At 71.7% G+C, this 50,885-nt stretch carries 47 protein-coding genes and 1 tRNA gene (1 of these 48 only partly in view); 23 read left to right on the top strand and 25 right to left on the bottom strand.

Annotated features, from left to right (window positions below):
• Positions 1-411: 411 nt before the first annotated feature.
• The gene (gene cobF / locus ACIA77_RS39840; RefSeq protein ID WP_395891316.1) at positions 412-1,173 is read right to left on the bottom strand and encodes a precorrin-6A synthase (deacetylating); all 762 of its coding nucleotides are present in this window, start codon (positions 1,171-1,173) and stop codon (positions 412-414) included.
• A gap of 113 nt (positions 1,174-1,286) precedes the next feature.
• On the opposite strand from cobF, the gene ACIA77_RS39835 reads away from it, so the two are divergent.
• The gene (locus tag ACIA77_RS39835) at positions 1,287-1,493 is read left to right on the top strand and encodes a heavy-metal-associated domain-containing protein (protein WP_395891315.1); all 207 of its coding nucleotides are present in this window, start codon (positions 1,287-1,289) and stop codon (positions 1,491-1,493) included.
• A 12-nt stretch (positions 1,494-1,505) separates the two neighbouring features.
• Positions 1,506-3,743, top strand: coding sequence for a heavy metal translocating P-type ATPase (locus tag ACIA77_RS39830; protein ID WP_395891314.1), 2,238 nt, complete (start codon positions 1,506-1,508; stop codon positions 3,741-3,743).
• A 58-nt stretch (positions 3,744-3,801) separates the two neighbouring features.
• Here the strand turns inward: ACIA77_RS39830 and ACIA77_RS39825 are convergent, their stop codons facing one another.
• From ACIA77_RS39825 to ACIA77_RS39810, 4 genes are all read right to left on the bottom strand, one after another.
• On the bottom strand, positions 3,802-4,083 hold the full coding sequence (locus ACIA77_RS39825) for a metal-sensitive transcriptional regulator (protein WP_204094464.1): 282 nt from the start codon (positions 4,081-4,083) through the stop codon (positions 3,802-3,804).
• A 77-nt stretch (positions 4,084-4,160) separates the two neighbouring features.
• Positions 4,161-4,880, bottom strand: a complete 720-nt coding sequence (locus ACIA77_RS39820; RefSeq protein WP_395891313.1) for a type II CAAX prenyl endopeptidase Rce1 family protein — start codon at positions 4,878-4,880, stop codon at positions 4,161-4,163.
• A gap of 65 nt (positions 4,881-4,945) precedes the next feature.
• The gene (locus ACIA77_RS39815) at positions 4,946-6,001 is read right to left on the bottom strand and encodes a M protein (RefSeq protein WP_395891312.1); all 1,056 of its coding nucleotides are present in this window, start codon (positions 5,999-6,001) and stop codon (positions 4,946-4,948) included.
• Between the two features lie 121 nt (positions 6,002-6,122).
• Positions 6,123-6,842 carry an MgtC/SapB family protein gene (locus ACIA77_RS39810; RefSeq protein ID WP_395891311.1) on the bottom strand — a complete coding sequence of 240 codons (720 nt, stop codon included), beginning with the start codon at positions 6,840-6,842 and terminating at the stop codon, positions 6,123-6,125.
• Between the two features lie 72 nt (positions 6,843-6,914).
• On the opposite strand from ACIA77_RS39810, the gene ACIA77_RS39805 reads away from it, so the two are divergent.
• A complete protein-coding gene (locus tag ACIA77_RS39805; RefSeq protein WP_395891310.1) occupies positions 6,915-7,535 on the top strand; it encodes an L-threonylcarbamoyladenylate synthase in 621 nt (206 codons plus the stop codon).
• Between the two features lie 6 nt (positions 7,536-7,541).
• On the opposite strand, the gene ACIA77_RS39800 is transcribed toward ACIA77_RS39805, so the two are convergent.
• The gene (locus tag ACIA77_RS39800; protein ID WP_395891309.1) at positions 7,542-8,102 is read right to left on the bottom strand and encodes a TetR family transcriptional regulator; all 561 of its coding nucleotides are present in this window, start codon (positions 8,100-8,102) and stop codon (positions 7,542-7,544) included.
• A 101-nt stretch (positions 8,103-8,203) separates the two neighbouring features.
• Here ACIA77_RS39800 and ACIA77_RS39795 point away from each other — a divergent pair, with 101 nt between their 5' ends.
• Complete coding sequence (locus tag ACIA77_RS39795) at positions 8,204-9,568, top strand: FAD-dependent monooxygenase (RefSeq protein ID WP_395891308.1); 1,365 nt, start codon at positions 8,204-8,206, stop codon at positions 9,566-9,568.
• A 50-nt stretch (positions 9,569-9,618) separates the two neighbouring features.
• Here the strand turns inward: ACIA77_RS39795 and ACIA77_RS39790 are convergent, their stop codons facing one another.
• Positions 9,619-11,160 carry an FAD-dependent monooxygenase gene (locus tag ACIA77_RS39790; protein ID WP_395891307.1) on the bottom strand — a complete coding sequence of 514 codons (1,542 nt, stop codon included), beginning with the start codon at positions 11,158-11,160 and terminating at the stop codon, positions 9,619-9,621.
• Positions 11,161-11,249: 89 nt separating this feature from the next.
• Between ACIA77_RS39790 and ACIA77_RS39785 the strand changes: the two genes are divergently transcribed.
• Positions 11,250-11,990, top strand: a complete 741-nt coding sequence (locus ACIA77_RS39785; protein WP_395891306.1) for a TetR/AcrR family transcriptional regulator C-terminal domain-containing protein — start codon at positions 11,250-11,252, stop codon at positions 11,988-11,990.
• Here the strand turns inward: ACIA77_RS39785 and ACIA77_RS39780 are convergent.
• Positions 11,936-13,447, bottom strand: a complete 1,512-nt coding sequence (locus ACIA77_RS39780; protein WP_395891305.1) for an MFS transporter — start codon at positions 13,445-13,447, stop codon at positions 11,936-11,938. The two genes, ACIA77_RS39785 and ACIA77_RS39780, sit on opposite strands and share 55 nt — an antisense overlap.
• A 113-nt stretch (positions 13,448-13,560) precedes the next feature.
• On the opposite strand from ACIA77_RS39780, the gene ACIA77_RS39775 reads away from it, so the two are divergent.
• The 4 genes from ACIA77_RS39775 to ACIA77_RS39760 are packed head-to-tail and all read left to right on the top strand — an operon-like array spanning position 13,561 to position 16,535.
• Complete coding sequence (locus ACIA77_RS39775) at positions 13,561-13,944, top strand: YciI family protein (protein ID WP_395891304.1); 384 nt, start codon at positions 13,561-13,563, stop codon at positions 13,942-13,944.
• Positions 13,944-15,173: an RNA polymerase sigma factor gene (locus tag ACIA77_RS39770; protein ID WP_395891303.1), complete on the top strand. Its 1,230-nt coding sequence runs from the start codon at positions 13,944-13,946 to the stop codon at positions 15,171-15,173. The genes ACIA77_RS39775 and ACIA77_RS39770 overlap by 1 nt, the downstream gene beginning before the upstream one ends.
• 59 nt (positions 15,174-15,232) lie before the next feature.
• The gene (locus tag ACIA77_RS39765; RefSeq protein WP_395891302.1) at positions 15,233-15,619 is read left to right on the top strand and encodes an SgcJ/EcaC family oxidoreductase; all 387 of its coding nucleotides are present in this window, start codon (positions 15,233-15,235) and stop codon (positions 15,617-15,619) included.
• A 1-nt stretch (position 15,620) separates the two neighbouring features.
• On the top strand, positions 15,621-16,535 hold the full coding sequence (locus ACIA77_RS39760; RefSeq protein WP_395891301.1) for a sigma-70 family RNA polymerase sigma factor: 915 nt from the start codon (positions 15,621-15,623) through the stop codon (positions 16,533-16,535).
• Positions 16,536-16,538: 3 nt separating this feature from the next.
• On the opposite strand, the gene ACIA77_RS39755 is transcribed toward ACIA77_RS39760, so the two are convergent.
• Genes ACIA77_RS39755 through ACIA77_RS39740 form a run of 4 tightly spaced genes read right to left on the bottom strand, consistent with a single transcriptional unit; the run spans position 16,539 to position 19,351 of the window.
• Positions 16,539-16,868, bottom strand: a complete 330-nt coding sequence (locus tag ACIA77_RS39755; RefSeq protein WP_395891300.1) for a YciI family protein — start codon at positions 16,866-16,868, stop codon at positions 16,539-16,541.
• Between the two features lie 34 nt (positions 16,869-16,902).
• Entirely contained in the window at positions 16,903-17,364 is a 462-nt protein-coding gene (locus tag ACIA77_RS39750; RefSeq protein WP_395891321.1) for a nitroreductase family deazaflavin-dependent oxidoreductase, read from the bottom strand.
• Positions 17,365-17,379: 15 nt separating this feature from the next.
• A complete protein-coding gene (locus ACIA77_RS39745) occupies positions 17,380-18,117 on the bottom strand; it encodes a thioesterase II family protein (RefSeq protein ID WP_395891299.1) in 738 nt (245 codons plus the stop codon).
• A 49-nt stretch (positions 18,118-18,166) separates the two neighbouring features.
• Positions 18,167-19,351 (bottom strand): exo-alpha-sialidase, encoded by a 1,185-nt coding sequence (locus tag ACIA77_RS39740; RefSeq protein ID WP_395891298.1) that lies wholly within the window; start codon positions 19,349-19,351, stop codon positions 18,167-18,169.
• A 134-nt stretch (positions 19,352-19,485) separates the two neighbouring features.
• Between ACIA77_RS39740 and ACIA77_RS39735 the strand changes: the two genes are divergently transcribed.
• Together ACIA77_RS39735 and ACIA77_RS39730 are read left to right on the top strand one after the other, a co-directional pair.
• The gene (locus tag ACIA77_RS39735; RefSeq protein ID WP_395891297.1) at positions 19,486-20,070 is read left to right on the top strand and encodes a TetR/AcrR family transcriptional regulator; all 585 of its coding nucleotides are present in this window, start codon (positions 19,486-19,488) and stop codon (positions 20,068-20,070) included.
• A 70-nt stretch (positions 20,071-20,140) separates the two neighbouring features.
• The gene (locus ACIA77_RS39730; protein WP_395891296.1) at positions 20,141-20,746 is read left to right on the top strand and encodes an MBL fold metallo-hydrolase; all 606 of its coding nucleotides are present in this window, start codon (positions 20,141-20,143) and stop codon (positions 20,744-20,746) included.
• A gap of 1 nt (position 20,747) precedes the next feature.
• Here ACIA77_RS39730 and ACIA77_RS39725 read toward each other — a convergent pair whose 3' ends face one another.
• The 6 genes from ACIA77_RS39725 to ACIA77_RS39700 all read right to left on the bottom strand — a co-directional run bounded on the left by ACIA77_RS39725 (position 20,748) and on the right by ACIA77_RS39700 (position 26,750).
• Entirely contained in the window at positions 20,748-20,996 is a 249-nt protein-coding gene (locus ACIA77_RS39725; RefSeq protein WP_395891295.1) for a hypothetical protein, read from the bottom strand.
• A 581-nt stretch (positions 20,997-21,577) separates the two neighbouring features.
• The gene (locus ACIA77_RS39720) at positions 21,578-22,024 is read right to left on the bottom strand and encodes a hypothetical protein (protein WP_395891294.1); all 447 of its coding nucleotides are present in this window, start codon (positions 22,022-22,024) and stop codon (positions 21,578-21,580) included.
• Between the two features lie 67 nt (positions 22,025-22,091).
• Complete coding sequence (locus tag ACIA77_RS39715; protein WP_395891293.1) at positions 22,092-22,406, bottom strand: hypothetical protein; 315 nt, start codon at positions 22,404-22,406, stop codon at positions 22,092-22,094.
• Positions 22,407-22,683: 277 nt separating this feature from the next.
• A tRNA-Arg gene (locus ACIA77_RS39710) sits at positions 22,684-22,760 on the bottom strand.
• Between the two features lie 2,248 nt (positions 22,761-25,008).
• Positions 25,009-25,461 carry a peptidase inhibitor family I36 protein gene (locus ACIA77_RS39705; RefSeq protein WP_395891320.1) on the bottom strand — a complete coding sequence of 151 codons (453 nt, stop codon included), beginning with the start codon at positions 25,459-25,461 and terminating at the stop codon, positions 25,009-25,011.
• 224 nt (positions 25,462-25,685) lie between these two features.
• Positions 25,686-26,750: a LacI family DNA-binding transcriptional regulator gene (locus ACIA77_RS39700; RefSeq protein WP_395891292.1), complete on the bottom strand. Its 1,065-nt coding sequence runs from the start codon at positions 26,748-26,750 to the stop codon at positions 25,686-25,688.
• Positions 26,751-26,831: 81 nt separating this feature from the next.
• Here ACIA77_RS39700 and ACIA77_RS39695 point away from each other — a divergent pair, with 81 nt between their 5' ends.
• A complete protein-coding gene (locus ACIA77_RS39695) occupies positions 26,832-28,004 on the top strand; it encodes an MFS transporter (protein ID WP_395891291.1) in 1,173 nt (390 codons plus the stop codon).
• A 382-nt stretch (positions 28,005-28,386) separates the two neighbouring features.
• On the opposite strand, the gene ACIA77_RS39690 is transcribed toward ACIA77_RS39695, so the two are convergent.
• Positions 28,387-29,025, bottom strand: coding sequence for a histidine phosphatase family protein (locus ACIA77_RS39690; protein WP_395891290.1), 639 nt, complete (start codon positions 29,023-29,025; stop codon positions 28,387-28,389).
• A gap of 63 nt (positions 29,026-29,088) precedes the next feature.
• Between ACIA77_RS39690 and ACIA77_RS39685 the strand changes: the two genes are divergently transcribed.
• The 8 genes from ACIA77_RS39685 to ACIA77_RS39650 all read left to right on the top strand — a co-directional run bounded on the left by ACIA77_RS39685 (position 29,089) and on the right by ACIA77_RS39650 (position 43,283).
• On the top strand, positions 29,089-31,107 hold the full coding sequence (locus ACIA77_RS39685; protein ID WP_395891289.1) for a cytochrome c oxidase assembly protein: 2,019 nt from the start codon (positions 29,089-29,091) through the stop codon (positions 31,105-31,107).
• Between the two features lie 99 nt (positions 31,108-31,206).
• Positions 31,207-32,883, top strand: coding sequence for an energy-dependent translational throttle protein EttA (ettA, locus tag ACIA77_RS39680; protein WP_395891288.1), 1,677 nt, complete (start codon positions 31,207-31,209; stop codon positions 32,881-32,883).
• Positions 32,884-32,897: 14 nt separating this feature from the next.
• Positions 32,898-35,450 carry a hypothetical protein gene (locus tag ACIA77_RS39675; protein WP_395891287.1) on the top strand — a complete coding sequence of 851 codons (2,553 nt, stop codon included), beginning with the start codon at positions 32,898-32,900 and terminating at the stop codon, positions 35,448-35,450.
• Positions 35,451-36,295: 845 nt separating this feature from the next.
• A complete protein-coding gene (locus ACIA77_RS39670; protein WP_395891286.1) occupies positions 36,296-41,281 on the top strand; it encodes an NAD-glutamate dehydrogenase in 4,986 nt (1,661 codons plus the stop codon).
• A complete protein-coding gene (locus ACIA77_RS39665) occupies positions 41,278-41,700 on the top strand; it encodes an acyl-CoA thioesterase (protein WP_395891285.1) in 423 nt (140 codons plus the stop codon). The genes ACIA77_RS39670 and ACIA77_RS39665 overlap by 4 nt, the downstream gene beginning before the upstream one ends.
• Entirely contained in the window at positions 41,693-42,328 is a 636-nt protein-coding gene (locus tag ACIA77_RS39660) for a hypothetical protein (RefSeq protein ID WP_395891284.1), read from the top strand. The genes ACIA77_RS39665 and ACIA77_RS39660 overlap by 8 nt, the downstream gene beginning before the upstream one ends.
• Positions 42,329-42,388: 60 nt before the next feature.
• Positions 42,389-42,646 carry a hypothetical protein gene (locus ACIA77_RS39655; RefSeq protein WP_395891283.1) on the top strand — a complete coding sequence of 86 codons (258 nt, stop codon included), beginning with the start codon at positions 42,389-42,391 and terminating at the stop codon, positions 42,644-42,646.
• Between the two features lie 175 nt (positions 42,647-42,821).
• The gene (locus tag ACIA77_RS39650; protein WP_395891282.1) at positions 42,822-43,283 is read left to right on the top strand and encodes a DUF6292 family protein; all 462 of its coding nucleotides are present in this window, start codon (positions 42,822-42,824) and stop codon (positions 43,281-43,283) included.
• Here ACIA77_RS39650 and ACIA77_RS39645 read toward each other — a convergent pair.
• The 4 genes from ACIA77_RS39645 to ACIA77_RS39630 all read right to left on the bottom strand — a co-directional run bounded on the left by ACIA77_RS39645 (position 43,270) and on the right by ACIA77_RS39630 (position 47,644).
• Entirely contained in the window at positions 43,270-44,166 is an 897-nt protein-coding gene (locus ACIA77_RS39645; protein WP_395891319.1) for an acyl-CoA desaturase, read from the bottom strand. The two genes, ACIA77_RS39650 and ACIA77_RS39645, sit on opposite strands and share 14 nt — an antisense overlap.
• A gap of 479 nt (positions 44,167-44,645) precedes the next feature.
• Positions 44,646-46,241, bottom strand: coding sequence for a glycoside hydrolase family 13 protein (locus ACIA77_RS39640; RefSeq protein WP_395891281.1), 1,596 nt, complete (start codon positions 46,239-46,241; stop codon positions 44,646-44,648).
• Entirely contained in the window at positions 46,241-46,639 is a 399-nt protein-coding gene (locus ACIA77_RS39635; RefSeq protein WP_395891280.1) for a globin, read from the bottom strand. Before ACIA77_RS39635 ends, ACIA77_RS39640 begins: the two co-directional genes overlap by 1 nt.
• 24 nt (positions 46,640-46,663) lie before the next feature.
• Positions 46,664-47,644: a mechanosensitive ion channel family protein gene (locus tag ACIA77_RS39630; protein ID WP_395891279.1), complete on the bottom strand. Its 981-nt coding sequence runs from the start codon at positions 47,642-47,644 to the stop codon at positions 46,664-46,666.
• Positions 47,645-48,042: 398 nt separating this feature from the next.
• Here ACIA77_RS39630 and ACIA77_RS39625 point away from each other — a divergent pair, with 398 nt between their 5' ends.
• The gene (locus ACIA77_RS39625; RefSeq protein ID WP_395891278.1) at positions 48,043-48,495 is read left to right on the top strand and encodes an HNH endonuclease; all 453 of its coding nucleotides are present in this window, start codon (positions 48,043-48,045) and stop codon (positions 48,493-48,495) included.
• A gap of 169 nt (positions 48,496-48,664) precedes the next feature.
• Here the strand turns inward: ACIA77_RS39625 and ACIA77_RS39620 are convergent, their stop codons facing one another.
• Positions 48,665-49,018: a hypothetical protein gene (locus ACIA77_RS39620; protein WP_395891277.1), complete on the bottom strand. Its 354-nt coding sequence runs from the start codon at positions 49,016-49,018 to the stop codon at positions 48,665-48,667.
• 285 nt (positions 49,019-49,303) lie between these two features.
• On the opposite strand from ACIA77_RS39620, the gene ACIA77_RS39615 reads away from it, so the two are divergent.
• Positions 49,304-49,561 (top strand): hypothetical protein, encoded by a 258-nt coding sequence (locus tag ACIA77_RS39615; protein ID WP_395891276.1) that lies wholly within the window; start codon positions 49,304-49,306, stop codon positions 49,559-49,561.
• A complete protein-coding gene (locus tag ACIA77_RS39610) occupies positions 49,548-50,045 on the top strand; it encodes a DUF5130 family protein (protein ID WP_395891275.1) in 498 nt (165 codons plus the stop codon). Before ACIA77_RS39615 ends, ACIA77_RS39610 begins: the two co-directional genes overlap by 14 nt.
• A gap of 124 nt (positions 50,046-50,169) precedes the next feature.
• Here the strand turns inward: ACIA77_RS39610 and pepN are convergent, their stop codons facing one another.
• On the bottom strand, positions 50,170-50,885 hold the end of the coding sequence (gene pepN / locus ACIA77_RS39605) for an aminopeptidase N (RefSeq protein WP_395891274.1). It continues 1,849 nt past the right edge of the window; only the last 716 of its 2,565 coding nucleotides appear in the window; its start codon lies off the right edge, out of view — the gene reads right to left on this strand; its stop codon occupies positions 50,170-50,172.

Here is a 50,885-nt window from a genome sequence, read left to right as displayed (position 1 = left end):
GGACGCCGCCGAACTCAACGTTAGAGACAGGCCCCGGTCGAGAACCGCATGGTTCTCCCGGGGCCTTTCTCCATATCCACACCCCTTTACGCGCCCCGCGGCCGGCCGGCCCGCATTGCCGGCCCGGACCGGGACGGACGAACCTCTGGTGTGCCAGTAGTTCCGCCAGGGGCATGGCTGGGTGGGCCACGTTCGGCACGCCCCGACGGCGCGCCCTCTTCCGCCCACGGCGGCCCAGCACCGGCCGGGGCAGTGCATCCCCGCCTGACGTGCATCCCCACCTGATCGGGTTGTGGACAACCACCCCACCCAGCCACTGACCACCCGGTTTTGTCGGGGGTGGCCGATAGAATGGACTCGGGGACGCCCCCCTCGGGAGGGCGGGGGCACGTCTCCCGGCGGCCAGCAGGCTCACTGCGGTCGGCGGAGCAGGTAGGTGTCCATGATCCACCCGTGCTTCTCCCGAGCCTCCGCGCGGACCGCGCGGATCCGGGCGGCCAGGGCGGCGTCCAGCGGACCCGACAGCAGGATCTCGTCCGGCGTGCCCACATACGCGCCCCAGTAGATCAGCAGGCCCTGGTCGGTGAACTGGTCGAAGGTGGTGTGCGCGTCGAGCAGGACGAGGACGTCGTCGGTGTCCGGGGGCCAGCCGGTGGCGAGGCGGCGGCCCGTGGTGAGCTGCACGGCGCGGCCGATCTGGTTCATGGTGGTGCGGTGGCGCGCGACGAGGGCGGAGATGCTGCTCACGCCGGGCACCACTTCGTAGTCGAAGGCCACGGTGCCCCGCGCCAGCACCGCCTCGATCAGCGTGATGGTGCTGTCGTACAGCGACGGGTCGCCCCACACCAGGAAGGCGCCGGTCTGGCCGTCGGCGAGTTCGTCGCGGATGAGGCGCTCGTAGACGTCCGTGCGCAGGGCGTGCCAGTCGGCGACGGCGGCGCGGTAGTCGGCCGGCGTGCGGTCGCGTGCGGGGTCCTCGGCCGTGACCACGCGATACCCCGGCCGCGTCACGAAGCGCGCCAGGATGTCCTCCCGCAGCCGCACCAGGTCGGCCTTGGCGGCGCCCTTGTCGAGGACGAAGAAGACGTCGACGCGGTTCAGCCGGTCCACGGCCTGGACCGTCAGGTGCTCCGGGTCGCCCGCCCCGATGCCGATGGCGTAGATCTTCCGCATGAGCAGAGTCTGCCGGGGTGGGTAACCAGCCCCACAGGCGACCCGTGCGCCGAACCCCTACCCCCAAGGGGTATAAAGGATGTAGGAGTGCTACCACGAGCGAGGAGCCGGCGATGACCGAAGCCACCTACACCGTCGAGGGTATGACCTGCGCGCACTGCGTCGGCGCGGTGAGCGAAGAGGTCGGCGAGCTCTCCGGCGTCCGGACGGTCGACGTCGACCTCGAGTCCGGCGCGGTGAAGGTCGTGAGCGAGCAGCCCCTGGCCGTCGACGCCGTGGCGGCCGCCGTCACCGAGGCCGGCTACCGGCTCGTCGCGTAGGACGCGCAAGGCATGAGCACCACGGCACACCCGGCTCCGCAGACGGTCGAACTCGTCATCGGCGGGATGACCTGCGCGTCGTGCGCCGCCCGCGTCGAGCGCAAGCTCAACAAGGTCGACGGCGTCACGGCGAGCGTCAACTACGCCACCGAGAAGGCCCACGTCGAGTTCCCGAGCACGGTTTCCGTCGCCGACCTCGTCGGCGTCGTCGAGGCCACCGGCTACACCGCCCAGCGCCCCGAGCCCGAAAAGCCCGAACCCGCCGAGGACCACGACGAGACGCGCCCCCTGCGCGATCGCCTGCGGTACTCGGCGTTGCTCACGGTGCCGGTGATCCTGCTCGCGATGGTCCCCGCCCTGCAGTTCGACAACTGGCAGTGGCTGTCGCTGACCCTCGCCGCGCCCGTCGTGGTGTGGGGCGCCTGGCCGTTCCACCGCGCCGCGTGGACGAACCTGCGCCACGGCGCCGCGACGATGGACACCCTCATCTCCCTCGGTGTCGCCGCGGCCACGCTCTGGTCGCTCTACGCCCTGCTCTTCGGCACCGCCGGCGAGCCGGGCCTGCGCGACACCTTCGAGCTCACCGTCATGCCGGGCGCCGGCGCCGGCACCATCTACCTCGAGGTCGCCACCGGCGTCACCACGTTCATCCTCGCCGGCCGCTACTTCGAGGCCCGGTCCAAGCGCCGCTCCGGCGCCGCGCTCCGGGCGCTGCTCGAACTCGGCGCCAAGGACGTCACGGTCCTGCACGACGGCCGTGAGACCCGGGTCGCCGTCGACGGCCTGCGCGTCGGCGACACCTTCGTGGTGCGCCCCGGCGAGAAGATCGCCACCGACGGCGTGGTCACCGAAGGCGGCTCCGCCGTCGACGTCAGCGCGATCACCGGCGAGTCCGTGCCCGTCGAGGTCACCGTGGGTGACGCCGTGACCGGTGCGACCGTCAACGTCGGTGGCCGCCTCGTCGTCCGGGCCACCCGCGTCGGCGCGGACACCCGGCTCGCGCAGATGGCGCGGCTCGTCGAGGACGCGCAGAACGGCAAGGCCGCCGTGCAGCGCCTGGCCGACCGCGTGTCGGCGGTGTTCGTGCCCGTCGTCCTCGTGCTGGCGCTGGTCACCCTGGTCGCGTGGCTGGCCAGTGGCGGCGACACGGCCGAAGCGTTCACCGCGGCCGTCGCCGTGCTGATCATCGCCTGCCCGTGCGCGCTCGGTCTCGCCACGCCCACGGCGCTGCTGGTGGGCACCGGCCGCGGCGCCCAGCTGGGCATCCTCATCAAGGGCCCCGAGGTGCTCGAGTCCACCCGCCGCGTCGACACGGTCGTGCTCGACAAAACCGGCACCGTCACCACCGGCCGCATGAGCCTCCTCGAGGTCCACCCGGCCGACGGCGTCACCGAAGCCGAGGTGTTGCGCTACGCGGGCGCGGTCGAGCACTCGTCCCAGCACCCGATCGCGATGGCCGTCGTCGCCGGCGCCCGCGACCGCGTGGGCGAGCTGCCCGCCGCCACCGGGTTCCGCTCCACCGAGGGCCTCGGCGTCACCGCGCTGGTCGACGGCGCGGCCGTGCTCGCCGGCCGCTCCGCGTTCCTGGCCGACTGGGGCGTCCCCGTCGACGGCCCGCTCTCCGAAGCCAAGGCGGCCGCCGAGCAGCGCGGCGCCACCGCGGTCTTCGTCGCGTGGGACGGCGTCGCCCGGGCCGTGCTGGTGGTCGCCGACACGATCAAGCCGACGTCCGCCCAGGCCGTCGCCGAACTGCGAGCCCTGGGTCTGAAGCCGGTGCTCCTGACCGGCGACAACGCGGGCGCCGCCCAGGCGATCGCCGACGCGGCCGGCATCGACGAGGTCGTGGCCGAGGTGCTGCCCGAGGACAAGGTGGCCGTCGTCAAGCGGCTGCAGTCCGAGGGCCGCGTGGTCGCCGTGGTCGGCGACGGCGTGAACGACGCGGCCGCCCTTGCCCAGGCCGACCTCGGGCTCGCCATGGGCACGGGCACCGACGCGGCCATCGAAGCGGGTGACCTCACGCTCGTGCGCGGCGACCTGCGCGCGGCCGTCGACGCCATCAGGCTCTCGCGCCGCACGCTCGCCACGATCAAGGGGAACCTGTTCTGGGCGTTCGCCTACAACGTCGCCGCGCTGCCGCTCGCCGCGTTCGGGCTGCTCAACCCGATGATCGCGGGCGCCGCGATGGCGTTCTCGTCGGTGTTCGTGGTCTCGAACAGCCTGCGCCTGCGCAGCTTCCGCGCCGCACGCTGAATCCACTCGGTGAAAAAGGGGCGTCCCGGCCGCGGGGCGCCCCTCGTTTTTCACCGCGTTACGAGCGGACCAGCCGCGCGATCGCGTCGGAAGCTTCGCGGACCTTGAGGTCAGCCTCTTCGCCACCGTTCGCGGCGGCCTGGACGACGCAGGTGGCCAGGTGCTCGTCGAGCAGCTCCAGCGAAAACGACTGCAGCGCCTTCGTCGCCGCCGAAACCTGGGTGAGGATGTCGATGCAGTACTTGTCCTCCTCGACCATGCGCTGCAGGCCGCGGATCTGTCCCTCGATGCGGCGCAGACGCTTCAGATAGGCATCCCGCTCGCTGCCGTAGCCCGTCATCGCACCGTTCCCCTTCGTCAACACCCGTACGGGTCCAGTATACCCACCCCACGTATCCGATACGGGGTATGTGTATTTCAGCTCTGGACGGCCACCGCGATGACCAGCCCACCGACGTTCGCGGTGAAGTGCACCAGCACCGACGCCAGGACACCACGGCCGAAGTGGCGCCACGCGTGCAGGAAGACCCCGGCCGCGGCGGCCGCGACCATCGCGAGCACCTGCAGCACCGACGCCGGGATGCCGCCCAGCGCCGCGTGCACGGCCGCGTTGCGCCCGACCGCCAGCGCCGGCAGGAAGTGCCACAACCCGAAGAACGCCGACGCGCCGAGGATCGGGCCCCACCGCCAGCGGTCGTCGCGCGCGCCGAGCAACGCCGGCAGCACGCTCCGGAACGCGATCTCCTCGACGATCACGGTCCCGAACGTGATCCGGCCGAGCGTGAGCCACACGAGCTGCAGGAGGTCGGGCGTTCCCACCCGCCCGTCGTGGTAGACGGTCCGCAACCCGGGCACCGCGGCGGCGATGCCGAAGAGCAGCAGGAAGAACGCCGACCCGATCAGGCCGGCGATCGCCGCGCGCCCCAGCGTCGCCCGGCTGACGCCGAGTTCGGCCGACGTGTAACCGGCGCCGAACGCCAGCGTGAGCAACACAGCAGCCGTCACTGCTCCGCACACCGGGTACGCCCACCCGGGCAGCACGCGGTTCGCGAGCGTCGTCGCGGTCGCGAGCACCACCACACACACCACGACGAGCAACAGCCGGGTCGACGTCCGCGCCTCGGTGGTGGTGGTCACCGGTCCAGCCTAGAGCCGCTGATCACCTCAGACGGTCGGCGCAGGTCAGTGCCGGTGCCCGGCCGTCAGCCCGGTGCCGGCGCTTGGGTGAGGGTCGGTTTGCGGCGCTGGACCGGCACAGGTGTGTCGGCGTCTTCGTCGGTGGGGTCGAGGGCCGTCGACGCGCGGGCGAGGACTTCGCGGCAGCCGGACAGCGCGGTTTGCAGGCGGTGGTGCACGGCGGTCAGTTCGGCGACGCGGTCGTCGGCATCCGTGACGACGCGGGTCGCGTAGTCCGTGGCGCGGCGGACGCGGGTCTCGGCTTCGGCGGTCGAATCGCGGACGAGGGCCGCAGCCTGCGCTTCGGCTTCGCCCACGCGGGTTTCGGCTTCCGCCGTCGAGGTGCGGACCAGTGTGTCCGCTTTGTTCTCCGCGGTCCGGACGAGCTTTTCAGCGTCGGCCGTGGCGGTGCGCACCAATGTTTCAGCGTGCGCGGTGGCGTTGTGGACCAGGTTCGCGGCCTCGGCCTCCGCGTTCGAGGTCAGCTCGTCGAGCGCGGCCATGGTCGCGACGCGGCGCTCGTCCAGTTCGGCGATCGTGTCGGCGCGGCGTTTGTTCAACGCGTGGGTGAGGTCCTCTTCGAGCAGGCGACGGCGCTGCGCGGCAACGCCGTCGGCGTGCGCGCGTTCGGCCGCGGCCCGGCGCATGAACTCCTCGTGCTCGGCGCGGTGGCGCCGGCGATCTTCCTCGGTCGCGGCGACGAGCGCACGTTCCTTCTCGGTGAGCCGCACGGCTTCGGCCTCGGCGTCGAGGCGGGTTTGCTCGGCTTTTTCCTTCGCCTGCGCGATGATCTCCGAAGCTTCTTCGCGAGTCAGCTCGATCATCCGGCGTGATCGTTCCTGCAGTGCGTCGGGCCGGATGGGGGTTCGGCTGATGCGGTCGATCGTCGCGGACAGCTCGCGGTTCTGCTCCGCCAGGTGGGCCAAGCGCCGCATCGCCGCGTCGCGTTCGGCCGCCATCCGCCGGAGCTCGTCCTGGGCCCAGACCACGAATTCCTTGACCTGGCCTCGGTGAAAGCCTCGCCAGGCCGGTTCGAAGCGGGGCTCGACGGACGTCAGGTCCTCGCCGCCTCCGGGGGCCATAGCCTCACCTCCCATTTGGATGGTTTCTCCTCGAGCGCGACGTTTTCGTTACGCCACTGAGGTTTCCGTGTGCCATCCAGTGTGCCCGAAGTCGGGCCGGAAGTGGGGGCGGGGCCCGCGATCAATCTTCGAGTGGATCTTCGGCGCCGGTCGCCGTGCTGCGAACACCGGGCAGTTCCGCCAGATCCGCGGTCAAGTCGGTGAGTTCACCCCGGCCCTGCAACCGTAGTGTGACGACCGCGATCCGTTGCCCTTCCTCGGAAACCGTCTCCCGGTCGACCGCCACCCGGTGGACGACCCAGCCGCGGTCGGTGCAACTTTCGAGCACGGTTCGCAACACGCCGTGCCCGTCGGAGTAGCTCAGCCGCAACACGGGTGGTTCCCGCCGGTGCCGCGCCACGAAGCGGGAAAGCCGCGGGAAACCGCGCGTGATCACGATGAGCCCGGCCGTGGTCGCGACCGCGAGCACGGGCAGCCCCGCGCCGCACGCGACGCCGACCGCCGCGGCGAGCCACACCGTCGCCGCCGTCGTCAGCCCGCGCACGGCGTCGCGCCGCACGAAGATCAGCCCGCCACCCACGAACCCGATGCCGGACACGATCTGGGCCGCGATCCGCGACGGGTCGAGCGCCACGTGGTCGAGGCCGAGCAGGTCGGAAAACCCGTACTTCGACACGAGCATGAACACCGCGGACCCGACGCCCACCAGGGTGTGCGTCCGCAGGCCGGCCTGCTTGTTGCCGGCCTCGCGTTCCAGGCCGATCACCGTGCTCAGGATCAGCGCGAGCACCACGGGCAGCAGCAGCGACCACTGCCGGTCGGTGGACCAGAGAGCGTTCACCCCGTCACTGTGCCCGCTCGCGCAGGCGCGCGCCGCCCGGCCCCCGCGGTGGATCACCCCTAAGCTCCCCGCATGGCCCGGTACTTCGACGTCCACCCGCAGAACCCGCAGCGGCGCTCGCTGGGACAGGTCGTGGACCTGCTCCGCGAAGACGGGCTCATCGCGTATCCCACCGATTCGTGCTTCGCCCTCGGCTGCCGGCTCGGCAACCAGACGGGCATGGAGCGCATCCGCGCGATCCGCAAGCTCGACCACCGGCACCACTTCACGCTGGTCTGCCAGGACTTCGCCCAGCTCGGGCAGTTCGTGATCGTGGACAACGCGGTGTTCCGCGCGATCAAGGCCACCACGCCCGGTGCCTACACCTTCATCCTCCCCGCGACGAAGGAAGTGCCGCGGCGGCTCATGCACCCGAAGAAGAAGACCGTCGGCGTGCGCATCCCGGACCACGTGGTCACGCAGGCGCTGCTCTCGGAGCTGGGGGAGCCGCTGCTGTCGAGCACGCTCCTGCTGCCCGACTCCGGCGAGCCGCTGACCCAGGGCTGGGAGATCAAGGAGGAGCTCGACCACCAGCTCGACGCCGTCCTGGACTCCGGCGACTGCGGCGTCGAGCCGACCACCGTGGTCGACTTCTCCTCCGGGGAAGCCGAGGTCGTCCGCTACGGCGCGGGGGACGCTTCGCGCTTCGAGTGACCCGCCTCAGCTACCCGTGAGGTAGCGCTGCAGCGTGGGGCCGAGCCAGTGCACGGTTTCGTCCGCGGTCAGGTCGGCGACCGGCGGCAGCTTCAGCACGAACCGGCACAGCGCCAGCCCCAGCACCTGCGTCGAGATCAGCCCCGCGCGCAGCGGGGCCTCCGCCGCGTCCGGGCACACCTTCGCCACCTGCGGCCCGAGCTGCGCCGCGAAGATCGTGCGCATCCGCTCGGCCGCGGCCGGGTTGGTGACGCCCGCGCGCAGCAACGCGAACAGAGTCTCGTCGTCGGACCAGCGGTTGAGCACGTGGCGGACCAGCAGTTCACCGGCGTGCTCGCGCGGCAGCTCGGCGAAGTCGGGCAGCCGCAGGTCGAAGTCGGCCGCGGCCGCGAACAGCTTCTCCTTGGAGCCGTAGTAGCGCATGACCATCGACGGGTCGATGGCGGCGTCGGCGGCGATGGCCCGGATCGTCGCGCGCTCGTAACCGTCCGCGGCGAAGCGCTCGCGGGCGGCGTCGAGGATCGCGGCGCGGGTGGCCGACGAGCGGCGAGGGCGGTCCGGAGTCATGCCAACAACTGTAGGCCAACGGGTGTTGACATCGCCAGGGCAGGCGCGTCTACTGGATGCCAACAGGTGTTGGCAAACGAGCGTTGACCTAGGGGGCCGAGATGGAATCGGACGTGCTGGTCGTCGGAGCCGGGCCGGTCGGGCTGCTGCTGGCGGGAGACCTCGCCGAAGCCGGCGTCGCCGTGACGGTGCTCGAGCGGCGGACGACGGGATCGAACCTGACCAGGGCATTCGGCGTGCACGCCCGGACGCTGGAGCACCTCGACGTGCGCGGCGTCGCGGACGAACTGATCGCCACCGGGAAGCCGCTGCGCGAACTGCGGTTGTTCGACCGGGTCGCGCTCGACCTCGCGAACTTGCCCTCGCGCTACGGCTACCTGCTGATCACGCCCCAGACCCACACCGAGGACGTGCTGCGCGCCCGGGCGGAACGGCTCGGCGCGAAGTTCGTCTGGGGCGCCGAGGTGCGGACGCTCACCCAGGACGACCGCGGCGTCGACGCAACCACCGCCGACGGGCAGCGCTACCGCTCGCGCTACCTCGTCGGCGCCGACGGCCTGCGCAGCGTCGTGCGCGACCAGCTCGGCCTGCCGTTCCCCGGCCGGTCGGTGCTGAAGTCGATCATGCTCGCCGACGTGCGCCTGGCCGAACCGCCCGAAGACCTGCTCGTCGTCAACGGCGTGGGCGACGGGTTCGCGTTCGTCGCCCCCTTCGGCGACGGCTTCTACCGCGTGTTCGCGTGGGACCGCCGCCGCCAGGTCCCCGACGACGCGCCGCTGGACCTCGACGAGGTCCGCGACATCACCCGCCGGTCGCTCGGTACCGACCTCGGGATGCGCGACTCCCGCTGGCTGTCCCGCTTCCACAGCGACGAACGCCAGGCACCGCACTACCGCGTCGGCCGCGTGTTCCTCGCCGGCGACGCCGCGCACGTCCACTCGCCCGCGGGTGGCCAGGGCATGAACACCGGCCTGCAGGACGCGGCCAACCTGAGCTGGAAACTCGCCGAGGTGCTCGCCGGCCGGATGCCCGAAAGCCTGCTCGACACGTACGAGAGCGAGCGCCACCCGATCGGCCGCCTCGTCCTGCGCAGCTCCGGCGCCATCATCCGCCTGGCGATGGTCAAGCCGGTCCTGCTGCGCGAAGCGCGCAACCGGGTGCTCGGCGCCGCGCTGTCGCTGCCCGCGCTCGGGCGGCGGGCGGCCGGGATGATCTCGGGCGTCGGCCTCCGCTACGCGCCGCCGGCCGGTGCCGACCGGCTCGTCGGTGCCCGCGCCGCCGACCGGCCGTTGCCCGGTGGCCGGCTGCACGAGCTGCTGCGCGGCGGCCGCTTCGTCTACATCGGACCCCGTCGGCCGGCGACGCTGCCGGACCACGTGGTCTTCGCCCGCGGCTCCGGTGAGGTGCTGGTGCGGCCCGACGCGCACGTCGGGTGGGTCGGCGATCCGGCCGCGTACTTCGGCTGACGGTGGTGGCGGAGTGGGCGTACCCCCGGTGAACGCCCACCCCGCCCGGCTCACGCGCCGACCGCGGCCGGCTGGCCGAGGACCTGCGTGTACTCGTCGGCCAGGCCGACGGCGGACGCGCAGTGCCACGCCACGATCGCGTCGGGCCGCACGAGCAGTGCGCCGCCCGCTTCGAGCTCGACGTCGGCCAGCCACGCCCGGTCTGCGACGGCGACCGCCCGCAGCCCCAGCCGCTGAGCCTCGGTGGTCCAGTGCGCCTCACCCGGCGAGGTGAGCAGCACGAACCCGGCGACGTCCACAGTGGACACATCGGGGGAAACCCAGGCGTGGGGCACCCGGGTACCGGGCCGGCCACCCGGCGCGTAGTGGTCCTCCGGCGCCGGGCCGCGGCCGTCGGCGACGAAGGCGCCCTCGGGGTACTGGACCCCGAACAGGCCGACAACCGGATCGACCGGCGGGGTGTCTTCGCTGGTCACCTTCGCGATCATGGTCCCGAGGTGGCCGCTGACCCGGCTCGAGAACTCGGCCGTCGCGTAGCCGACGGGGTGGCGTTCGGCGTGGTAGGTGTCGAGCAGCGCCGGCGCCGCCGACCCGGCGAGCACGGCCGCGAGCTTCCACGTGAGGTTGTGGACGTCGCCGATCGCGGTGTTCGCGCCGGCCGCGGCCATCGGCGGCATGGCGTGCGCGGCGTCGCCCGCCAGGAACACGCGGCCCTGCGCGTAGCGGTCGGCGACGTACATCCCGGACTCCCACGGCATCAGGCTGAGCACCTCGACGTCGAGGTCGGGCACGCCGACGACCGTGCGCAGCAGGTCGCGCCGGCCTTCCTCGTCGAGGCTGGCCGAACCGGGGAAGTCGGAGGTCGAGAACAGCCAGCGGTCGGTGCCGTTGACCGACACGAACGCCCCCGACGCCGCCGGGTTCTCGATCCGGCACAGGTTGAACCGCTTGTCGCGCACTAGTTCGGTCAGGTCCGCGCGGAACGCGATGTCGAGGTTGTCCGCCAGGTGGCCGTACCCGCTGCGCGGGATGCCGAGAGCCTCGCGGATCGGGCTGCGCGTGCCGTCGGCTCCGAGCAAGTAGGCGGCGCGGACCTCGAACGGCTCGCCCCCGGCCGGTCGGACCACCGCGGTGACGCCGTTGTCGTCCTGCGTGAACGACACCAGTTCCGTCGAGAACCGCACGGAGACGCCGCGCTCTTCGGCGGCGCGCCGCAGCACCGGTTCGAGTACGTCCTGCGGGCAGAGCACGCTCGGCGCGGGGCTGCAGTCGCCCATCTTCGCGTGCTTCGTGATACCCGCCCGCATCGCCGGGGTGACCTCGGGCCACCGCGCCTCGGCCAGGGTCGGGCCGGTCAGCATCCCCGCGAACGACGCCAGCGGCGCGCTCGCCCGGGCCACCGCGTCGGCCAGGCCGAGCACGCGGAACACCTCGGTGCTGCGGTGGTTGAACCGCCGCGCCTTCGGCTGCGGTGACGTGCTCGCGTGCTTCTCGACCAGCACCGCGTCGACGCCGTGGTGGTTCAGCAGCAGTGCCGCGGTCAGCCCGGCGACCCCGCCGCCGCTGATGAGGACCTGCGTGCGGTCGGTCATGAGTGCTACCCCCAGGAGTAAGTGTACGTCGTACATTATGTGTACGTTGTACGCGTCGAGTACGGTGTACGCAAGTCCCGGGAGGTGGAGTGAGCGCTCAAGGAACCCCGACACCGCCGATCTGGCTGCTGCCCGAGCCTGCCGAACGACGGTGGGGCCTCGGCCGCGCGGAGATCGTGAAGACGGCCATCGCGATCGCCGACGCCGGCGGGGCCGAGGCGCTCACCATGCGCGCCGTCGCGAAGGAGCTCGGTTCGTCCACGCCCATGTCGCTCTACCGGTACGTGCACAACAAGGACGGCCTCGTCGACCTCATGCTCGACGCCGCGAACGCCGAGGTCGCGACCCCCGAACAGCCCGGCGAAGACTGGCGCGCCGAACTCACGCAGCTCTCGCACGACGCGTGGGAGATGGCGAAACGCCACCGCTGGTTCGCCGAGCTCGTGCACTCGCGCCCGCCCGCCGGGCCGAACGCGAGCCGCCGCCAGGAGTTCGTGCTGGCCACCTTCGTCGGCCTCGGCCAGGAGCTCACCGCCGCGCTCGGGTTCCACCGCCTGCTCGACGGGTACGTCGTCGGCCAGGCGCTGCAGCGGGCCGAGGAGCAGAAGATGTGGCAGCGCAACCAGTTCGCCGACCTCGGCGAGGTCCAGGAATTGGCTCGGACCTGGTTCGCCGGCGTCGGCGACGGCACCCCGCGCTACCCGCTGCTCGAGCGCGTGGTCCAGGGCTTCCTGACCGGCGACGCCCAGGCCCCGGGGCTGCCACCGGAGGACGTTCAGTTCACGCTGGGGCTCGACTGCCTGCTCGACGGGATCGCCACCCGGCTCTGACGGTTGAGCGCGCGGCCGGCCACCACCGTCAGCACGGCGAACGCCGCCGCGCTGACCCAGGCCACTGTGGACAGTCCTGAGCCGAACGCGGCGTGGGCGTTGTCCACCAGCTCCTGCGCCCCGGTGGACTTCGCGACGGCCTCAGCGCCCGCGAGGCTCTCCCGAGCTCGGTCGGCCGGAACGCCGGACGGCACGACCAGCCGGGCCCGGTAGACGGCCGCGGCCAGCGAGCCGAGCAGCGCCATGCCGAGCGTCCCGCCCAGCTCCAGGCAGGTCTCCGACGTCGACGCGGCGGAACCCGCCCGTGCCGGCGGCACCGAACCCACGACCATCCCGGTGCCCAGCGCGACGAGCGGTCCGTCGCCGAAGGCCACGATCGCCAGCCCCGCCGACGCCGGAAGCAGGTCCGCGGCGCTGCCCGCCACCGCGACGAGGACGAACCCGCCGACGCCCAGCACCAGCCCGGCGGCGATCGCGAACCGCGGGCTGACCCGCCGGGTGAGCGCCGGGGTCAGTGCGCAGCCGAGCGCGATCGCCAGGCCCATCGGCGCGTACCAGATCGCGGCCTCGAGCGGCGACAACCCGAGCGCGAGCTGGAACCACTGGCTCACGAGCATGCCCATGCCCGCCATGAACAGGCCCGTGAGCAGCATCGTCACGAGGACCGCCCCGACCTGCGGACGGCGGAACAGCGAGAGGTCGAGCAGCGGGGCGGCGAGGCGCCGCTGCCGGCGGACGAACGCGGCGCCGAACCCGAGCCCGGCCAGAACCGCGAGCGCGGCCGCGGTCCCGCCACCCGTCGCCAGTTCCTTGATCCCCCACACCGCGGGCAGCACGGTGGCCAGCGACAGGGCGACGCTCACCGGGTCGAGCTTCGCGTCGCCCGTGCCGCGGTGCTCGGGCAGCAGGGCCGGGCCGAACACCAGCAGCAGGAGCATCACCGGCGCGCCGAGCAGGAACACCGAGCCCCACCAGAAGTGCGCGAGCAGCACCCCGCCGAGCACGGGCCCGAGCGCGGCGCCGCTGAACTGGCACAGCGCCCACAGCGAAATCGCCTTGCCGCGCTGCTTCGCGTCGGGGAACAGGGTGCTGATCAGGGCGAGCGTCGAAGGCATCAGCGTCGCACCGGCGACGCCGAGCAGGGCGCGCGTGACGATCAGCGTCCCGGCGTCGGACGCGAACGCGGCGACGACCGACAGCACCCCGAACGCCGCGGCGCCGATGAGCAGCAGCTTCCGGCGGCCGATGCGGTCGCCGAGCGTGCCCATCGTGATGAGGAACCCGGCGATGAGGAAGCCGTAGCTGTCGGTGAGCCACAGCTGCTGCACGCCGCTCGCGCCCAGGTCGACGGCGATCGCCGGCAGCGCCAGGAACACCACGCCGATGTCGAGCGCGACGAGCAGCGTGGGCAGCATCAGCACGGCCAGGCCGAGCCAGGCGCGTGGGGTGGCAGGCATCTCCGGGTCCCTTCCTCGGGTGGTTTCGCGAGGGGGTCGCAACCGCCGTGAGCTTCCGGACACGCACGCGTCCGCTAGGTTGAGGCGGAATCCGGTTACCTGGGGAGGGCGACGTGAAGTTCCTGCTGATCATGCACATGAACCCCGAGGTCTGGGAGGGCCTGTCGGAGGAGACCAAGGACTCGGTGATGGCCGGGCACGGCGACTTCATCACGAAGATCCGCGAGTCGGGCGAACTGGTGAACACCCAGGCACTCGGTGTGCCCGCGGAGAGCGCGGTGGTGCGCGTGCGCGGCGGTGTCCCGGCCGTCACGGACGGGCCGTTCATCGAGTCGAAGGAGTTCCTCGCGGGCTTCTACCTGGTGGAGTGCGAGAGCCGGGAGCGCGCGCTCGACCTCGCCGCGATGATCCCCGACGCCGGGATCGAAGGGCTCGGCATCGAGGTCCGCCCGATCGCCTTCTTCGCCGACGCCGAGAGCGAGATCGAGCCCGGCTGATGGACCCCGAACTGCTCCGGCCGCTCGTGCCGCAGGTGCTCGGCGTGCTCGTGCGCCGGTACGGGCAGTTCGAGGCGTGCGAGGACGCCGTGCAGGAAGCGCTGCTCGCCGCCGTCGAGCAGTGGGCCGGCGGGCCGGTGCCGGACAACCCGCGGGCGTGGCTGCTGACCGTCGCGACCCGCCGGCTCACGGACCTGTGGCGCAGCGAGAGCGCGCGCCGCCGGCGTGAGGAGACGGTGGCCGGCCAGGAGGTCACGCAGACCGTGCCCGGGCCGGGTGAGGATCTGGCGCCGGAGCACGACGACACGCTGAGGCTGCTGTTTCTGTGCTGCCACCCGGCCGTGACGCCGAGTTCGCAAGTCGCGCTGACGCTGCGCGCGGTCGGCGGTCTGACGACGGCGGAGATCGCGAGCGCGTTCCTCGTGCCCGAAGCCACGATGACCCGCCGCATCACGCGTGCGAAGGAGAGCATCGCGGCCGCGGGATCGACGTTCGCCGAACCGTCGGCCGAGGACTGGCCGGCGCGGCTGCAGGTCGTGTTGCACGTGCTGTACCTGATTTTCAACGAGGGGTACACGGCGTCGTCGGGAGAGCAGTTGCACCGCGTGGAGCTGACGGCCGAGGCGATCCGCCTGACGCGCGCCGTGCGCGGCCTGCTGCCCGGCGACGGTGAGGTCGCCGGCCTGCTGGCCCTCATGCTGCTCACCGACGCGCGCCGCCCGGCCCGCACGCGTGAGGGCGCGCTGCTGCCGCTGGCCGACCAGGACCGTCGCTTGTGGACGGTGCCGCTGATCGTCGAAGGTGTGGAGCTGGTGAGCCGGACCCTCGGGCGGGGCCCGGTCGGGCCGTACCAGGTGCAGGCCGCCATCGCCGCGCTGCACGACCGCGCGGCGAGCACCGAGGACACCGACTGGCCGCAGATCCTCGAGCTCTACGGCGTGCTGGAGGAGCTCGCGCCCAGCCCGGTCGTCACGCTCAACCGCGCGATCGCCGTCGCCATGGTCGACGGCCCCGCCGCCGGGCTCGCGCTGCTCACCACCATCGAGGACGACAACCGGATCAAGCAGGGCCACCGCCTCGACGCCGTGCGCGCCCACCTGTACGAGCTGTCCGGCGACCCCGTCGCGGCCCACGCGCACTACCTGCGCGCGGCCAAACGGACGTCGAGCGTGCCCGAGCGCCGCTACCTGCACGCGCGGGCGGAAATGTTTCTCCCCGCGCGCCGATGAGTTCCGCCGCCGGCCCCGGTACATCCCTGCGACACTCCGACGCGGAAGGGATCACCACCATGACCACCACCACGCCCGCCGAGATCCAGGACCTGCTGCACCGCCTCTACGCCGCCTGGGCCGACAACGACGCCGACGCCTTCGCCGCGCTCTACGCGCCGGACGCGACCGTCGTCATGCCCGGCGTGTTCCACCAGGGCCGCGCCACCGTGCGCGAGTACATGGCGGCCGCGTTCGACGGCCCGCTCAAGGGGTCCCGCGGCATCGACGAGCCGCAGGACGTGCGGGTCCAGGGCGACACCGCGATCGTCGTGAGCCGCGCCGGGATCCTGTTCGCCGGCGAGGAATCGCTGCCGGCCGAGCACGAGCGCGTCGCCACCTGGGTACTGACCCGCGGCGACGGCGCCTGGTCCGTGGCCGCCTACAGCAACGCACCGGCCCACTGACGTGCCCGACTTCGCGACGAGCACCTCTCCGCACCGGGCCGAGCTGGTGGTGCACTGCTACCGCCTGCTCGGTTCGGTGCACGAGGCCGAGGACCTCGTGCAGGAAACGATGCTGCGCGCGTGGCGGGCGTGGGACCGCTACGACAGCGCACGGGCGTCCGTGCGCACCTGGCTCTACCGCATCGCGACCAACGCGTGCCTCACCGCGCTCGAAGGCCGCGCCCGCCGGCCGCTGCCGACCGGCCTCGGCGGCCCGGGTGACGACCCGATGACCCCGCTCGTGCCCGCGTTCGACGTGCCGTGGCTGCAGCCGTTCCCGGACGACCCGGCGGCGCTGGCCGCGGCCCGCTCGGGGATCCGGCTCGCCTTCGTCGCCGCGATGCAGGCGCTCCCGCCGCGCCAGCGCGCCGTGCTCGTGCTGCGCGACGTCCTGGACTTCAGCGCCGCGGAGGTCGCCGACCTGCTCGACACCACCACGGCCTCGGTGAACAGCGCGCTGCAACGCGCGCGAGCCGGCGTCGAGGGGATCTCGGGCGACGAGCTGCCGGAGTCCGGCGAAGAGGTGATCGACCGCTACGTCCGGGCGTTCGAGGCCGCGGACGTCGACGCTCTCGTGGCTCTGCTCACCGACGACGTCGTGATGGAGATGCCGCCCGTTCCGCTGTGGTTCAGTGGCCGCGCCGACTACGGCCGGTTCCTCACTCGCGTCTTCGACATGCGCGGCCCGCGGTGGCAACTGGTGCGCACCACGGCCAACGCCCAGCCCGCCTTCGCCGCCTACTGCTGGGACGGCGCCGCCTTCCGGCTGCACACGCTGCAGGTCTTCAGCATCGACCGTGGGCTGGTGGCCCACAACGCGGTCTTCCAGGACCCGGCGGTGTTCGAAGCGTTCGGGCTGGCGCCGGTCCTCGGGTGAGGGTCAGCCGAGCAGAGGACGGACCTCGACGCCACCGTCGAGGACGGGGACGAAGGTGCCGATCTGCACGGCGTGGTCGAGGTCGCGCGCTTCGACGATGAAGAAGCCCGCCATCGCCTCCGGACTGACCGCGAACGGTCCCTCCGTGACCGAAGAGCCGCGCAGCGAACGCGTTTGCGCCGACGGCTCCGTGGCGTAGCCGGCGATCAACGCGCCACCCGAATCGGCGATCCGGCCTTCCACCCGGGCGTGTGCCTCGAGCACCTCGGGCGGCAGGTCGGCGACACCACCGGGCGTCTCGCGCTCGTAGATCAGGATCGCGTAGTGCGGCATCCGCCTCTCCTTCGCTCGGCCGAACGGCCCAAAGCTACTGCGGCTCGAGCAGGAACACGCGGATTTCGCGATGGGCGGCGCGGACGGCGTACCGGTCGTAGGCCGGCCAGTACGCGGCGACGGCGTCCCACATCTCCTGGCGTTCGGTGCCTTCGAGCAGCCGCCCGCGCACAGCGGTGGTGCGACCACCGCGCTCGACCGTGGCGTCCGGGTGGGCGAGCAGGTTCGCCGACCACGCGGGGTGCTTCTCGCCGCCCCAGTTGGAGCCGATCACGACGAACCCGCCGCCGCGCTCGACGTAGAGCAGCGGCACCTGCCGCGGTTCGCCGCTGGTGCGGCCGACGGTGGTGAGCAGCAGCGTCCGCAGCCCGACTGCCGCGCCGATCCCCACGCGTCCGCCGGTGACCCGCAGCAGCACGCGATCGGCCGGCACGAGCGCACGGCCGATCGCGGCGAACGCGGTGCTCTTGCCGAAGCCGGTGATCAGCCCTCGCAGTCCCATCGGCGCAGCCTACGGGGCCGCAGCGAGCGTGCTCCGCAGCGCCGCCACGACCGGCCCGGGCCGATCGGCGAGGTAGAAGTGGCCGCCGGGGTGCGTCGTGGAAGTGAAGCCGCCGGTGGTGTGGGCAGCCCACGCGCGCACTTCGGCGGGCGTGACGCGCGGGTCGTCGGCGCCGGCGTGGGCGTGGATCGGCGCGGTCAGCTCGGCGGCGCTGCCGGCGTAGGTCTCGACGGCGGTGTAATCCGCGCGCAGGGCGGGCACGACCAGCGCGCGCAGCTCTTCGTCGGCGAGCACCCGCGGGTCGATGCCGCGAAGTTTGGTCACTTCGGCGAGCAGACCGTCGTCGTCTCGCCGGTGCACGGCTTCCTCGCGGCGGACGGACGGGGCGCGGCGCGCGGAGACGACCACGGCCTGCGGCCCCGAACCCCGCGCTTCCAGCCGCAGGCCGATTTCGAACGCGAGCGTCGCGCCCATGCTGTGGCCGAAGAGCACCACCGGCACGTCGAGCCACGGCAGCAGCGCCTGCGTGACCGCGTCGGCGAGGTCGGGGATCCACGTGAACGGCGGTTCGCCGAAGCGGTCCTGCCGGCCGGGGTACTGGACGGCGAGCACGTCGGCGTCCGCGCGGAGTTCCTTCGAGAAGGGGTGGAAGAACGACGCCGCACCACCCGCGTGCGGCAGGCAGACCAGCCGCACCGGGGCGTCGTCGGCGGGGTGGTAGCGCCGGATCCACCGGTCGTCGCTCATGGGCCTCGATCCTGCCGCACCCCCAGGCGCGGCAGGATCGAGGTGTGGGTCAGCGCACGTCGGTCAGCGCGACCCGCTGGAACACGATCGATTCGTACGGTCCGGCCGTGCCCGTCTCGTACAGCACGCCGAGCGTCCTCGGGCCGTCCTGCACGAGGTCGGAGTAGCCCGCCGGGTTCGGCGTGAGCGTGAGCCCCGGCTGCCAGGTGCGGCCGCCGTCGGTGCTGAACCGCAGCTGCATCCGCGCGCGGGTCGCCGGGTCGGCGGGGCCGGAGTAGACCAGCAGCCGGTGGTCGGCCGTCTGCAGCACGCTGCCTTCGACCTTCGTGCCCGAGATCCCGGGCTGCACCTGGTACGGCTTCGCGAGCGTCTGGCCGCCGTCGAAGCTGTAGCCGTCGACGCGGTGCTCGGCGGCGGAACCCTGGTTGCGGCTGGAGAAGTACAGCCGGCCGTCGGGCAGTTCGGTCATCGACGTCTCGTTGGCGGCGATCACACCGTCGGTGCGGTCGTCGGTGAACCCGATGTGCCAGGTGCGGCCGTTGTCGTCGCTGTAGAGGTCGTGGCCGCCGTAGTACTTCGCCTCCGTGCCGACGTCGGCCGAGCCGGCGGGTGGGGCACTGGAGTGGTTGGCGGGCACGACGATCCGGCCCGCGTGCGGACCGTGCTCGAGCACCGTCGCGTGGCCCGGACCCGTCGCGTACCAGCGCCAGTTCGGCAGCTTCGTCTCGTCGGTGATGTCGCGGGCTGGGGTCCACGTGCGGCCGTTGTCGCGGCTGCGCGAGACGAACACGCGGCGCGTGTCCTGCTGCGAAGCCACGCCGGACATGATCTGCGCTTCGCTGACCGGTCCGTTGTGGACGGTGAGGAGCACGAGCTCGCCATCGCGCGCGAGGACCGGTGTCGGGTTGCCGGCGGTGTTGTCGCCGTTGGTGTCCACGACGCTCAGCGGGCCCCAGGTGCAGCCGTCGTCGCGGGAGGTCTTGGCGACGGTCTGGATGGCGCCGGAGTCGCCGGCCGAATCGCGCCGGCCTTCGGCGAACGCCACCAGCGACCCGTCGGCGGCGCGCACCACCGCGGGGATCCGGAAGGTGTCGTACCCCTCGGTGCCGGACGTGAACGGCACCGAGGACGGACAGCCGTGGTGCGCGGGAGCGGCCGTGGCCGCGGGGGTGAAGGGCAGCCCGAGTGCGGCTGCCGCGAGAAGAGTCGTGCCGAACCTGCGGATCGGGGACACGCTCCGCCTCCTCGTCGGTGAGATGGGGATCGGGGTGGAGAAGACTTAGGACGTGGGATGTCCGACGTCCCATGTCCGGACAACCTAGGGAGCGGTTCCCCGTTCGTCAAGGTGCGCTGGCGTAGGGTTCCGGCATGACGGAGGCCCGCGCCAGCTACCACCACGGCAACCTGCGTGCCGTGCTGCTCGAGAACGCGGAGCGGGTGCTGGAGGAGTCGGGTCCCGACGAGCTGTCCCTGCGGCAGCTGGCCCGCGAAGCCGGCGTGAGTCACGGCGCGCCGCGGCAGCACTTCGCGGACAAGCGGGCGCTGCTCGACGCGCTCGCCGAGCGGGGGTTCGAGCAGCTGGGGAGCGAACTGCTGGCCGCTCGGATGGCCGAGAACGCGCCGTTCCGGGACCAGCTGCTGGCCTTCGCGCGAGCGTGGGTCCGCTTCGCGACGCGGCGGCCGGCCCTGCTGGACCTGATGTTCGCGGCGAAGAACCGTGATGACGCCCTGCAGGCGGTGGCGGACCGGACGTTCGCCGCGACGTCGGCGATGATCGCCCGAGCGCAGGAGGCCGGTGAGGTGGTGGCCGGGGAGAGCGTGCCGTTCGCGATCTTCGCGACTCTGCAAGGGCTCGCGTCGCTGGTCACCAGCGGCATGAGCGGTGCGCGGCCGCCCGCGCAGCTCGTCGACGAGACCATCACGACGCTCGTGGACGGTCTGCGGCCACGCTGAGCTGTCGATACTGCCGGGCTGTCGATAATTGAGACAACCGGGGCGGGTTGCCCGTGCGATCGTGCCGGGCGTGGACGTGGACCTCACCGTGACCGCTGGGAACTACCGCTTCGACGGGGTGTCGTTCGCGGTCGACACGAACATCTGGCTCCTCGGCGACGAGGAGGAGGTCCTCGTGGTCGACGCCGGCTTCGACGCCAGCGCCATCACCGCCGCGATCGACGGCCGTGACGTCGTGGGCATCCTCTGCACCCACGCCCACAACGACCACGCCGACGCCGCGCTGTCGCTCGCCGACGCGACGGGCGCGCCGGTGCTGCTGCACCCGGACGACGCGAAGCTGTGGGCGCGGGTGAACCCGGGCCGCCTCCCGGACGCCGAGCTGGCCGACGGGCAGGTGCTCACGGTCGCCGGTTCACCGGTGGTCGTGCTGCACACGCCCGGCCACACGGCCGGTTCGGTGTGCCTGCACCTGCCCGACGAGGGCCTGCTCTTCAGCGGCGACACCCTGCTGGCCGGCGGCCTCGGCATGACCGGCGACGTGCTCTCGAGCCGATCGACGCTGCTCGATTCAGTGCGCCGGAAATTGCTCGTGCTGCCGGGTGAAACGGTGGTGCACCCGGGTCACGGCTACGACACCGAAATCGGCACCGCACGCGAAGAATTACCGTTTTGATTCAGCCGATCCTTTCGCACGCCAGCGAGAGGTCCACGCCGTACAACACGTACGAGCACTCGTGCGACGCGTGCCCGGCGTCGGTTTCGGTACACGCCAACGGGAACCCGAGCACGTCGATCGAACAGTAGGCGTAGAAGCGGTCGCGGTTACCCGGCACCTGATCAGCCGCGGCGGGCAGGGCAGCGGCGAGCAGCCCGCCGCACACGAGTGCGCCGGCTGTGGCCAGGGAAACGATTCGAGTTTTCATCGTCGCCGTTCCTCTCCGGTCGAATGCGGGGTTTCCGCGTTCGGGAAATTCCCGGTTTTCCGCGTTTTCACCGCTTGATCACCCCAACGTGTAGCGACCAGGTCGTTCGAGATCCGGGCGGCTGCCCGCAAGCACGTCATCGGGGCGGCGCAGGGGTAGTCGATCTCCCGTCGGTTGCGAAGTCGGGTTCGTCAGTGCACGCCGATCGTGATGGATCCGATGCGCCATCGCGGTCCACATTGGATATTGGCCTTCGACGTCCTCCGTTCGTTCGGGTATTTTCTTTCTGTCGCGGCGAAAGCTGTCCAACGCCCGCGCCATCTTCCGGGGCGCCGGCGATCGCACCCACGTCCGCCACACCACCGAGTTCGCAGCCGACGTCAGAGCATTCCTTGGCGAATCCGCCGCATCCGTACCGCGAGGGCAGACCAGTGCCCGTTCAGCCGTGGATACCGGCCCAGCCGCCACAGCCTGCGCTCGCGGGCCGCTCAGCGTCTGGTGTTTGACCGACTACGTTCCGCTTCTATCTGACGGCTGATAGATATCGCGCATCGTCTAACAGTGCTGCGCGGACCGACCGGTTAGTTCAGTGCTTCGAGCCGCAAGACGATCGCGCGCCGGGTGTGGGCCTCGCCTGACCCGCCGACTTCTTCGCGGGCGCGGTCGGGCGCCTCGCTCGATCGCGCGTCCGGACTGGCGACGGTGAAGGGCGATGCGAGCGCCCGGCGTTGTGCGGCGAGTGCGCGTGCCGTCTCGTCGGCGGTGGCGGTGGTGACGCGGCGGACGGTGTCGCGCGCGTCCGGGCCGTCGCGTTCGATGCGGCAGTAGCCGGCGGCCAGGAGGTTGCGCACCCAGTCGCGGTCGGGTGCGGGGGCGCAGACGTAGTGCTCGCCGTCGAGTTCGGTCACGTTCAGCGCCGTCGGCTGGGGCTCCCCGGACTTCCGGCCGAGCACGTCGACGACTCTGAGCACCGGGATGCCGTCCTCGTACGGCTTGACGGGCGCTTCCCGCACCTGCTCGACGTCCACGGTCCCTCCTCGCTGTCGTCACTCGACGATACGGTTCGCCTACGGAGCCGAACCTCCCGGCGCCGGATCAGGCAGCGTCCGAAGTGGACTGTCCGGTTGTTGTCCTGTCGCTCTCGGGTTTCCCCTCCTGAGGCTCGGGTTGTGCGAAGTCGAACAAGAGCTGAACGGCGTTTTCCTTCCTGCGGCGCCGTCGCGGTGTGGCGTCCGGCGCAGGCGGCTCGGCTATCCGGCGGGGGTTTTCGCCGTGCTGCGGGTGGTCGGCGAGGTACCGCAGCTTGAGCAGGTGCCGCCGGACGAGTCCTGCCCGCCGCGCCTCCTCGAACACCGACCGCGCCGCCTGGTTGCCCGCGCGCCGCCGGCGCCGCGGTTCGTTCTGGTCCACGGAAGTCCTTCCCGCTGTGGCTGCGAGCGACCGCGCGGTCACGCGATTCGCGCTGGCGGCACTAGATAACAAGCGTGTCTCAAGTGGAACTCGGCCCGGATCTGTTGAGCCATTCGGCCGCTGCGGAATCCGTCGTCCGGTCCTGTCGGTGGTTTCCGGGTTCGTGGCGCCGTCCACAGTGGGCGCACCGGCTCGCTTCGACGCGCATCCCGGCCGGACCACGTCGTCTCGCGCGGGCCGTGTGCCGCGCGCGGACCGCGCGCGGCATATCCCCTGGTGGTGCCCCCGGCAGGACTCGAACCTGCGACCTAGAGATTAGAAGGCTCTTGCTCTATCCAGCTGAGCTACGAGGGCCCGGGTCGACGTCGGTTGCCGATCTCCAGCACCGGCAGCTTAGTCGTCACCAACCTCTCGATCGTTCGACACCGTCGAATCGTTTCAGGTCTCGTCTCCCGAATTCGCCGGGCGGCTCACCCGCGCCACGCCCTCGCGCGGGTGATCTTGACCGGTCGGCCCGCCGGCCACGGCACCACCGCTCACCAGCGCTTCACCGGGGAGCCACGGGGCCTGCCCGGGCGTTGCCCGCCCACGAAACCGACCCCGAACGGGTGGGATCGCCACGCCGTGCCGGCCCAGCTTGCGGCGACCGCGTTTGGGCAGGTCCGCGGCCGGAATTCGGTCTGCATCCCACACTCCTGGAACTCGATGTGGCGCGACTTGCGCCACCGGTGATGAATGCACCGCCCGTGACCGAGCGGATGGGACGCCGGTGGCCGACGGCGGGGATGGCGCCGCCGCCGGCCACCGCGGGTGGGGACGGGGAGGAGAACCCGCGGGCGCGCCAGGACTCGGGGAAGCTGACGCGCCCACGGGCCGGGGCCGCTCGGGGGACGGCCCCTTCGGACCCACCCCCGACGACGCACCGCGATGGGGGCCGCGGAGTCGCCGAGCGCAGGACCGGTCTGTGGGCAGGTTCGGAATCGGATCGGTGGGTGGGTGATGGGTTGGCTCTGCGGGCCGGTGAGGTTGGTCGGCGGTGATGGGTTGGTCGGCGGTGACGGTTGGGTTGGTCGGCGGTGACGGTTGGGATGGTCGGCGGTGACGGTTGGGGTCGGTCGGCGGTGATGCGTTGGTGGGCGGTGACGGGTTGGTCGGCGGTGACGGGTTGCGTTGGTGGGCGGTGACGGGTTGGGTTGGTCGGCGGTGATGCGTTGGTGAGCAGGTCGCGAGTTCGGTCTGTGACTCAGCCGGTGACCTGCACCGAGCTGGTCGGCGTCAGAGACCGGCCGACCCGGTTTCCGTGCCACGACGCCCGCGGCTACGGACGACTCGCACCGATCCCGGCCACATCCAGCCCCAAGCTGGCGCCGGCGTCGCCGACCACTCACCGACCGCGGTCGCGGTCAGCAGGCGAGCCAGATAGTGCTCGGTGCCCTTCGTGCTGCGCCCCGCTCGTGGCCGACGAGGCGCCGACCGCAGGCGTTGGCAGCACACGAGCCGAGTGGTGCGCCGGCCTGCGGCTTCACCCCCCCCAGTTGGTGGCTGACCCGCGCCGATCGCGGGCTTGGTGAGCACCGCAGCCGGTGGCGCTCGGTTGCCGGTGTGCTGAGCCCCTTCCCACCGCGGACCACGCACCGACTGCGGGCCTCGGTCAGTACCCCAGCCGGCTGGCGCTCGATCGCCGATGGTGGTCCCGCCCGCGGCTGACCACACACCGGCCCGAGGTTTGGTCGGCACGCGAGCCGGGTTGTGCTCGGCGCCTTTGCGGTGAGCCCCTTCCCATGTCCGACCGCGGGCCTCGTTCGGTACTCCAGCCGGCTGGCGGCCGATCGCCGATGGTGGTCCCGCCCGCGGCCGACCACACATCGGCCCGAGGTTTGGTCGGCGCACGAGCCGGGTTGTGCTCGGCGCCTTTGCGCTTAGCCCCTTCCCTCGGCCGACCACGCACCGACCGCGGACCTCGGTCAGTACTCCAGCTGGCTGGCGCTCGATCGTCTTTGGTGGTCCCGCCCGTGGCCGACCAAATACCGCGGTCCGAGGTCTGGTCGGCACGCGAGCCGGGTTGTGCTCGGCGCCTTTGCACTGAGCCTTCGCCTGCTGGCCACGGACCGGCCGCGGGCGAGCCAGCAGCCAACCCGGTAGCGCTCCTTGCTTTGTGTGCTGAGCCTTCGCTCGTGGCCGACCACCGCCGGTCGCGGGGCGGTCGCCAGGCCAAGCGGGTGATGCCCGACCGTCCGCCGGCTGATCGGTCGGCGCGGATCGCGGACGGACGATCCGCAGGTTCGCCCGTCGGAGGACCACTACCGGTCCGGTCGATCCGCGGTCTGGCCGGATCGCCCGTGGACCAAGCCTCCTGCCGCTGCGATCCGCGTTGGCTCGCCGGTCATGCCGGGTCGTTGCGGATCAGTTGCGCGGCCTGGCACGGGACCCCTCGGGGTCGATTCGCCGTTCCGGGTCGAACCGACCCCAGCCGCGGCCCCCGTCAAGCCGACCCGAGGTGGGTAGCCACCTACGGGTCAACCTCACCGAGCCGCAGAGCGGAGCGGAGCCGTCGTCGGGATGGCGCGGCCGTGCTGAGCGGGGCGGCGCGGTCCGGTGCCGGTCAGTTCCAGATCTTGATGGCGCGGACGACGAATGGGGATTGCGGAACGTAGGTGCCGCCACCCGGATAGGTGGTGAAGTCTCCCTCGGTGGTGCATTCTGCGCTCTGGTAGATGGTGACGTCGCGAGTGAGGCGGTTGGTGAAAGAATGCGCTTCGAATCCCTCGGGTAGGGCAATGCAGTCTTCGGGGTTTGCGGTGCGGAGGTCGTAGTGCTGGGTTTGGCCCGAGTAGGTTTCCGCGTTCCAGAGGCACAGTTCGCCCACCGCGCAGGTCGGGTCGGCGCCTGCGGGAGATGCCTGGTGGGCACTGGCGGGTGGTGCCGTCGGTGCCGCCGGTGCGGCGGCGGGTGCGGCTGAAGCCATCCCCGTCCCTGCCAGGAGGCCCGCCGTGGCCAGCAAGAGGACGCGCGGCAGGCGTGGCGGCAAGCCGGGCAGGCGGGACGGTGTGGCCATGCGGCCGGGGTGGCCGGGGAAGACGGGCAGCTTCGGGAGCAGGCGTCGGAACATCGTGGGAACTCCCCCCTCGTTGGCGGCCGGAAGCGGGCGCCGTGGAATGTGTGGTTTCTACGATGGCGGGTGGGAGGGAGTTTGTCTGCCCGCATTCCTACGTCTGTGGACAAGTAGTCTTCCGTCGCTCGAATGGGACGGAGTTGTCCACAAATCGGTGAACGGTATTGCTAAACGGGCGCCGTGCTGTTTCGGCGGATCAGTGACACCGGCAGAACGACGGGCGGCGGTGGAGTGCCGCCGTCGAGGAGGTGCAGCACGAGCTCGCCCGCGGTGCGGCCCTTGCCGGCGAGGTCCTGGCGGACGGTGGTGAGCGGGGGTTCCGCCCAGGCGGCTTGCGGCGTGTCGTCGAAGCCCACCACGGACACGTCCGACGGCACGTGCAGGCCGAGCTGCCTGGCGGCGGCGACGGCGGCGAGCGCGAGCTGGTCGGACATGCACAGCAGCGCTGTTGGGCGAGGGGAACGGTGCAGCAGCTCCACGGCGCTCGCCCGCGCCGTGTCGGCGGACAGCCAAGGAGCCTCCGACACGGCGACGTCCGAGATCCCCGCGTCCGACAGCGCCGACAGGTAACCCGCCAGGCGCTCACGCGTCCCGTGGAACGAGCTGGCCAGCGCCGACTCCAGGCTGGACGGCCCGTCGGACAGCCGCGGCGCCGACAGGACCGCGAAGCGCCGGTGGCCGAGCTCCAGCAGGTGCTGTGCGGCCAGCGCCGCGCCGCCGCGGTCGTCGCAGCCGACGCGGGCGGTGTCGGGCAGCGGGGGCTGGTCGATGACCACGAGCGGCAGCCTGCGGTCGTGCACGGTCTGCAGCGCGGGCGTGCCGTCGGCCAGCGAGTACGCGATGGCGATGTCCGCCTGCGCCGCCAGCACGCGTCCGGCGGGCGGCCCGCCGTGCGCTTCGGCTCCGGGCAACAGCAGCAGCGCGTGACCGCTCGGTTCGACGGCCTTCGCGAGCGCGTCGAGCGTGATCGACAGCGCCGGGTCCGAGAACGCGGCCGACAGCGACGCGTCGAGCAGGAACGCGATCGCCCCGGTGCGGCTCGTCGCCAGGCTGCGCGCGGTCGGGTTCGGCCCGGGGTAGCCCAGCTCCTTGGCCGCGCGCAGGACCTGCTCGCGCAGCTGCGTCGACAGCTGGTCAGGCCGGTTGTACGCGTTGGAGACGGTCGCGCGGGACACCCCGACCGCCTCGGCGACGTCGTCCAGCGTCGGGCGCCGGCGCCGGGTGCTCGTCATCGGCGGAGCATAGCGCGAGCTAGACACGCTGAAGCGCTTAAGTCATTCTGGGCCAAGGGCTCCCGGCAGAGAGGCGGCGAGATGCGCGATCGGACGGCGGTGTTCGCGGTCTTCGCGCTCAACGGGGCGGCGCTCGGTTCGTGGGCCCCGCGCACGCCCGCCATCGCCGCGCAGGTGCACGCCGTGCCGGGGGTGTTCGGGCTGGCGTTGCTCGGCGCGAGCGTCGGAATGCTCTGCGCGGCACCGGTTTCCGGCCGGATCGCCGAACGAGTCGGTGCCCGGGCGGCCGTCGCCGGCAGCACGGTGGTGGCCGCCGCGGCGCTGGCGTTCGTCGGGTTCGCGCCGAACGTGCCGCTGCTGGCGGGTGCGCTGTTCGTGCTCGGCGCCGGGGTCGGTTCACTCGATGTGTCGATGAACATCGCGGGTGTCGCCGTCGAACGCCGCAGCGGTCGCGCGGTGATGCCGACGCTGCACGCCGGGTTCAGCTTCGGTGCGCTCGCCGGGTCGCTGCTCGCCGGCCTGGCCGCCGGGCACGGCTGGCCGCCCGCGCGGCACCTGTCCGTCGCGGCCGTCGTCGCGCTGGGCGTGCTCCTGGCCGTTCTCAAGGACGTGCCGGGGGATCGGCCGCCGAAGGAGACGGCCGCGCCGGAACGCGGCCGGGCGCCGATCCGCCGTCCTGCGCTGTGGTTGCTCGCTGCCGTCGCGCTGTGTTCCGCGATCGCCGAAGGCGCCAGCTCCGACTGGTCGGCGCTGCTCATGGTGACGGCCCACGGCGTGGGGCAGGGGGCCGCGGCGTTGGCGTACTCGGGGTTTTCGCTGGCCATGGCGCTGGCGCGGCTTGGGGGAGCGTGGTGCCAGCAGCGGTTCGGTGCCACGCGGTCGCTCGCCGTCGGCGCCGGGATCGCCGCGATCGGGTTGATCTGTGCCGCGGTGTTCACCCCGGCGGGATTTGCGTACGTCGGCTTCGCGCTTGCGGGGGCCGGGCTCGCTTTCGCGTTTCCGCTCGCGCTCAGCTTGGCGGGCGATGCGGGTAGACGCGCGGACGGTGGGGGTGGTGAGCGTGAGCTGGCGTTCGTGAGCACGGTCGCGTACTCGGGTTTTCTCGCCGGGCCGCCGATGATCGGCGGGATCGCGCAGGCGACGTCCTATTCGGTGTCGTTCGTGGTGGTCGGTGCGATTGCGGCGCTGATCGTCCCGGCGGCGCTGGTTGCGGCGCGGGCGCGGCGTCGTGAAGCGGTGGGGGCTGTTGTGTGAGGTGGTAGGGCGGCTGTGTGACGCGGCGGCGGTGGTGTGCGGCAGCGGCCGTGTGAGGCGGCGGTGGTGCTCGGCGGTGGTGTGCGGCGGCGGTGGTGTGCGGCGGCGGTGGTGTGAGGCGGTGGTGGTGCTCGGCGGTGGTGGTGCTCGGCGGCGGTGGTGTGCGGCAGCGGCCGTGTGAGGCGGCGGGGCGGTGCTGTCCGAGCCGTTTGGGTGTCCGCGGGGCGGCTTGTACACAGGGTTGCCGAGTTGTGGATGAATCGGCCTGGTGCGTGGCTTTGCGCCGGTTTTGTCGGGGGTGGCCGATAGAATGGACGTGGGACGCCCCCCTCGGGAGGGCGGGGGCATGTCGGTCCCCGGGCGGGGCGGGTGATGTCCGTGGTCAGCCCTGCGTATCGCCGTCCGGGGAGGTGCGCCACTGGCCGAAGGGCCGGTCCAGGCGCCACTTGTCGCCGTCGTGGTCGAGGATGCGGAATTCGCAGGTGCGCAGGTTGGAAAGGGATTCGAAGAGGTCCACGCTCCAGCCGAACAGCCGGCGGCACAGCAGCCGCAGCGTGAGGCCGTGGGAGACGATCAGCACGGTGCGCGGGTGAGTTTCGCCACTGTGCAGCAGTTCCGCCAGGAAGCCGGCCACGCGGTCGTCGACGTCGGCGCCCGATTCGCCGAACGGGAGTCGGTAGAAGAAGTGGCCGAACTCGTGCCGGCGCTGCCGCTGGACCTCCTGGTCCTGCGGGTCCTGCAGGTTGCCCCAGTCCTGCTCGCGCAGCCGTGGCTCCTGGATCACGCGGTCGCACTGGCTTTGGATGTCCAGCAAGCGGAAAGTCTCGCGCGTGCGCAGGTAAGGGCTCACGTACACGGCCGGCCGCTCGCCGCGTAGCAGTTCTTTGATCGCGGGGCCCGAGGCGCGCGCCTCGGCGCGGCCGGTCTCCGTCAGGGGGATCGCGTGGTCCGGGATCCGCGTGTAGGCGAGTTGGTCCACGCTCCCGAGGGACTCGGCGTGACGCAGCAGGATGATCCGCACGAAACCATCATGCCCGGCCGCACCCGCGTGCCGGGGAAAACGAGACCGGCCTAATCTCGAACGGTGAGCACCGAAGCAGTGACGAAACCGGAACCGGCAGCGCGACGCAGGCAGAGCGTTCTCCCGCTGCTCTCGGTGGGCGTCGTGCTCGCCGCGGTCGTCGCGGTCGGGCTCGTCGCGCTCACGGGTGGCGCGGGTTACCTCATCGAGGGGCTGCCCGACCCCGGGCTGGTCACGCAGTACGGGATCACGGTCGTCCGAGTGCTCGCCGAAGCCGCGTCGGTCATCTGCGTCGGCGCGCTGCTGCTGGCCGCCTTCCTCGTGCCGCCGCAGAAGTCCCGCACGCTGCGCCCCGAGGGGTACGCGGCGGTGCGCGCGGCCGGGATCGCCGCGTGGGTCTGGTTCGCCGCGTCCCTCCTGTCCGTCGCCTTCACCGCGGCCGACGGCGCCGGCAAGCCGTTCCTCGAAGTCCTGTCACCGCAGACGCTCCTGGACCTCGTCAGCGCGATCGAGCAGCCGAAGGCGTGGCTCTGGACGGCGCTCATCGCGATCCTGCTCGCCCTCGGCTGCCGGCTCGTGCTCACGTGGGGCTGGACGGCCGTGCTGTTCTTCGTGTCCGTCGCGGGCCTGGTCCCCGTCGCGGTCACGGGCCACTCCGCGAGCGGCGGCTCGCACGACATGGCCACCAACAGCCTGCTGTTCCACCTCGTCGCGGCCGCGTTGTGGGTCGGCGGGCTCGTCGCCGTGCTCGCGCTGGGCTGGCGCCGCGGCGCGCACCTGACGCTCGCCGCGCGGCGGTTCTCCAAGCTGGCACTGGTCTGCTGGGTCGTGATGGCGATCTCCGGGGTGATCAACGCGCTGGTGCGCATCAACCTGGGCGACCTGTTCACCACCGACTACGGCCTGCTCGTCGTCGCGAAGGTCGTCGCACTGCTGCTGCTCGGCGTGTTCGGCCAGCAGCAGCGCCAGCGCGGCGTGAAGAACCTCGTCGACGGCAAGGGCGGCGGCCAGCTGCTGCGGCTCGCGGCCGTCGAGGTGCTGATCATGTTCGTCACGATCGGCATCGCGTCCGGCCTCGCCCGCACGCCACCCCCGGCCGACGCGATCACGCAGCCCTCCACCACCGAGCTGCTGATCGGCTACAACCTCGACGGCGCGCCCACGTTCTGGCGCCTGCTCACCGACTGGCGCTTCGACCTCGTCTACGGGACGCTCGCGATCGTTCTCGCCGGGCTCTACCTCGCGGGCGTGCGGCGGCTGCGCAAGCGCGGCGACGCGTGGCCCACGGGCCGGATCGTCGCGTGGCTCGCCGGCTGCGTCGTGATCCTGCTCGCCACGTCGTCGGGCATCGGCCGCTACTCGCCGGCGATGTTCAGCGTGCACATGGGCAACCACATGCTCCTGTCGATGGTCGCGCCCGTGCTGCTGGTGCTGGGCGGGCCTGTGACGCTCGCCCTGCGCGCGCTGCCGCCCGCCGGCCGCGACGCCCCGCCCGGGCCGCGTGAGTGGCTCCTGGCGGCCGTGCACTCGCCCGTGTCGCGGTTCCTGACGCACCCCGTCGTCGCGCTGCTGTTGTTCGTCGGGTCGTTCTACGCGCTCTACTTCTCGGGCCTGTTCGACGCCGCGCTGAACTACCACTGGGCGCACCTGGCGATGAACGCCCACTTCCTGCTCGCCGGTTACGTCTTCTACTGGCCGGTGATCGGCGTCGACCCGGCGCCGCGCAAGATCCCGCCCATCGGGCGGCTCGGGATGATGTTCGCCGCCATGCCGTTCCACGCGTTCTTCGGCGTGATCCTCATGAACATGCAGACGGTGATCGGCCAGGAGTTCTACACGTCGCTGCGGCTGCCGTGGGTCGGCAACCTGCTCACGGACCAGCGCCTCGGCGGCGGCATCGCGTGGGCCTCGGGCGAAGTGCCGGTGCTGCTGGTGCTGATCGCGCTGCTGGTGCAGTGGGCCCGTGCCGACGAGCGCGAGGCCAAGCGCAAGGACCGCCGCGAGGAGAACACCGGCGGCGAGGAACTGGCGGCCTACAACGCGATGCTGAAGAACCTCGCGCAGGGCAAACAGGTCGAATGACCCCGAGATGATGTCGTCCGCGTGATGTGGGCATGACGCTCGGTAGCACGGTGGTGACCGCCGTCAGGGCGCCGACGGGCTCACATTACGATCGGTTTCATGGCCGAGTTCATCTACACCATGAAGAAGGTGCGCAAGACCGTCGGGGACAAGGTCATCCTCGACGACGTCAGCACCGCGTTCTACCCCGGCGCCAAGATCGGCGTGGTGGGGCCGAACGGTGCCGGTAAGTCCACCGTTCTCAAGATCATGGCGGGGATCGAGCAGGCCAGCAACGGCGAGGCTTTCCTGCAGCCCGGTGCCACGGTCGGCATCCTCATGCAGGAGCCGGAGCTCGACGAGACGAAGACCGTCCGCCAGAACGTCGAGGACGGGCTGGGCGAAACCAAGAAGAAGCTCGACCGGTACAACGAGATCGCCGAGCAGATGGCGACCGACTACACCGACGAGCTCATGGAGGAGATGGGCAAGCTCCAGGAGGAGCTCGACCACGCCGACGCGTGGGAGCTCGACTCCACGATCGAGCAGGCGATGGACGCCCTGCGCTGCCCTCCGCCGGACGAACCCGTCACCCACCTCTCCGGAGGTGAGCGCCGCCGCGTCGCGTTGTGCAAGCTGCTGCTGTCCGCGCCCGACCTCCTGCTGCTCGACGAGCCCACCAACCACCTGGACGCCGAGAGCGTGCTGTGGCTGGAGCAGTTCCTGGCCAACTACAAGGGCGCCGTGCTGGCCGTGACCCACGACCGGTACTTCCTGGACAACGTCGCCGAGTGGATCATGGAGCTCGACCGCGGCCGCGTCGTCGGCTACGAGGGCAACTACTCCACCTACCTGGAGAAGAAGCGCGAGCGCCTCGAGGTCCAGGGCAAGAAGGACGCGAAGCTCGCCAAGCGCCTCAAGACCGAGCTCGAGTGGGTCCGCTCCAACGCCAAGGCCCGCCAGACCAAGTCGCGTTCGCGCCTCGACCGCTACGAGGAGATGGCGGCGGAGGCCGACAAGCACCGCAAGCTCGACTTCGAAGAGATCCAGATCCCGCCGGGCCCGCGGCTGGGCAACGTGGTGGTCGAGGTCGAGAAGCTGCGCAAGGGCTTCGACGACCGGCTGCTCATCGACGGGCTGTCGTTCGACCTGCCGCGCAACGGCATCGTCGGCGTGATCGGCCCCAACGGGGTCGGCAAGACCACGCTGTTCAAGACCATCGTCGGGCTCGAGGAGCCGGACGCGGGCTCGGTCAAGATCGGCGAGACGGTCAAGCTGTCCTATGTGGACCAGAACCGCGCCGGCATCGACCCGAAGAAGACGGTGTGGGAGGTCGTGTCGGACAAGCTCGACTACATCCACGTCGGGCAGACCGAAATGCCCTCGCGTGCCTACGTGAGCGCGTTCGGCTTCAAGGGTCCGGACCAGCAGAAGCCCGCGGGGGTGCTCTCCGGCGGTGAGCGCAACCGGCTGAACCTGGCCATGACGCTCAAGCAGGGCGGGAACCTGATCCTGCTGGACGAGCCGACCAACGACCTGGACGTCGAAACCCTCGGCTCGCTGGAGAACGCGCTCGAGCAGTTCCCCGGCTGCGCGGTGGTCATCTCCCACGACCGGTGGTTCCTCGACCGCGTCGCGACGCACATCCTGGCCTGGGAGGGCACGGACGAAGACCCTGCCCGGTGGTTTTGGTTCGAGGGCAACTTCGAGGGCTACGAGAAGAACAAGGTCGAGCGCCTCGGCGCCGAGGCGGCGCGGCCGCACCGGGTCACTCATCGCAAGCTGAAGCGCGACTGACGCCGGGGGCCGGAGTGGAACCCAGCAGGCACAACCGGTCGAGCTCGCCCGCACCCGCGGGCGGGCGGCTCGCTGCTGCCGGCGGGGCGACTCTCTCGGACCTCGGGCGGCTCATCGAACGGGCGGACGCGCTGCACCTGCGCGCGCCCGAACTCGCCCTGGTGCTCGGCGAGCGCGCGGCCGCGCTCGCCGAGGCCGCGGGCGCGGACGAGCAGTGGGTCCGCGCCGAGAGCCTCGTGATCTCGGCACGCGTGCGGCTCGGCGCGCGCACCGGCACCGTCGGCCGCGGCGTCGCCGCCTTGCGCGCCGCCGAGCACGCGGGCTACGCGGACATCGCCGCGCGGCTGCGGATCGACCTCGCGATCTGCGCCCGCAGCCTCGGCACTCCGCTGACGGGGCTCACCGCGCTGCGGCCGGTCCTGTCGGAGCCGGCGGTTTCGCGCGTGCACCGCGCGGAGGCCCTGTGCCACCTCGTGGGCTGCCTCGCGCAGTTCGGCCGCAAGCCGGAGCTGGACCGGGTGCTCGTCGAGGCCGACAAGCTCGTGGTCGCCGACGAATCGCTCGACGCCGACACCCGGCTGCTCGTGCGCGCGTTGCTGCGAAACGGCGCGGCGGCCCACCGGCGCCGCCACGGTGACCTCACCGCGGCCGCCGACGCCGCGCGGACCGGGCTCGGTTTCCTCGAGAAGCTGGACAACCCGGCCGACGACGGCGGCCTCGTGCGCGTGCGGCTGGTGCTCCAGCTCGTGAGCACGCTGCTCGACCGCGGCGACATCGACATGGCGTACGAGATCGCGGAACCGATGCTCGCCGCGCCGGTGCGCGCCGCGGGCGTCGCGCCCACCGCGTGGCTGCGGCTGGCCGTGGCGACGCGTGTGCACCTGCCCGCGGGTGCCGGTGACGCGGCGGCCGAGCTGGTGCGCGAAGCCGTGGCGAGCACGGACCGGCACAACCTCCCGGCCATCACCTCGCGGCTGTGGCTCGAGCTTTCGCAGATCGAGGAGCGCTTCGGCAGCGCCGAGGAAGCCATCGCGTGCCTGCACCGCTCGCGCGCGGCGGAACACGTCCACTCGCGGGCGCGCCGCCAGGCGTGCGGCCTGCTCGCGGGCCAGTTCGGTGCGGACACGGTGGCGCCGCTGGACCTCGACGACGTGATCGCGCGCTCGGCGCCGCAGGGCGGCCGTCCGGTGCCGATGGCCGTGGAGCCGCCGGTGCGCGACGTCGAGACGACGGCCATCATCCGGCCGGTCGAGGCGGAGGTCGCGCCCGCGCCCGCGCGGGAACCCGCCCCCGTGGCGAAGGCTGCTCCGGTGGCGGAGGAACAGCCCGTGCGCAAGCCGGCGGAGCCCGCGCCGAAGCCGCCGAAGATCCCGAAGGCGCCCACGTGGTCGTTCGGTCGGGTCGCCGAGGAATCGGCGGCCGAGCGGACGTCGGTGATCCCGGTGATCCGGGACGAGCCGGAGCCCGGACGGCGAGCCGCGGCGCGCGAGGAGACGCCGGCGCAGCGGCAGGCGGAGCCGGTGGCCCGGTTCACGTTGTCGGCGCCGCAGCCGGAAAACCCGCGCGCGGAACGGACTTCGGTTCAGGGCACGGGGAAGCGTTCGGCCGATCGGCCGGTGAACGGGACTCGTGGTGCGGAGCGGCCGGCGGCCGCTGCGCCGGCTGAGACCGGACGGCGGGCGGCCAAGGAGCGGCCCGCGTTGCCGGGCTGGGTGCGGCCGTTCAAGAAACCGGAAGCGGCTCCGGAGGTGCCCGCGGCGGACGTGCGGCCGGCGGAGAGCCCGGTCGCCGAAGTGCGCGCTCCCGAGATTCGGGCCGTACCGGAGCCGGTGGCCGAGGTGCCGCGGGAAGAGCCGGTGCGTGAGGCGCCGGCGCACGACCTGCCGCGGTTGTCGTTGCCGGATCTTTCGGACATCTTGCCGGAGCTGCCGCTGGCGCCCGCGCCGGCCGAGGAGCACGCGGCCCCGTTGTGGGAGAGCGACGAATGGGCTCGCGAAGAGCGCGCGCGGCGTGGTGAGGGTGCGCGGGGGCGCAAGACCCGGCACGACGCGGAGCACGGTTCGGTCGCGGCGCGGTCGGTGCTGGACCGGCTGGGGATTTCTTCCGGTGGCGGCGGTGGCCGTCGGCGGGCGGACGAATCCGGGGTGCGGGAAGAAGCTTCCCGGGTCGAGGAGCCTGAGCCGGTCGCGGACGTGACGGGGCCGCCGTGGAAGCGGGAGACGCCGGAGCTGGCACCGGCACCGCGGGACGAGCTGGCGTCGCCGGAAGTGGCCGCGGATCCGTGGTTGCCGAAGCTGCTGATGCCGCCGGCGTTGGACCCGCTCGAGGACTTCGATTCGTGGACGCCGACTTCGCAGCCGTTCCCGGAGAGCTACGCGCGGGCCATCGCCGAGGATGAGCCGCCGCCCGACGCCGGACTGGCGGAGTTGCTGGCCAGGGCGTTGGCGGAGCACCAGGCCGGGACCGCGAGTGCGGCGGCGTTGGTGAAGAAGCTCGGGTCGCAGGATGAAGAGAAGCGGCCGGTGAACGGGCACGGGGTGGGGGAGAGGAAGAGGAACGGGGACTGAGGTCCGGTTCTTCTTGGGTGTTCTGGTGGTCCTGGTGGCTCTGCTGGCCCTGGTGGCTGTGCGTGGTCTCGGGCGGCTCGTTGCGCTGGCCCGCAACGTTGCGCCCGGGGTGGTGCAGGGGGCACCCCGATCTTTGATTGTGACGACGGTCTGGATCACCTTGTCAAGGCTGGAAAGCGTGCCTTGACAAGGTGATCCAGACCGCGTGAAGAGCGGGGATCGAGGTGCAGGGCCGGGTCTGGGTGCGCAGTGAGTTGCGTTGCCGGGCTGGTGGTGGGTCGGGTCGGTTGGTCGTGTGGTGAGTTGGGTTGCCGGGTGGCGGTGGGCCGGGGCGGTTGGCGTGTGCGCTGGGTTGCATTGCCGGCCGGTGGTGGGCGGTCGGGTGGGCGCGCCGAGTTGCTGGTGCGGTGGCACGCGGGTGGGGCGCCGGGTGGGGCCCGGGGCTGAAATCCCGAGAAGTTACAGCTGTCCGGTAGCCCGTCTGGGCGGTTCGGGTGTGGGAATCCTCGCAGTGCGGGCAGGCAACCTTTTCCGGTTTGACCGCCTGCGTGCGGCTGTGCCGGTGGTCACTGAACCGATCACGAACAGGCGCCGGGTGGTCGTGGTGCGAGGGGTGCGGGTGAGGCACGCGGTGTGGCAAGGGTTTCGCGATCCGCGGGGCGTTACCCGACCGCTGGGTAGCTGAACCGATCAACGCGGGAACCCGTGGCCGGGCAAGGCAAACGGAAGTCTGGACAACTCCCGGTCTTTGTCACGGGCGGGTCGGGGTCGGATTAGTGTGTGGGGTGTCCGCCACGTTGTGGTGACGGACGCGTCTCGATCTCGCACACTGGAGAGTTGCCTCAATGAGCTCGACGGGAGTTTCGTCCCTGCCCGGAACAGATGTCGGCACCGAAGCCGGCGTGGCGCGCCGCTCGGCCAGCCCGGAGCAGCTCCGGGATGAGCTGATCGACACCGCCGCCGGGCAGGCGCCCGAGATCGGTGACCTGATCCGCCTGTACTACCGCCACATCCCGGCGGACGAGATCGTGGGTGACGACCCCGTGGCGCTGGTCGGCGCGGTGCGGTCGCACTTGCAGCTCGCGAAGCAGCGGATGCCCGGGCGACCGGCGGTCCGCCTCCTGAACCCGACCGCGGCGCAGGACGGCTGGACCCGCGAGGCCACCGTCGTGCAGGTCGTCACGGACGACATGCCTTACCTGGTCGACAGCGTGGCCGCGGAGTTCGCGCGCGACGGTGTGCAGGTGCACCGCATCGTGCACCCGATCGTCGTCGTCAGCCGCGACGTCACGGGTGAGCTGATCGGCCTGCACCCCGACGCCGACCCGGCCGATCCGCCGGCGATGTCGGCGGCGGAGTCGTGGATGTACGTCGAAATCGACCTCGTCACCGACCCGAACCGCGCGCGCGAGCTGGACAACCGGCTCTCGTCGGTGCTGGGTGACGTGCGCGAGGTCGTCGAGGACGCCGACAAGATGGCGCAAACGGCGATCTCCGTCGCCGAGCAGCTGGAGCAGGATCCGCCGAAGCTGCCGGACCCGAGCCAGGTCACCGAAGGCGCCCGGCTGCTGCGCTGGCTCGCCGACGGCCACTTCACGTTCCTGGGCTACCGCCGCTACGAGCTGGTCGACAACCCGCACCCGGAGTCCGACGAGCCCGCGCTGCGCGGGGTCCTCGCGTCCGGCCTCGGCGTGCTGCGCCAGGACAGCCTCGCCGCGCGCAGCCTCACCGCGGGCCCCGACGACGGCGCCGCCGCGCTGTCGCCGACCTTGCTGGTGCTCACGCAGGCGAGCGCGCCCTCGACGGTGCACCGGCCCGTGTACCCGTACTACGTCGGCGTGAAGACGTTCGACGAGAACGGCACCGTGACCGGCGAGCACCGGTTCCTCGGCATGTTCACCACCACGGCGCTGCACGAGAACGTGCTCGACATCCCCGTGGTGTGCAAGCGCGTGCGCGAGGTCATCCACCGCGCGGGCTTCCCGATGGAGTCGTTCTCCGGCCAGCGCATGCTGGAGGTGCTGCAGAACTGGCCGCGCGCCGACCTGTTCTCCGCCGACACCGACTCGCTGTACGCCACGACCACGGGCGCCATCACGCTGTCGGACCGCCGCCGGCTGCGGCTGTTCCTGCGCCGCGACCCGTACGGCCGCTTCTACTCCTGCCTGGTCTACCTGCCGCGCGACCGCTACACCACGCGCTCGCGGCTGGCGATGCAGGAAGTGCTGCTGCAGGAGCTGGAAGGCACGCAGCTCGAATACAGCGCGCGCATCGGCGAAACCGTGCTCGCGCAGGTGCACTTCATCGTGCACACCGATCCCGCGCACCGGATCGAGCCCGACACCCTGCGGATCCAGGAACGGCTCAACACCGTCGTCCGCAGCTGGGACGACCGCATGGTCGAGGCGATCCTGGCCGAGCGCCGCGAACGCGCGGGCGACGGCCAGCCGCTGGGCGTGATGGGCGAGGAGTCCGCCGTCGACCAGGGGCAGCGCTTCGCCGCGGTGTTCCCCGAGGGCTACAAGGAAGACTTCACCGCGGAGGAGGCGCTCGCCGACCTGCGCAAGCTGGACACGCTCGCCGACGAGGGCGACCTCGCGCTGGCGTTCTACCTGCCCGCCGACGCGCAGCCGGGCGAGCGCCGCTTCAAGCTGTACCTGCGCGGCGAAGGCGTGACGCTGTCGAAGGTCCTGCCGTTGCTGCAGGCCATGGGCGTCGAGGTCGTCGACGAGCGGCCGTACGAGCTGTTCCGCGAAGACGGCGGCCCCAGCTGGATCTACGACTTCGGGCTGCGCATCGACGCGCAGTACCTCGACGCGTCCAGCGAAGCGGCGGTCGACGAACTGCGCGAACGGTTCGAGTCCGCGTTCCACGCCGCGTGGCAGGGCGACGCGGAGGTCGACGGATTCAACGGCCTCGTGCTGCGCGCCGGCCTCACGTGGCGTCAGGCCGCTGTGCTGCGCGCGTACTCGCTCTACCTGCAGCAGGCGCGCAGCCCGTTTTCCCAGTCCTACATCCAGAACACGGTGCTCAAGCACACCGAGGTGGCCACGCGGCTGCTGCGGCTGTTCGAGGCGCGCTGCGACCCGCAGCTGTCCGATGTGGACCGCAAGACCCGCGAAGACTCGCTCGTCGGCGAGATCACGGGGATGATCGACGAGGTCACGAGCCTCGACGAAGACCGCATCCTGCGCCGGCTCATGGCCGTGATCAACGCGACGCTGCGCACCAACTACCACGTGGTGGACGCCGAAGGCGCCCCGCGGCCGTACCTCGCGATCAAGCTCGACCCGAGCAGCGTGCCCGAGCTGCCCGAGCCGCGCCCGCAGTTCGAGATCTTCGTGTACTCGCCGCGAGTCGAGGGTGTGCACCTGCGCTTCGGCGAGGTCGCGCGCGGTGGCCTGCGCTGGTCCGACCGGCGGGAGGACTTCCGCACGGAGATCCTGGGCCTGGTCAAGGCGCAGGCGGTGAAGAACGCCGTGATCGTGCCCGTCGGCGCGAAGGGCGGCTTCGTGGTCAAGCGCCCGCCGGCCCCGACGGGCGACGCCGGCCTCGACCGCGACGCGCAGCTGACCGAGGGCATCGCGTGCTACCGCATGTTCATCTCGGGCCTGCTCGACCTCACCGACAACCGCGTCGAGGGCCGCACGGTGCGCGCGCCCGGCGTGGTGCGCCACGACGCGGACGACAGCTACCTCGTGGTGGCGGCCGACAAGGGCACGGCGAAGTTCTCCGACATCGCCAACGAGGTCTCCGCGCAGTACGGCTTCTGGCTCGGTGACGCGTTCGCGTCCGGCGGTTCGGTCGGCTACGACCACAAGGCCATGGGGATCACGGCCAAGGGCGCGTGGGAGAGCGTGAAGCGCCACTTCCGCGAGCTGGGCAAGGACACGCAGACGCAGGACTTCACGACCGTCGGCATCGGCGACATGATGGGCGACGTCTTCGGCAACGGCATGCTGCTGTCCGAGCACATCCGGCTCGTGGCCGCGTTCAACCACATGCACGTGTTCCTCGACCCGAACCCCGACGCCGCGTCGACGTACGCGGAGCGGCGCCGGCTGTTCGACCTGCCGCGCAGCTCGTGGGACGACTACGACCGCTCGCTCATCAGCGAGGGCGGCGGCATCTACCCGCGTTCGGCCAAGACGATCCCGATCAGCCCGCAGGTGCGCGAGGCGCTCGGCATCGCCGAAGACGTGACGCACCTGCCGCCGATGGAGCTCATCCAGGCGATCCTGCTGGCGCCCGTCGAGCTGCTGTGGAACGGCGGCATCGGCACGTACGTCAAGGCGGAGACCGAAACCCACGCCGACGCGGGCGACAAGGCCAACGACGCGATCCGCGTCAACGGCAACCAGCTGCGCGTGAAGGTCGTGGGCGAAGGCGGCAACCTGGGGCTGACCCAGCTCGGCCGCATCGAGTTCGCCCGCACCGGCGGCAAGATCAACACCGACGCGCTCGACAACTCGGCCGGGGTCGACTGCTCCGACCACGAGGTGAACATCAAGATCCTGCTCGACCACCTCGTGGCCACCGGGAACCTGGAGCACACGCGGCGCAACGAGCTGCTCGAGGAGATGACCGACGAGGTCGGCGCGCTGGTACTCGACGACAACTACCGGCAGAACGCGGTGCTCGGCGTGAGCCGGGCCCACGCCGGGCCGATGGTCTCCGTGCACGCGCGGCAGGTGTCCTCGCTCGTCGCGAAGGGCGCGTTCGACCGCAAGCTCGAAGCGCTGCCGAGCTCCTCGGAGTTCCGCGCGCTGGAGAAGGCGGGCGAAGGCCTGTCGTCGCCGGAGCTCGCGACGCTGCTCGCGCACGTGAAGCTGGACCTCAAGGACGAGCTGCTCGCCAGCGAGCTGCCCGATTCGGAGGTGTTCGCCCGCCGGCTGCCGGAGTACTTCCCGAAGCCGCTGCGCGAAGGGTTCGCCGAAGCGATCATGCAGCACCCGCTGCGCCGCCAGATCATCACCACGCTCGTGACCAACGAGCTGGTCGACGGCGGCGGCATCTCGTTCGTCTACCGCCTCATGGAGGAGATGAACGCGACGGCGACCGACGCGGTGCGCGCCTACGCCGTGGTCACCCACGTCTACGACCTGCCGAAGCTGTGGGCCGAGATCGACGCGCTCGACAACGTGGTGCCCACCGAGGTCGCCGACACGATGGTGCTGGAGACCCGCCGGCTGCTCGACCGCGCCGCCCGGTGGTTCCTCACCAACCGCCCGCAGCCGCTCGCGCCGCTGGCGGAGATCAACCGCTTCGGCCCGGTCATCGCGGAGCTCGGCCCAAAGCTGGGCGACCTGCTGCGCGGCCGCGAGCTCGAGTCGGTCGAAGAGCACGCCGCCCGGCTCGAGGGCGACGGCGCGCCGGCCGGCCTGGCCCGGCGCATCGCTCTGCTGCTGCACAGCTACGGCCTGCTCGACGTCGTAGAGGTCGCCGAGCTGGCCGAGCAGCAGGTGGGGCTGGACGCGCAGCACAGCCCGGTCGAAACGGCCCGGCTGTACTACGCGCTCTCGGACCACCTGGACATCGACAAGATGCTCACCGAGATCAGCAAGCTCGAACGCGGCAACCGCTGGCACGCCCTCGCGCGGCTTTCGCTGCGCGACGACGTGTACGGTTCGCTGCGCGCCATCACGCTCGACGCCCTGCGCCACAGCGACCAGGACGTGGAGCCCGACGCGCAGATCGCCCAGTGGGAGAAGACCAACGCGTCGCGCCTGTCCCGCGCCCGCGTGGCGCTCGACGAGATCACCCGCTCCGGGCGGCTCGACCTCGCCACGCTGTCGGTGGCCGCGCGCCAGATCAGGAGCACGGTGCGGTGACCTACGTTTCCCACGTCCAGCCGCGCTGGTCCGACATGGACGTGTACGGCCACGTCAACCACGCGAACGTGGTGACGCTGCTGGAAGAGGCGCGGATCCCCGTGCTGTTCGGCGACGCGGTGAAAGCCGGGCTCACCGACCTGCCGAAGGGCGTGGTCGTGGTGAAGCTCGCGGTGCACTACCGCACGCCGATCGTGGTCGAGCCCGAGCGGCAGGTGCGCGTGGAGATCACGCTGGCGGAACTGAAGGCCGCCAGCATCACGCTCGCCTACCGCGTGCACACCGGGCCCGAGGCGTCGGACCCGGTCGCGGTGATCGCCGAAACCGTGCTGGCGCCGTACGACACCGGCAAGCTGCGGCCGCGGCGGCTCACCGCCGACGAGACGGAGTTCCTCAAGAAGGTGTTCGCCGATGCCTGAGCTGCGCATCCCGGATCCGGCCGACCGCGAGACGCTCGGCGCGTTCGTCGCGCGCGCCGTGCGGCTCGACGGCAGCGCGGCCGTGCGGCTGCGCAACCGCGGCGACGGCGTCGTCGAAGCGTGGACGGCCACGCCGTTCGAGGTCCTCGCCACCCGCGCGGTGGCGGGGACCGTAACCCCCGCCGACGTCACGGTGTCCGGCAACGAGCTGCTGGCGGCCCTCACGGTCGCGGGCGGTGAGGTCATGGACCCCGGCCCGGCGCGCGACCTGCTCTGGCACGCGGAGCTGCCCGCCTCCGGGAAGTGGCAGCTCGTGGACGACCTGCCGGTCGGCGTGGTGTCGGACCTCGCCGACCGCGGGGTGACCCTGGCCCGCGACAACGCCGGCCCGCACGGCACACCGCCGGCGTCGCTGATGGACCAGGCCGTGCTGACGGTGACCGGGGGCGAGCTCGAGGTGAAGGTGCAGCTGCGCTGCCTGTTCGCGTTGTCCGGCATGGGCTTGTTCGACTCGTCGATCTCCGGTGACGTCGTGCGCGTGACGGCCACCGATTCGTGGCTGCGGCTCGACGCCCGCTACGGCGCCGTGCTGAAGCGCAGGCACGCGCTGTTGCCCCTTCTCTTCTGAATTCCTTGCGATTTCCTTGCGACCGTGGTGCATTTCCGGCCGCGGTGCGAGGGTGGGCACATGACCGACCCCGAGGGCGACCCGACGGAGGATTTCCTCGATCAGGTGCGCACCGGTGAAACGCCGTGGCGCACCGAGCGTCCGGTCGACGCCGAAGCGTCACCGGAATCCGACCGTCAGCAGCGATCGGGGCGGTGGAACAAGGTGGGCCGGGCCGTCGGGGAGGCCGCACCCTACGTCCAGGCCGCACTTTTCGCAGCGTGGATTGCCACGTCGATAGCGGATTCAGGCGACTGGAGCACAGATCAGAGCGGTTGAGCGGTCCCTGTGACGCAAAACATTGGGTAGAGTCGGTGCCGGATCAGCCGCCGATGTCCGAAAAGATCGGCGCGACTCAGACCAACCGCACCGCCGGGCCCCGGCGTCGTGCGGGCACGCGGTTCCGAAGGCCGTTCCCGCCCGAGCCGACCCCAGGACGGTGGAGGGGAGACACATGCTCCTGTCCGGTCCCGATCGTCTGACAACCGAGTCCGCCCACGAAGACCCGCTGCTGCTGAGACGCGCGCTCGCGGGGTACGTACGCGCGGTGGCCGATGCCGTCGGCGTTTCCGAGGAGGGGACGTCGTGCGAGGTCGCCGACACGGTCACGGCGTACGTGGCGCTGAGCCGTCGCTCACCACGGTTTCCCGGCCGTGACCTGATGTTGCTGTGGAGCTCCCGGCAGGGTTGGACCCTGTCGGTGGAGACCGCGCCGGCCGAGCGGCCGCTGCTGGTCTCCCACCTGGGCGGCGACGCCGTCCCCGAACCCGCCCTCGTCGGGCGGTTCGTCACCGAAGTCGTCTCGGCGCCCGACAGCGGCGCGTGGACCCCGCAGCCGGTCCACGCCGCCCGAGACCACCGCGATCTGCAGTCCCGCCTCGAGCGGCGCGTCCGGCCCGTCGTCAAGCGGTCCTGAGCTTGCGCGCCAGCCGCTCGGGGCGCGGCCAGCGCACGTGCGAAACCCAGTTCACCTTCTCGAACAGCCAGATCAGCCGCGCCGACGTGTCGAGCTGACCCCGGCCGACTCCGTGGCGCGCCCCGGTCGGGTCGGCGTGGTGGGAGTTGTGCCACGACTCGCCGAACGACAGGATCGCCAGCGGCCAGAAGTTCGCCGACCGGTCGCGCGCGACGAACGGGCGCTCACCGATCAGGTGGCACAGCGAGTTCACCGACCAGGTCACGTGGTGCAGCGCCGCGACCCGCACGAGGCTGGCCCAGAAGAACGCGGTGAGCGCGCCCCACCAGCTCATCGTGATGAGGCCGCCCAGCAGCGCCGGCGCCAGCAGCGTCACGACCGTGAGCACGGGGAAGAGCCGGTCGACGAGCCGGATGTCCGGGTCGTCCAGCAGGTCGGGGGCGAACCGGCGCGGGTTCGTCTTGTCCCGGTCGAAGATCCAGCCCATGTGGGCGTGCCAGAACCCCTTGGCCAGCGCGGCGGGCGTGGTGCCGAAGCGCCACGGGGAGTGCGGGTCGCCCTCGCGGTCGGAGTACGCGTGGTGGCGCCGGTGGTCGGCGACCCAGGCGATGACCGGGCCCTGCATCGCCATGCTGCCGGCCACGGCCAGCGCGATCCGCATTCCGCGGCGGGCGCGGAACGCACCGTGGGTGAAGTAGCGGTGGAAGCCGATGGTGATCCCGAGGCCGGTGAGGTAGTAGAACCCGACGGCGAGGCCGATGTCGAGCCAGCTCAAGCCCCAGCCCCAGGCCAGGGGCACCGCCGCGGCGAGCGCCAGCAGGGGGACCACGGCGAACAGCTTCACGAGGAAGGTTTCGGTGCCGGTCTTGCGGCCGGCGAGCATGGGCTCGGCCACCGGCTTTTCACGGACGGCCGTGGCGGTGGCGGACTCTGAGTTGGGGGACTCGGAGGTGGGGATGGGGGTCGTGCTGGGGGTGTCGATGCTGGAACGCTCCTGTCGAGCTGGTCCGGTTCTGCACTCTGCAGCGCCGAGGCCGTTTCGACGGTGTGCCCGTCTTGGTGGGTCACCGTGCGTGCGGTCGGCGTCAGGGGCCGCCGACCGCGACCTGTCCACCCCAACGAGGGTGATCGAGTGAAGGTTCCCCGAATCGTGACCTGGAACCGGTGCGGCCACTCCGGAAACCGTTGTGGTGTTGGAAAAATCGGCCCTGACCTGCACGGCTGCCGGATTTTTCCCGCTCTGTGGAACAAAAAACCGGCGGTATCGTGCGACCGGTTCCACGGGTTTTCGGCGTGGTCCCCACCGAGTGCGGAACGCCTTGCTACCGACGGGTATTCGTCCGTCTCTTGTGGACAGACGAATCAGACGAGCCACGCGGCGGAGTCCGGCGGTAGCCGGCCCTCCACCAGGGGACTGCTCGACAGCAGCACCTCACCCGGCGGCAGCGCGATGGAACTCGCCGACGTGTTCAGCGCGCAGATCAGCCCACCCCGGCCGCGGCGGAACGCGAAGCAGCCGGCGGGCGCGCCGTACCACTCGAGCTCGTCGCCGACGCCGAACGCGGGGTGCGTCTTGCGCAACTCGATGGCCCGCCGGTAGAGCGACAACGTTGACGCCTCGTCCTCCAGCTGGTGCTCGACGGTCAGCTCGGCCCACTCGCGCGGCATCGGCAGCCACGTGCGCGGGTTGCGCGAGAAGCCGAACGGCGGCAACGCGCCCTCCCACGGCATCGGCACGCGTTCGGGATCGCGGCCGAACTCCGGGCCCTGCGTGCGCGCTCGCGGGTCTGCCAGCGCTTCGACCGGCAGGTCGACGTTCGGCAGGCCCAGCTCTTCGCCGTTGTAGAGGTACACCGCGCCGGGCAGCGCCAGCTCCACCAGTGCCATCGCCCGCGCCCGGCGCAACCCGGCCGCACCGTCGCCGTAGCGGCTCACGGTGCGCCAGACGTCGTGGTTGGACAGCGTCCACGTCGCCGGCGCGCCCGCCGCGCGCGGCACGGCGAGCGAGCGTTCGATCGACGTGCGCATCGCGTCGGCGTCGAAGTGGGTGAGCACCAGGCGGAAGTTGAACGCCAGGTGCAGTTCGTCCGGGCGCAGGTAGCGCGTGAGCCGCTCTTCGTCGTGCACCCAGATCTCGCCGACGGCCATCGTGTCCGGGTACTCGTCGAGCACCTTGCGGATCATCTGGTGGATCTCGTGCACGCCGTCGTCGTCGAAGCGGGGGTCGTAGTGCTCGCCGCCGCCCCAGCCGGCCGCGCGCGGGTCCATGTCGGGCAGGCCCGCCGGTTTGGCCATGCCGTGTCCCACGTCGATGCGGAAGCCGTCGACGCCGCGGTCGAGCCAGAAGCGCAGCGTGCGCTCCAGGTCGTAGCGCACGTCGGCGTTGGCGAAGTTGAGGTCCGGCTGCTGCTGCGCGAACAGGTGCAGGTACCACTGCCCGTCCGGCACGCGCGTCCACGCGGGCCCGCCGAACACCGACACCCAGTTGTTCGGCGGTTCGGCGCCGCCGGGACCGCGGCCGTCGCGGAAGACGTACCGGTCGCGCTCGGGGCTCCCGGGCGCGGCGGCCATCGCGGACTTGAACCACGCGTGCTGGTTGCTCGTGTGGTTCGGGACGAGGTCCACGGTCACCTTGATGCCGCGCCGGTGCGCCTCGGTGAGCAGCACGTCGAAGTCGCCGAGCGTGCCGAACACCGGGTCGACGTCGCGGGGGTCGGCCACGTCGTAGCCGTGGTCGGCCATCGGGGAGCGGTAGAACGGCGTGAGCCACAGCGCGTCGACGCCCAGCAGCTCCAGGTAGCCGAGCTTGCCGCGGATGCCCTCGAGGTCACCCACGCCGTCGGCGTCGGAGTCGGCGAACGAGCGCACGTAGACCTGGTAGAAGACGGCGTCGCGCCACCACGACGGACGGGGCGGGCGTTCCGGTGGCCGCCGTTGCCCCGCCACCCCGCGTCTCATCAGACGAAGCTGTTCATCATGCTGTGCGCCGCCATCTCGAGGTAGGCCCACAGTTGCTCGCGGTACGGCTCGGGGAGGTTCTCCTCGTCGACCGCGATCCGGATCGCGCGCAACCACGCGTCACGCTCGATCGGGCCGATCTTGAACGGCGCGTGGCGCATCCGCAGCCGCGGGTGCCCCCGGCGGTCGGAGTAGGTGTGCGGGCCGCCCCAGTACTGCATCAGGAAGAGCCGGAAGCGCTCCTCAGCTGGGCCGAGGTCCTCCTCCGGGTACAGCGGGCGCAGCACCTCGTCCTTCGCCACTTCCTGGTAGAAGCGCGCGACCATCCGGCGGAACGTCGGCTCGCCGCCGATGGCTTCGTACAGGTTCGCGGGGTCCTGGCCACTCACAGTCGACACACCTCCATCTTGCCCTGCCCGTCGCTACTTGTCGGCTCCCGGTGCCGACAGGAAGCGACCGAGCGGCGGTTCGAACCCCGCCTCCTCCAGCGCGGCGAGCAGGTGCGCGCGCAGCGCCCGCTGCACGGCCCACTGCTTGCCCGGCCGCACCTTCACCGTGAGCCGCAGCAGGATGCCCTCCGGGGTCACCTTCTCGACGCCGAGCATCTCCGGTGGCTCCATCACGTTGACGGCCAGCGCGTCGCTCTCCACGGCCTTCGTGGCGGCCCCGATGAGCACGGTCGACGCGAGGTCCACGTCGGCGGAGTAGCCCAGCGGCACGTCGACCACGGCCACCGCGAAGCCCTGGCTCGAGTTGCCGACGCGCAGCACCTCGCCGTTGCGGACGTACCAGACGGTGCCCTGCAGGTCGCGCAGGGTCGTGATGCGCAGGCCCACGGCCTCGACCGTGCCGGTCGCGGGGCCGATGTCGACGACGTCGCCCACGCCGTACTGGTCCTCGATCATCATGAAGATGCCGGACAGGAAATCACGCACCAGGTTCTGCGCGCCGAAGCCGAGCGCGACGCCGACGATGCCGGCCGACGCGATGATCGGCGCCAGGTTGATACCCAGCTCACCCAGCACGAGGATGAACGCCAGGCCGTAGATGAGGAACGTGGACATCGACCTCAGCACCGAGCCGATGGTCTTCGCCCGCTGCCGCCGCCGCTCCACCACGGCGGCGCCGAGCACGTCGGGAGCGCGTTCGCGCAACGGTCTCAGCAGGGTCGGGAGCTTGCCGTTGCCCCCGCGCGGCAGGGTCGTCACGCGGTCGATGAGCCGGCGTGTGAGATAACGCACGAGGAACGCGAGGACGAGGATCAGGATGATCCGCAGCGGCTTGGTCACGAGCCAGCCGGCCGACCCGGCGAGCCACTCGTTGTGCGTGATCGAATAGACCTGCGAGCACCAGGTGCTGGGGTCCGAGATGCACGCTGGCGGGGCGCTGAGCACGGCGTTCACGAGCTGGGACAGTCCTTCCGTCGCTTCGGTTCACCCAACGGCAAGTGGATGTTGGGTCGCGCGCACGTGACACGTCACGCAACGCACGTGCACTTTGGGGCTGATGTGTGGTCGACTATGCCTGCACCGGTGGAGGTGGTCGAGTGCCAGACCGACAACCCATCCCCCTCGGCGGCGCCGGCCAAGCCATGGCCGAGCAGTCGCCGGAGGCGGTCCTGCGTGCCTGCCCGGGAGGCTCCGCAACCGGCGGAGCGAACCCGGCCGGGCCGGGGACCCGACCAGGGGGTGTATCCCGTCCGCCCGGACAGCGTAGAGGCCGGGACCCGGCGACCCCTTCCTGGGGCCGCCGTCGCGTTCTGCTGCTGAACGCCACGTTCGAGCCCCTCACCGCACTACCGATGCGCCGCGCGGTGGTCCTGGTGATGTGCGGCAAGGCGGTGGTCGTCCACGGCGATCCGGCGGGCGTGGAACTGCACGCCGCGACCGTGTCGCTGCCCGTCCCGTCCGTGATCCGGCTCAGCACCTACGTGCGGGTGCCCTACCGCGCTCAGGTACCGCTGACCAGGGCGGGGCTCATGCACCGCGACCGCTACCGCTGCGCCTACTGCGGTGGCCGGGCCGAGACGATCGACCACGTCCTCCCGCGCAGCCGCGGCGGCCCGCACAGCTGGACCAACTGCGTGGCGTGCTGCGCCAAGTGCAACCACCGCAAGGCCGACCGGCTCCTGTCGGAGCTGGGCTGGCGGCTGCGCGTGGTGCCGCGGGCGCCCCACGGCCCGCACTGGCGCCTGCTGGCGCACTCCAAGGAGGCCGACCCGCTGTGGCAGCCGTACTTGGGTACCGCGGCCTGAACCGGGCCTGGACACGTCGGCGCCCCGGCTGCCTTGCGGCGGCCGGGGCGAGCCGATGAACCGTGTCTGGCGAAGCCGGGCCCGAGCGGTTGTGCCGGGCAGCCGCGCCGAGCGGAGTTCTCACCTCACGACCCGCGCGGGGCGCGGGCGTGCTCGCACGCGGATCGGGTCAGGCGGCCAGCGCGTAGTCGGACTGGGCGGTCACGCGGGTGCCGCGGGTGACGCGCGTGCCCCGGGTGACGCGGGTGCCGCACGTGACGCGCGTGCCACGGGTCACGCGGGTGCCCCGGGTGACGCGGGTGCCGCGCGTGACGCGGGTGCCGTTGGTGACCCGCGTGCCGCGGGTGACCCGGGTGCCGCGCGTGACGCGGGTGCCGCCGGTGACGCGAGTACCGCGAGTGACCCGAGTACCGCGCGTAACCCTTGTGCCGGACGTCACACGGGTTCCGGGCAGGAATTCCGTCTCGCTGGGTGACGAAATCGGGTCGGTGATCGCCTGAGCGGGGGGCTGGACGCTCTGCATGACGTGGCCTCCTGGGACCGGTGCGTGACCTGCTGGGGCTGAGGAGCGGGGCGCAAGGCCCGTACAGGTGAAAAAGCTACGAGGATTTCACCACTTCGACAAGGCGGGGGCGACCGGTACGGCCGCCTGTACGTTGAGTTGCAACCTTTCGGCCCGCCCGGCTTCGCCCCAACGTTCCAGCGTCCGCCAGCCAAGCGGCGGACGGGCGTTCCCACACGACGAGCGGTCGGCCCCCGGCGCGGCGCCGCGCGATGGGCACCAGGGCCATCCGTTACGCTCACCGGCGTGAACGTTGTGGAGACGATCCTGGTCTACGCGGTCATCCCCCTGGCCATCTACTTGGTGGTCGGCGCGGCCACCCTGCGGAAGAAGTTCTCGGGGACGCCGCGGTACCGGCCGGGGCAGCCGTGGGAGTACCCCGCGATGTGGTGGACCGCGAACCCGGACGGGGTCGGTGCCGGCCACCACCACGCCGTGGAATCGGAAGCTGTGGTGCCCGCGGGCGCCCCGACCGCCGCCGGAGGCGCACGTGGCAAGTGGTGAACTCGCGCACTCGGCCACCGCGGTCGAGATCGCCGAAGAGGACCTGCCGTTCGGTGAGGTCATCACGAACAGCGGCCGCCGGTCCGCGGCCAAGATGTACGAGCCGGCCGCGCCGACCAGCCCGTTCACGGTGCAGCAGCTCGCCCGGCTCGACGAGGCGCTGACGTTCGCGACCCGCGAGTCCGGCGTCGCCTTCAGCGTGTACCTCGGCGACCTCGGCGAGGACACCCGCGCCGAAGCCGAGAAGCTGCACGAGTCGACCGACGACCCGGCCAACGCCGTGGTCATCGCGGTGTCCCCGGCCCAGCGCGCGATCGAGATCGTGACCGGCCGGCGCGCCCACGTGCGCTTGCCCGACCGCGGCGCCAACCTCGCCGTGGCGAGCATGGTCGCGTCCTTCAAGGAAGGCGACCTGGTCGGCGGCCTCGTCAACGCCCTGCGCATGCTGAGCGACCAGGCCGGGCCGAACCCGAAGCAGCACTGAGCTTTCCGCGTCCGCCGGACGCACGAAGGGGGCCTCCTCGATTCGCCGGGGAGGCCCCCTTCGTCGTGCCAGGGCCAGTCGTGCCGGGACGGGGGAGGCCGCCCGCGCGGGGCGGCCTCCTCGCTCACGCCTGGCTGTCGAACTCCCGCGCCGCGAGCGCCCGCACGATGCCGGCGCGGCCCTCGGAGACGAGGCGGCGCAGGGCGGCCGGGTGGTCGCCCGCGAGCCACTCGTCCGACGCGGTCACCGTGGCCGGCTCGACGGCCCACGACGGGTACAGGCCGATCACGGTCGGCTGCGCGCGCTCGCTCGAACGGCGCGCCCACACCTCGTCGATGACCTCGAAGTAGCGCTCGACGTACTCGCTGAGCAGCTCCTTCTGGCCCGGGTGCGAGAAGCCCGAGATGAGCGCGTCGCTGACCGCGTTGGGGATTTCGTCGTCGTAGATCGCGCGCTGCCAGGTGTCGGCCTTGGCCTCGGCGGTCGGCTGCAGGGCGCGCGAGCGCTCGGCGTGCCGGCGGCCCGTGGCCGTGTCGTCCTTCGCCTGCTCGGCGTCGATCTCGGCGGTGCCGGCCTTGCCGTGCGCCACGAGCGCCTGCAGCAGCCGCCAGCGCAGATCGGTGTCGACCGCGAGCCCCGGCAGCGGCGCCGAACCGTCCAGCCAGCCCGCGATCACGGCCAGGGTGGCGTCGTCGAGCACGCCGCCCGCGAGCGAGTTCACGAACGCCAGCTGGTGGTCGGAGCCGGCCTCGGCCTGCTGCGCGAGCTCCAGCAGCCGCCCGCTGAACGACGGCCAGCCCTGCTCGGTGGCCCACTTGCGGTCCGCGTAGGAGTTGAGCG

The sequence above is a fragment of the Amycolatopsis sp. NPDC051903 genome (assembly GCF_044452505.1).
Lineage (GTDB): Bacteria > Actinomycetota > Actinomycetes > Mycobacteriales > Pseudonocardiaceae > Amycolatopsis.
The sequence above is the reverse complement of the archived record's forward strand: the minus strand, read 5'-3'. Positions and strand labels throughout refer to the sequence as shown.

What these genes read in the sequence shown, in the direction of transcription:
- cobF (WP_395891316.1), bottom strand. Translation starts at nt 1,173, where the DNA reads ATGCGGAAGATCTACGCCATCGGCATCGGGGCGGGCGACCCGGAGCAC.
- ACIA77_RS39835 (WP_395891315.1), top strand. Translation starts at nt 1,287, where the DNA reads ATGACCGAAGCCACCTACACCGTCGAGGGTATGACCTGCGCGCACTGC.
- ACIA77_RS39830 (WP_395891314.1), top strand. Translation starts at nt 1,506, where the DNA reads ATGAGCACCACGGCACACCCGGCTCCGCAGACGGTCGAACTCGTCATC.
- ACIA77_RS39825 (WP_204094464.1), bottom strand. Translation starts at nt 4,083, where the DNA reads ATGACGGGCTACGGCAGCGAGCGGGATGCCTATCTGAAGCGTCTGCGC.
- ACIA77_RS39815 (WP_395891312.1), bottom strand. Translation starts at nt 6,001, where the DNA reads ATGGCCCCCGGAGGCGGCGAGGACCTGACGTCCGTCGAGCCCCGCTTC.
- ACIA77_RS39805 (WP_395891310.1), top strand. Translation starts at nt 6,915, where the DNA reads ATGGCCCGGTACTTCGACGTCCACCCGCAGAACCCGCAGCGGCGCTCG.
- ACIA77_RS39800 (WP_395891309.1), bottom strand. Translation starts at nt 8,102, where the DNA reads ATGACTCCGGACCGCCCTCGCCGCTCGTCGGCCACCCGCGCCGCGATC.
- ACIA77_RS39795 (WP_395891308.1), top strand. Translation starts at nt 8,204, where the DNA reads ATGGAATCGGACGTGCTGGTCGTCGGAGCCGGGCCGGTCGGGCTGCTG.
- ACIA77_RS39790 (WP_395891307.1), bottom strand. Translation starts at nt 11,160, where the DNA reads ATGACCGACCGCACGCAGGTCCTCATCAGCGGCGGCGGGGTCGCCGGG.
- ACIA77_RS39780 (WP_395891305.1), bottom strand. Translation starts at nt 13,447, where the DNA reads ATGCCTGCCACCCCACGCGCCTGGCTCGGCCTGGCCGTGCTGATGCTG.
- ACIA77_RS39770 (WP_395891303.1), top strand. Translation starts at nt 13,944, where the DNA reads ATGGACCCCGAACTGCTCCGGCCGCTCGTGCCGCAGGTGCTCGGCGTG.
- ACIA77_RS39765 (WP_395891302.1), top strand. Translation starts at nt 15,233, where the DNA reads ATGACCACCACCACGCCCGCCGAGATCCAGGACCTGCTGCACCGCCTC.
- ACIA77_RS39755 (WP_395891300.1), bottom strand. Translation starts at nt 16,868, where the DNA reads ATGCCGCACTACGCGATCCTGATCTACGAGCGCGAGACGCCCGGTGGT.
- ACIA77_RS39745 (WP_395891299.1), bottom strand. Translation starts at nt 18,117, where the DNA reads ATGAGCGACGACCGGTGGATCCGGCGCTACCACCCCGCCGACGACGCC.
- ACIA77_RS39735 (WP_395891297.1), top strand. Translation starts at nt 19,486, where the DNA reads ATGACGGAGGCCCGCGCCAGCTACCACCACGGCAACCTGCGTGCCGTG.
- ACIA77_RS39725 (WP_395891295.1), bottom strand. Translation starts at nt 20,996, where the DNA reads ATGAAAACTCGAATCGTTTCCCTGGCCACAGCCGGCGCACTCGTGTGC.
- ACIA77_RS39705 (WP_395891320.1), bottom strand. Translation starts at nt 25,461, where the DNA reads ATGGCCACACCGTCCCGCCTGCCCGGCTTGCCGCCACGCCTGCCGCGC.
- ACIA77_RS39700 (WP_395891292.1), bottom strand. Translation starts at nt 26,750, where the DNA reads ATGACGAGCACCCGGCGCCGGCGCCCGACGCTGGACGACGTCGCCGAG.
- ACIA77_RS39695 (WP_395891291.1), top strand. Translation starts at nt 26,832, where the DNA reads ATGCGCGATCGGACGGCGGTGTTCGCGGTCTTCGCGCTCAACGGGGCG.
- ettA (WP_395891288.1), top strand. Translation starts at nt 31,207, where the DNA reads ATGGCCGAGTTCATCTACACCATGAAGAAGGTGCGCAAGACCGTCGGG.
- ACIA77_RS39670 (WP_395891286.1), top strand. Translation starts at nt 36,296, where the DNA reads ATGAGCTCGACGGGAGTTTCGTCCCTGCCCGGAACAGATGTCGGCACC.
- ACIA77_RS39660 (WP_395891284.1), top strand. Translation starts at nt 41,693, where the DNA reads ATGCCTGAGCTGCGCATCCCGGATCCGGCCGACCGCGAGACGCTCGGC.
- ACIA77_RS39655 (WP_395891283.1), top strand. Translation starts at nt 42,389, where the DNA reads ATGACCGACCCCGAGGGCGACCCGACGGAGGATTTCCTCGATCAGGTG.
- ACIA77_RS39650 (WP_395891282.1), top strand. Translation starts at nt 42,822, where the DNA reads ATGCTCCTGTCCGGTCCCGATCGTCTGACAACCGAGTCCGCCCACGAA.
- ACIA77_RS39645 (WP_395891319.1), bottom strand. Translation starts at nt 44,166, where the DNA reads ATGCTCGCCGGCCGCAAGACCGGCACCGAAACCTTCCTCGTGAAGCTG.
- ACIA77_RS39640 (WP_395891281.1), bottom strand. Translation starts at nt 46,241, where the DNA reads ATGAGACGCGGGGTGGCGGGGCAACGGCGGCCACCGGAACGCCCGCCC.
- ACIA77_RS39625 (WP_395891278.1), top strand. Translation starts at nt 48,043, where the DNA reads ATGCGCCGCGCGGTGGTCCTGGTGATGTGCGGCAAGGCGGTGGTCGTC.
- ACIA77_RS39620 (WP_395891277.1), bottom strand. Translation starts at nt 49,018, where the DNA reads ATGCAGAGCGTCCAGCCCCCCGCTCAGGCGATCACCGACCCGATTTCG.